This window comes from Flavobacterium sp. GQ95 (assembly GCF_059758655.1).
This window is the reverse complement of the sequence record NZ_JCAXEB010000012.1, coordinates 1-57,671: the sequence shown is the minus strand read 5'-3', so window position 1 is coordinate 57,671 and position 57,671 is coordinate 1. Positions and strand designations below refer to the sequence as shown.

General features: G+C 32.4%; 56 protein-coding genes (1 of these 56 running past the window's edge). 31 read left to right on the top strand and 25 right to left on the bottom strand.

From position 1 onward, the window contains the following. The 14 genes from AC6CH4_RS20480 to AC6CH4_RS20415 form a co-directional block, all read left to right on the top strand. Nucleotides 1-349: the 3' portion of a Rossmann-like and DUF2520 domain-containing protein gene (locus AC6CH4_RS20480; protein WP_498106256.1), read on the top strand. 413 nt of this gene lie to the left of the window's left edge; the window shows 349 of its 762 coding nt (coding positions 414-762); its start codon lies beyond the left edge, outside the window; its stop codon occupies nucleotides 347-349. Further along, a complete protein-coding gene (locus AC6CH4_RS20475; protein ID WP_498106254.1) occupies nucleotides 333-860 on the top strand; it encodes a KdsC family phosphatase in 528 nt (175 codons plus the stop codon). Before AC6CH4_RS20480 ends, AC6CH4_RS20475 begins: the two co-directional genes overlap by 17 nt. Nucleotides 861-1,061: 201 nt before the next feature. Continuing rightward, nucleotides 1,062-1,937, top strand: coding sequence for a geranylgeranylglycerol-phosphate geranylgeranyltransferase (locus AC6CH4_RS20470; RefSeq protein WP_498106252.1), 876 nt, complete (start codon nucleotides 1,062-1,064; stop codon nucleotides 1,935-1,937). Beyond that, a complete protein-coding gene (locus tag AC6CH4_RS20465; protein WP_498106250.1) occupies nucleotides 1,930-2,514 on the top strand; it encodes a Maf-like protein in 585 nt (194 codons plus the stop codon). Before AC6CH4_RS20470 ends, AC6CH4_RS20465 begins: the two co-directional genes overlap by 8 nt. Before the next feature lie 11 nt (nucleotides 2,515-2,525). After that, complete coding sequence (locus AC6CH4_RS20460; protein WP_498106248.1) at nucleotides 2,526-3,056, top strand: mechanosensitive ion channel domain-containing protein; 531 nt, start codon at nucleotides 2,526-2,528, stop codon at nucleotides 3,054-3,056. A gap of 117 nt (nucleotides 3,057-3,173) precedes the next feature. Then, nucleotides 3,174-4,286: an AI-2E family transporter gene (locus tag AC6CH4_RS20455; RefSeq protein WP_498106246.1), complete on the top strand. Its 1,113-nt coding sequence runs from the start codon at nucleotides 3,174-3,176 to the stop codon at nucleotides 4,284-4,286. Nucleotides 4,287-4,359: 73 nt separating this feature from the next. Further along, nucleotides 4,360-6,192: a hypothetical protein gene (locus tag AC6CH4_RS20450; RefSeq protein WP_498106244.1), complete on the top strand. Its 1,833-nt coding sequence runs from the start codon at nucleotides 4,360-4,362 to the stop codon at nucleotides 6,190-6,192. Between the two features lie 194 nt (nucleotides 6,193-6,386). Then, complete coding sequence (locus AC6CH4_RS20445; protein ID WP_498106243.1) at nucleotides 6,387-6,905, top strand: hypothetical protein; 519 nt, start codon at nucleotides 6,387-6,389, stop codon at nucleotides 6,903-6,905. A gap of 194 nt (nucleotides 6,906-7,099) precedes the next feature. Next, nucleotides 7,100-8,728, top strand: a complete 1,629-nt coding sequence (locus AC6CH4_RS20440; protein ID WP_498106241.1) for an LVIVD repeat-containing protein — start codon at nucleotides 7,100-7,102, stop codon at nucleotides 8,726-8,728. A gap of 203 nt (nucleotides 8,729-8,931) precedes the next feature. After that, a complete protein-coding gene (locus tag AC6CH4_RS20435; RefSeq protein ID WP_498106239.1) occupies nucleotides 8,932-11,463 on the top strand; it encodes a PIG-L family deacetylase in 2,532 nt (843 codons plus the stop codon). A 122-nt stretch (nucleotides 11,464-11,585) separates the two neighbouring features. Beyond that, on the top strand, nucleotides 11,586-13,322 hold the full coding sequence (locus tag AC6CH4_RS20430; protein ID WP_498106237.1) for a sodium:solute symporter family protein: 1,737 nt from the start codon (nucleotides 11,586-11,588) through the stop codon (nucleotides 13,320-13,322). A gap of 14 nt (nucleotides 13,323-13,336) precedes the next feature. Then, nucleotides 13,337-13,765 carry a hypothetical protein gene (locus tag AC6CH4_RS20425; RefSeq protein ID WP_498106235.1) on the top strand — a complete coding sequence of 143 codons (429 nt, stop codon included), beginning with the start codon at nucleotides 13,337-13,339 and terminating at the stop codon, nucleotides 13,763-13,765. A gap of 223 nt (nucleotides 13,766-13,988) precedes the next feature. Then, nucleotides 13,989-14,444 carry a DoxX family protein gene (locus AC6CH4_RS20420; RefSeq protein WP_498106233.1) on the top strand — a complete coding sequence of 152 codons (456 nt, stop codon included), beginning with the start codon at nucleotides 13,989-13,991 and terminating at the stop codon, nucleotides 14,442-14,444. Nucleotides 14,445-14,513: 69 nt separating this feature from the next. Further along, complete coding sequence (locus AC6CH4_RS20415; RefSeq protein WP_498106231.1) at nucleotides 14,514-15,143, top strand: MCP four helix bundle domain-containing protein; 630 nt, start codon at nucleotides 14,514-14,516, stop codon at nucleotides 15,141-15,143. Between the two features lies 1 nt (nucleotide 15,144). Here AC6CH4_RS20415 and AC6CH4_RS20410 read toward each other — a convergent pair whose 3' ends face one another. The 7 genes from AC6CH4_RS20410 to AC6CH4_RS20380 form a co-directional block, all read right to left on the bottom strand. After that, the gene (locus tag AC6CH4_RS20410) at nucleotides 15,145-15,558 is read right to left on the bottom strand and encodes a DUF1348 family protein (protein ID WP_498106229.1); all 414 of its coding nucleotides are present in this window, start codon (nucleotides 15,556-15,558) and stop codon (nucleotides 15,145-15,147) included. 2 nt (nucleotides 15,559-15,560) lie between these two features. Beyond that, nucleotides 15,561-16,085, bottom strand: coding sequence for a TetR/AcrR family transcriptional regulator (locus AC6CH4_RS20405; protein ID WP_498106227.1), 525 nt, complete (start codon nucleotides 16,083-16,085; stop codon nucleotides 15,561-15,563). A 208-nt stretch (nucleotides 16,086-16,293) separates the two neighbouring features. Further along, complete coding sequence (locus AC6CH4_RS20400) at nucleotides 16,294-17,136, bottom strand: DUF2911 domain-containing protein (RefSeq protein ID WP_498106225.1); 843 nt, start codon at nucleotides 17,134-17,136, stop codon at nucleotides 16,294-16,296. A gap of 70 nt (nucleotides 17,137-17,206) precedes the next feature. Continuing rightward, on the bottom strand, nucleotides 17,207-17,869 hold the full coding sequence (locus AC6CH4_RS20395; RefSeq protein WP_498106223.1) for an HAD family hydrolase: 663 nt from the start codon (nucleotides 17,867-17,869) through the stop codon (nucleotides 17,207-17,209). A 98-nt stretch (nucleotides 17,870-17,967) separates the two neighbouring features. Then, nucleotides 17,968-18,684, bottom strand: coding sequence for a tRNA threonylcarbamoyladenosine dehydratase (locus AC6CH4_RS20390; protein ID WP_498106221.1), 717 nt, complete (start codon nucleotides 18,682-18,684; stop codon nucleotides 17,968-17,970). Nucleotides 18,685-18,776: 92 nt separating this feature from the next. Next, the gene (locus tag AC6CH4_RS20385) at nucleotides 18,777-19,424 is read right to left on the bottom strand and encodes a TatD family hydrolase (protein WP_498106219.1); all 648 of its coding nucleotides are present in this window, start codon (nucleotides 19,422-19,424) and stop codon (nucleotides 18,777-18,779) included. Further along, the gene (locus AC6CH4_RS20380) at nucleotides 19,424-20,023 is read right to left on the bottom strand and encodes a DUF1684 domain-containing protein (RefSeq protein ID WP_498106217.1); all 600 of its coding nucleotides are present in this window, start codon (nucleotides 20,021-20,023) and stop codon (nucleotides 19,424-19,426) included. Before AC6CH4_RS20380 ends, AC6CH4_RS20385 begins: the two co-directional genes overlap by 1 nt. A gap of 99 nt (nucleotides 20,024-20,122) precedes the next feature. Here AC6CH4_RS20380 and AC6CH4_RS20375 point away from each other — a divergent pair, with 99 nt between their 5' ends. From AC6CH4_RS20375 to AC6CH4_RS20340, 8 genes are all read left to right on the top strand, one after another. After that, complete coding sequence (locus AC6CH4_RS20375; protein WP_498106216.1) at nucleotides 20,123-21,340, top strand: MDR family MFS transporter; 1,218 nt, start codon at nucleotides 20,123-20,125, stop codon at nucleotides 21,338-21,340. Between the two features lie 164 nt (nucleotides 21,341-21,504). Next, a complete protein-coding gene (locus AC6CH4_RS20370) occupies nucleotides 21,505-21,873 on the top strand; it encodes a BlaI/MecI/CopY family transcriptional regulator (protein ID WP_498106214.1) in 369 nt (122 codons plus the stop codon). A 6-nt stretch (nucleotides 21,874-21,879) separates the two neighbouring features. After that, nucleotides 21,880-23,451, top strand: a complete 1,572-nt coding sequence (locus tag AC6CH4_RS20365; protein WP_498106212.1) for a M56 family metallopeptidase — start codon at nucleotides 21,880-21,882, stop codon at nucleotides 23,449-23,451. A 69-nt stretch (nucleotides 23,452-23,520) separates the two neighbouring features. Continuing rightward, a complete protein-coding gene (locus AC6CH4_RS20360) occupies nucleotides 23,521-23,889 on the top strand; it encodes a BlaI/MecI/CopY family transcriptional regulator (RefSeq protein ID WP_498106210.1) in 369 nt (122 codons plus the stop codon). A gap of 5 nt (nucleotides 23,890-23,894) precedes the next feature. Beyond that, entirely contained in the window at nucleotides 23,895-25,652 is a 1,758-nt protein-coding gene (locus AC6CH4_RS20355; RefSeq protein ID WP_498106208.1) for a M56 family metallopeptidase, read from the top strand. 75 nt (nucleotides 25,653-25,727) lie between these two features. Further along, complete coding sequence (locus AC6CH4_RS20350) at nucleotides 25,728-27,167, top strand: serine hydrolase (protein WP_498106206.1); 1,440 nt, start codon at nucleotides 25,728-25,730, stop codon at nucleotides 27,165-27,167. A gap of 87 nt (nucleotides 27,168-27,254) precedes the next feature. After that, complete coding sequence (locus AC6CH4_RS20345; RefSeq protein ID WP_056191105.1) at nucleotides 27,255-27,395, top strand: hypothetical protein; 141 nt, start codon at nucleotides 27,255-27,257, stop codon at nucleotides 27,393-27,395. A 106-nt stretch (nucleotides 27,396-27,501) separates the two neighbouring features. Beyond that, a complete protein-coding gene (locus AC6CH4_RS20340) occupies nucleotides 27,502-28,347 on the top strand; it encodes an EamA family transporter (protein WP_498106203.1) in 846 nt (281 codons plus the stop codon). Between the two features lie 71 nt (nucleotides 28,348-28,418). Here the strand turns inward: AC6CH4_RS20340 and AC6CH4_RS20335 are convergent, their stop codons facing one another. Beyond that, nucleotides 28,419-28,973: a fasciclin domain-containing protein gene (locus AC6CH4_RS20335; RefSeq protein ID WP_498106201.1), complete on the bottom strand. Its 555-nt coding sequence runs from the start codon at nucleotides 28,971-28,973 to the stop codon at nucleotides 28,419-28,421. 212 nt (nucleotides 28,974-29,185) lie between these two features. Here AC6CH4_RS20335 and AC6CH4_RS20330 point away from each other — a divergent pair, with 212 nt between their 5' ends. From AC6CH4_RS20330 to AC6CH4_RS20320, 3 genes are read left to right on the top strand one after another with little or no spacing between them, the layout of a single operon-like run. Then, nucleotides 29,186-29,704 carry an ExbD/TolR family protein gene (locus AC6CH4_RS20330; RefSeq protein WP_498106199.1) on the top strand — a complete coding sequence of 173 codons (519 nt, stop codon included), beginning with the start codon at nucleotides 29,186-29,188 and terminating at the stop codon, nucleotides 29,702-29,704. A 13-nt stretch (nucleotides 29,705-29,717) separates the two neighbouring features. Then, complete coding sequence (locus AC6CH4_RS20325) at nucleotides 29,718-30,239, top strand: ExbD/TolR family protein (protein WP_498106197.1); 522 nt, start codon at nucleotides 29,718-29,720, stop codon at nucleotides 30,237-30,239. Nucleotides 30,240-30,252: 13 nt separating this feature from the next. After that, nucleotides 30,253-30,792 (top strand): ExbD/TolR family protein, encoded by a 540-nt coding sequence (locus tag AC6CH4_RS20320; protein ID WP_498106195.1) that lies wholly within the window; start codon nucleotides 30,253-30,255, stop codon nucleotides 30,790-30,792. Nucleotides 30,793-31,059: 267 nt separating this feature from the next. Here the strand turns inward: AC6CH4_RS20320 and rpsA are convergent, their stop codons facing one another. The 10 genes from rpsA to lon all read right to left on the bottom strand — a co-directional run bounded on the left by rpsA (nucleotide 31,060) and on the right by lon (nucleotide 42,525). Next, a complete protein-coding gene (gene rpsA / locus AC6CH4_RS20315; protein WP_026984997.1) occupies nucleotides 31,060-32,841 on the bottom strand; it encodes a 30S ribosomal protein S1 in 1,782 nt (593 codons plus the stop codon). Nucleotides 32,842-33,252: 411 nt separating this feature from the next. Further along, entirely contained in the window at nucleotides 33,253-34,317 is a 1,065-nt protein-coding gene (locus AC6CH4_RS20310) for a YncE family protein (RefSeq protein WP_498106193.1), read from the bottom strand. Nucleotides 34,318-34,638: 321 nt separating this feature from the next. Continuing rightward, nucleotides 34,639-34,968, bottom strand: coding sequence for a helix-turn-helix domain-containing protein (locus AC6CH4_RS20305; RefSeq protein WP_498106191.1), 330 nt, complete (start codon nucleotides 34,966-34,968; stop codon nucleotides 34,639-34,641). Between the two features lie 10 nt (nucleotides 34,969-34,978). Continuing rightward, nucleotides 34,979-35,311 (bottom strand): type II toxin-antitoxin system RelE/ParE family toxin, encoded by a 333-nt coding sequence (locus tag AC6CH4_RS20300; protein ID WP_498106189.1) that lies wholly within the window; start codon nucleotides 35,309-35,311, stop codon nucleotides 34,979-34,981. 120 nt (nucleotides 35,312-35,431) lie between these two features. Beyond that, nucleotides 35,432-36,808 (bottom strand): nucleoside permease, encoded by a 1,377-nt coding sequence (locus AC6CH4_RS20295; RefSeq protein WP_498106187.1) that lies wholly within the window; start codon nucleotides 36,806-36,808, stop codon nucleotides 35,432-35,434. A 68-nt stretch (nucleotides 36,809-36,876) separates the two neighbouring features. After that, on the bottom strand, nucleotides 36,877-37,569 hold the full coding sequence (cmk, locus tag AC6CH4_RS20290) for a (d)CMP kinase (RefSeq protein ID WP_498106185.1): 693 nt from the start codon (nucleotides 37,567-37,569) through the stop codon (nucleotides 36,877-36,879). Nucleotides 37,570-37,614: 45 nt separating this feature from the next. Continuing rightward, nucleotides 37,615-38,217, bottom strand: a complete 603-nt coding sequence (locus AC6CH4_RS20285) for a murein L,D-transpeptidase catalytic domain-containing protein (protein ID WP_498106183.1) — start codon at nucleotides 38,215-38,217, stop codon at nucleotides 37,615-37,617. Nucleotides 38,218-38,267: 50 nt separating this feature from the next. Then, nucleotides 38,268-38,867 (bottom strand): murein L,D-transpeptidase catalytic domain-containing protein, encoded by a 600-nt coding sequence (locus tag AC6CH4_RS20280; RefSeq protein WP_498106181.1) that lies wholly within the window; start codon nucleotides 38,865-38,867, stop codon nucleotides 38,268-38,270. A gap of 9 nt (nucleotides 38,868-38,876) precedes the next feature. Then, nucleotides 38,877-39,896: a type IX secretion system protein PorQ gene (porQ, locus tag AC6CH4_RS20275; protein WP_498106179.1), complete on the bottom strand. Its 1,020-nt coding sequence runs from the start codon at nucleotides 39,894-39,896 to the stop codon at nucleotides 38,877-38,879. Between the two features lie 175 nt (nucleotides 39,897-40,071). Continuing rightward, nucleotides 40,072-42,525 carry an endopeptidase La gene (gene lon / locus AC6CH4_RS20270; protein WP_498106177.1) on the bottom strand — a complete coding sequence of 818 codons (2,454 nt, stop codon included), beginning with the start codon at nucleotides 42,523-42,525 and terminating at the stop codon, nucleotides 40,072-40,074. Between the two features lie 273 nt (nucleotides 42,526-42,798). Between lon and AC6CH4_RS20265 the strand changes: the two genes are divergently transcribed. From AC6CH4_RS20265 to AC6CH4_RS20250, 4 genes are all read left to right on the top strand, one after another. Beyond that, nucleotides 42,799-43,353, top strand: a complete 555-nt coding sequence (locus tag AC6CH4_RS20265; protein ID WP_498106175.1) for an RNA polymerase sigma factor — start codon at nucleotides 42,799-42,801, stop codon at nucleotides 43,351-43,353. A 91-nt stretch (nucleotides 43,354-43,444) separates the two neighbouring features. Beyond that, nucleotides 43,445-43,981, top strand: coding sequence for an anti-sigma factor (locus AC6CH4_RS20260; RefSeq protein WP_498106173.1), 537 nt, complete (start codon nucleotides 43,445-43,447; stop codon nucleotides 43,979-43,981). Then, nucleotides 43,965-45,026 carry a DUF4097 family beta strand repeat-containing protein gene (locus AC6CH4_RS20255; RefSeq protein WP_498106171.1) on the top strand — a complete coding sequence of 354 codons (1,062 nt, stop codon included), beginning with the start codon at nucleotides 43,965-43,967 and terminating at the stop codon, nucleotides 45,024-45,026. Before AC6CH4_RS20260 ends, AC6CH4_RS20255 begins: the two co-directional genes overlap by 17 nt. Before the next feature lie 19 nt (nucleotides 45,027-45,045). Further along, nucleotides 45,046-45,768: a head GIN domain-containing protein gene (locus tag AC6CH4_RS20250; RefSeq protein ID WP_498106169.1), complete on the top strand. Its 723-nt coding sequence runs from the start codon at nucleotides 45,046-45,048 to the stop codon at nucleotides 45,766-45,768. Nucleotides 45,769-45,865: 97 nt separating this feature from the next. Here the strand turns inward: AC6CH4_RS20250 and AC6CH4_RS20245 are convergent, their stop codons facing one another. The 6 genes from AC6CH4_RS20245 to AC6CH4_RS20220 all read right to left on the bottom strand — a co-directional run bounded on the left by AC6CH4_RS20245 (nucleotide 45,866) and on the right by AC6CH4_RS20220 (nucleotide 55,488). Further along, on the bottom strand, nucleotides 45,866-47,191 hold the full coding sequence (locus AC6CH4_RS20245; protein WP_498106167.1) for an MFS transporter: 1,326 nt from the start codon (nucleotides 47,189-47,191) through the stop codon (nucleotides 45,866-45,868). A 162-nt stretch (nucleotides 47,192-47,353) separates the two neighbouring features. Beyond that, nucleotides 47,354-48,163, bottom strand: coding sequence for a M48 family metallopeptidase (locus AC6CH4_RS20240; protein ID WP_498106165.1), 810 nt, complete (start codon nucleotides 48,161-48,163; stop codon nucleotides 47,354-47,356). 85 nt (nucleotides 48,164-48,248) lie between these two features. After that, nucleotides 48,249-50,648: a glycoside hydrolase family 31 protein gene (locus tag AC6CH4_RS20235; RefSeq protein WP_498106163.1), complete on the bottom strand. Its 2,400-nt coding sequence runs from the start codon at nucleotides 50,646-50,648 to the stop codon at nucleotides 48,249-48,251. A gap of 201 nt (nucleotides 50,649-50,849) precedes the next feature. Further along, nucleotides 50,850-52,754, bottom strand: a complete 1,905-nt coding sequence (gene glgB / locus AC6CH4_RS20230) for a 1,4-alpha-glucan branching protein GlgB (protein WP_498106161.1) — start codon at nucleotides 52,752-52,754, stop codon at nucleotides 50,850-50,852. Nucleotides 52,755-52,790: 36 nt separating this feature from the next. After that, a complete protein-coding gene (locus tag AC6CH4_RS20225) occupies nucleotides 52,791-54,071 on the bottom strand; it encodes a glucose-1-phosphate adenylyltransferase (RefSeq protein WP_498106159.1) in 1,281 nt (426 codons plus the stop codon). After that, a complete protein-coding gene (locus tag AC6CH4_RS20220; RefSeq protein ID WP_498106157.1) occupies nucleotides 54,061-55,488 on the bottom strand; it encodes a glycogen synthase in 1,428 nt (475 codons plus the stop codon). Before AC6CH4_RS20220 ends, AC6CH4_RS20225 begins: the two co-directional genes overlap by 11 nt. 100 nt (nucleotides 55,489-55,588) lie before the next feature. On the opposite strand from AC6CH4_RS20220, the gene AC6CH4_RS20215 reads away from it, so the two are divergent. Both AC6CH4_RS20215 and AC6CH4_RS20210 read left to right on the top strand, forming a co-directional pair. Then, nucleotides 55,589-56,455 (top strand): alpha/beta hydrolase, encoded by an 867-nt coding sequence (locus AC6CH4_RS20215; protein WP_498106155.1) that lies wholly within the window; start codon nucleotides 55,589-55,591, stop codon nucleotides 56,453-56,455. Nucleotides 56,456-56,501: 46 nt separating this feature from the next. Beyond that, on the top strand, nucleotides 56,502-57,146 hold the full coding sequence (locus tag AC6CH4_RS20210) for an endonuclease III domain-containing protein (RefSeq protein WP_498106153.1): 645 nt from the start codon (nucleotides 56,502-56,504) through the stop codon (nucleotides 57,144-57,146). A gap of 6 nt (nucleotides 57,147-57,152) precedes the next feature. Here AC6CH4_RS20210 and AC6CH4_RS20205 read toward each other — a convergent pair whose 3' ends face one another. Beyond that, the gene (locus tag AC6CH4_RS20205; RefSeq protein WP_498106151.1) at nucleotides 57,153-57,587 is read right to left on the bottom strand and encodes a Cif family virulence factor; all 435 of its coding nucleotides are present in this window, start codon (nucleotides 57,585-57,587) and stop codon (nucleotides 57,153-57,155) included. Nucleotides 57,588-57,671 lie beyond the last annotated feature (84 nt).

The following is a 57,671-nucleotide window of genomic DNA, read 5'->3' as shown; positions in this document are numbered from 1 at the left end:
AACTGTTGCAAAAAGTATATCAAATGCTGTTTTTCCAATAAATTCAGAACAACGAAAAGCATTGCATGTCGCAGCCGTTTTTGTAAATAATTTCACGAACCATTTATATCAGATTGGTCAGGAAATTTGCGAGGAAAATCAGGTTTCGTTTGAAATTCTGCAACCACTGATTCAGGAAACGGCCGAAAAGATAAAAACTTTAGATCCAATTGATGCACAAACCGGACCTGCAAAACGCCATGATTCCAGCACAATTGAAACACATTTGAATTATTTAACCAAAGAAAATCAAAAGAATATTTATAAAATACTAACACAATCTATACAGCATAATGGCAAAAAGTTATAAAGAAATAATGAATGACATCACAACGTTTATTTTTGATGTTGATGGCGTACTTACAGACAGTTCAGTTTTTGTAACCAATGAAGGAGAAATTCTTCGCACGATGAATATTCGTGACGGTTTCGCCATGAAAGCGGCTGTAGAAAGTGGCTATAATGTCTGCGTTATTTCTGGCGGAAGCAATGAAGGAGTTCGTGTGAGACTTCGTAATTTAGGGATTACAGACATTCATTTAGGGACACCGGATAAAGTAAAAACCTTTAAAGAATACACCGATATTTATAACATAAAACCGGAACAAGTTTTATATATGGGTGATGATATTCCTGATTTTCATGTTATGAAATTAGTTGGATTACCAACCTGCCCACAAGATGCAAGTCCTGAAATCAAAAATATTAGCCGTTATATCTCACACGTGAAAGGCGGAAGAGGTGCTGCACGTGATGTAATTGAACAAGTAATGAAAGTGCAGGGAAAATGGATGGAATATTTTAACGGAAAACATGATTAATCTAAGTGTTTATTTTGTTTCATGTTTCAAGTTTTGGAATCGCGTAAACTTTGACAAGTTTCCCACAAGCCTGAAACTTGAAACATGAAACAAAGAAACCTAAAAAAAACTTCGCAACTTAGTCCCTCAGAACCTTAGAACCTACAAGAAATGAAATATCTCAAACTCATTCGGTACCAAAATCTATTAATGCTTGCTTTTATGCAGCTATTATTTCGTTATTCATTTTTAAAACAACAAGATATTCAGTTGGCTTTAACTGATTGGCAATATGGATTATTGGTTTTGAGTACTGTTTTACTGGCAGCTGCAGGTTATGTCATTAATAACATATTTGATGTTGCCTCAGACACCATTAATAAACCAAATGATGTTGTTATTGGCAAAGGAATTTCTGAAACCAGAGCCTATAATATTTACTTCGGATTGAATATTACGGGCGTTGCTATTGGATTCTACTTGTCAAATGTGATCATGAGGCCTGGTTTTGCTACTATTTTTATCTTAATTGCTTCTTTGCTTTATTTCTATTCGACAACTTTAAAACAGATCATGCTTTTAGGAAATTTTGTGGTGGCATTACTACTTGGATTAAGTGTTATCATTATTGGTGTCTTTGATATTTTCCCGGCAACAGATGTTGACAATCAGGCGCAAATGGCAAGTTTATTTTCAATATTACTTGATTACGCTTTGTTTGCTTTTATGATTAACTTTATTCGTGAAATAGTTAAAGATATTGAAGATGTAAATGGCGATTATAATCAAGGAATAAATACATTACCAATTGCAATTGGAATTAGCCGAGCCGCAAAAATTGCTTTGGGATTTGCTATTGTTCCCTTTATATTATCGTTGCTTTATATCAATAAATACTTTGTAGAAAACGATCTTCTTATTGTAACTTTATATGCCTTTGCTTTTGTTTTAGCCCCTCTTTTATATTTCATTGTAAAAATATTTAACGCAAAATCACAAAAAGATTTTCATCATTTAAGTACCGTTTTAAAATTAATTTTGCTTTTCGGAATTTTATCAATATTAGTTATTACCTTAAATATTAAGTTCAATGCTTAAAGAAAAATTAAAAAAATACACACTGATTCTGGCTTCTGGTTCGCCACGAAGACAGCAATTTTTTAAGGATTTAGATTTAGATTTTGAAATTCGACTGAAAGATGTTGAAGAAATTTATCCGCCTGAATTAAAAGCAGTCGAGATCACTGATTTTTTAGCGGAATTAAAAGCAGATGCCTTTGAAGGTGAACTCAAAGAAAATGAAATATTAATAACCAGCGACACAATTGTATGGCATCAAAATAAAGCTTTAGGAAAACCTAAAAATGCTGAAGAAGCTTTTGAAATGATCAGATCAATGTCGAATACCACTCACGAAGTTTTTACATCCGTTTGTTTTAAAACCAACACTGCTTCTACTCTTTTAAATGATGTTACTAAGGTAACTTTCAATGATTTATCAGACGAAGCTATTTTATATTATATAGAAAACTATAAACCTTACGACAAAGCTGGTGCATATGGTATTCAGGAATGGTTTGGTTTTATGGCAGTTGCAAAAGTTGAAGGCTCTTACACCAATGTTATGGGATTACCGACAGCAAAAGTTTACGAATATTTAAGTACTTTAGTGTAAAAAAATAATTTATGTTTTCTTTTAAAGAATATAGTCAGGAAATATTAACAACTATAATACTTCTTTTAACCCTGGTGGCTTTAAGAATTATTGTTGCCAAATTAATTCGTCGCTACGCCAGCAGCAGTCAATTATTAGAACATCGAACAAATTTAGTGATCAAATACATTCATATTTTGATGAATATTTTGGTTACGATAAGTTTGATTATAATATGGGGGGTTAATACCGAGGATATTTTTTTTACGGTTTCCTCCGTTACAACTGTAATTGGCGTTGCATTGTTTGCACAATGGTCTATTCTAAGTAATATTACTTCTGGAATGATTTTATTTTTCTCATTTCCTTTCAAAATTGGTGACACGATCAAAATTCATGATAAGGATTTTCCAATTGAAGCTGAAATCGAAGATATTAGTGCTTTTCATGTTAACTTAAGAACCAAAGAAGGCGAAAGAATTATTTTTCCTAATAACTTATTACTCCAAAAAGGTATTTCGATTATGCCAACGCACTACGAGGACAAGGAGTTTTTTGATTAAGGATTGAATGGGAATTTTATAACGTTAGTACAGAAACGTACAACGTTATTTTTGGAAAAAATTAAGAATTTTGTTTAGATCTAATTCAGATTTCTAAACCTAATTTTTATCACCACAATGATTCGTTCAATAAAATTGCCTTTTTATGCAAAACTTTCCCTTATACTTGTAAGTTTAATTTGTTTTGCTGCAATATTCTGCATCGGAAAAGATATTATTACACCTGTATTAATGGCCTTTTTATTTGCCGTTTTATTACTTCCAGTTTTCACCTTATTAAATGTAAGATTTAAATTTCCACGGCATCTTGCTGCAATAATTTGTGTCCTTACATTTGCCGCATTTATTGTTGGAATATTGGTTTTTATCTCTTATCAGGTTAAGGATATTGCCAATGATTTTGACGCTATAAAGAAAAATACCAATTATTTTATCTCTGAGGTTCATAAATTTGTAAAGGAGAATTTTCATATAAGCATTGGCGAACAAAAAAAATACCTTGACACCGTAACAAAAGATTCGGTAAAAAATGGAGGCGCTGGTACTGTCGGTTCGGCGATATTATCTATTACAGATCTTCTTTTAGATTGTACCATCATTCCTATTTACACTTTCTTGTTTCTGCTTTATAAAGATCATTTTATTCTTTTCCTGGCAAAATTGATTAATAAAGAAGATCACGCTGCTTTAAAAGATATTCTGTCACAAATTAGACTTTCAATAAACAATTATATTGTCAGCTTATTGTTAGAAATGATAGTCGTTTCAATTCTTACAGGTTTAGGCCTGTGGATTGTTGGAGTAAAATATTTTGTTCTTTTAGGATTAATAACCGGAATATTAAATTTGATACCTTATATAGGAATAACAATCGCCGGCGTGATTAGTCTTTTAGCTTCCTTGACCGGAACTCCTGAAACTTCGGTAATTTTAAGTATTTTACTTGTAAATATTATTGTTCAGTTAATCGATAATAATCTTCTTGTGCCTTTAATAATTAATTCAAAAGTAGAGATCAACGCTTTTGTATCTATTTTGGGAATTATTGTTGGTGGTGCAGCAGCAGGAATTTCGGGTATGTTTTTGGCAATTCCATTATTAGCAATTTTAAAAATTATTTTTGAACGAATCGAATCTTTAGAACCGTGGGGCTATTTAATGGGCAATCACATGCCAAGAAAATTTACGTGGCGGATTAGAAAAGCTAAAATTGAATCGAAAGTAGGCTAATAACAAAGATTTTACTCTTATTTTACTTATATTCATGTCAAAATCTTATTTGTATAGTAAAAAAAATACCTGAATGTCTCAAATTAAAAAAATAGTGTTTTTTATCTTATTATGCTTTTGCGTGCAAATTACTCAAGCACAAGTAGATACTAAAAAAGAAGACCATAAAGGTAAAAAAGATACCACTGAAATCTATACAAAGATTCGGAATTACTCTAAGAAAAATAAATTTACTCAAACACTTCATAAACTTTTATTTAGAGCAAAAAAACCTCGAAAAAAGGAAAATTTTATTGTTCATCAGGATACTGCCGACTATACTGGTAAAATTATCCGTCGAATAAATATTGTAACATTAGATCCATTTGGACATTCCATTACCGATACGACTCAGGTACCACAAAATTGGGGAGAAAGAACAGGAAACAGGCTACACCTAAAAACGAAAAAGATTGCCATTAAAAATCTATTATTATTTAAGCGAAATTCTGTTTATGACAGTTATAAAGTACAGGAATCGGAGCGTTTAATTCGTGCTCAAAAATATGTGACCGCAGTTCGAATAAGTCGTGAAGTGGTCGGGGCAGCTTCTGATTCTATTGACATTACTATTCGTGTTTTAGACTCCTGGAGTACTATTCCGAGATTTTCGATTTCGAGTAATCAGGTTTCGGTTGGATTTAAAGAAAAAGATTTTTTTGGGTCTGGTCAACAACTGGAATACCGTTTTACTAATCGTTTTGATGATGGGAGAAACGGTAATGATGTAACGTATACCGTACCGAATATCAAAAACACATATATCGGAGCAACTTTACATTACAATATTGATCTTGACAATAACTATTCTAAAACAATAAATATAGAACGTCTCTTTTATTCTCCGTTAACCAAATGGGCCGGTGGCGTATATGTAGGACAGGATTTTAGAAAAGATACTTTACAGGCACCAGATATGACATATGCGTATCAGCCTTTTAAATATAATTTTCAGGATTTTTGGGCTGGAAAAGCATCTAAAGTATTTGAAACCGAGAATGGTGGCATAACCAATCTGATAGTTTCAGCTCGTTTTCTAAATGTGAATTTTAGTGAGAGTCCGTCAGATTTGTATGATCCGACAAATTTTTATTCGGATCAAAAACTAATTTTATCAGGAATTGGGCTCAATACCAGAAAGTTTATCAAAGACAGTTATATTTTTAGAAATGGACAAACTGAAGATGTTCCTATTGGTCGAATTTATGGAATTACACTCGGTTATCAGTATAAAAACACATTTTGGCGGCCTTATATAGGAGGGCAATTTTCTTTTGGAAACTATTACAGATGGGGATTTTTCAGTACTAATTTTGAAGCAGGTACTTTTTTTCATCAGTCCAAGACTTATGAAACAGCCTTTGCGATTGAAAGTAATTATTTTACAAAACTATATCGTATAGGAAATTGGAAACTAAGACAATTTGTTAATCCGAGAATTGTTATTGGAGTAAATCGTGAAGATATTATTGGTGATCAATTAAATATAAACGAACGAAATGGTTTAGCCGGATTTAACAGTGCTGTATACGGAACAAATAAAATGCTTCTGTCTCTTCAAACCCAAACTTATTCTCCTCATGCACTTTGGGGGTTTCGTATGAATCCGTTTTTTAATTATTCAATTGCAGTTTTAGGAAGCCCTAATAATGCGATGGGACGAAATAAAGCCTATTCTAAAGTGACCCTTGGCCTGGTCATCAGTAATGACTACTTAGTTTTCAGTTCTTTTCAATTGTCATTGTCATACTATCCAACTATACCATTTGAAGGAGATAATGTTTTCAAAACCAATACTTTTGAAACTACAGATTATGGTTTACAGAGTTTTGAACTTGGAAAACCAAGAATTGTGGATTATAAATAAAAATGAAATATTTTTCAATTTTATTTCATTTCCTAAGCATTTCAAAACAAATTAAAAATCAAATATTTACAACAAAACTAACCAATTACCGATCGGTAAAATGCATATTTTATCCGACCAAATACATTTGCATTTTATTTTTGGCACAGTATATGAATATCCTTAAACAAGAGTAACATTAAAACTTAAAAAAAATGAAAACAATAAAAATAGCAATCGCCGGATTATTCCTTTTGGTTGCAAACGCCACGCAAGCCCAAGTATCAATTAATGTTAATATAGGTACACCTCCAGCTTGGGGTCCTTCAGGATATGCTGAAACAGAATATTATTATTTGCCGGACATTGAAGCATATTACGACGTAAGAGCATCACAATTCATTTATTTTGGTGGTGGAAGATGGGTTAGAACGACTTATTTACCGAGACAATACAGAAATTATGATTTATATGGTGGTTATAAAGTAGTCTTGAATGATTATCACGGTAGAACTCCATATACATACTTTGACCGTCATAGAGTAAGATATTACAAAGGATATCATGGTGCTCCTCAAAGACCTTACAAACCAAGACCGGTTTATGGTTATAGTGATCGTCATGATAATCACAGAAATTACAAGCATTATGATAAGCATGATCGTCACGATGATCACCATGACAGACACGACAAACATGATAGACACGATGATCATGGACATGGAAGAAGATAAATATTTGCTAAATAGTTAGCATTCAACACAAAAGAGTATCAAAAATTTGATACTCTTTTTTTATGCACACATAGTATTTCAGGATATTGTTAATTCATTAAGAATTTGATATAAATATATAAGAAACAAACACTTAGCATGAATTATTATAAATATAATATACCTTTGCACCCAATTAAACCCAAAAAAAGGTAATGAAAAAGAGTGTTTATTTATTTTCGTTTTTAGCTATGTCACTTTTCACGTTTTGTGATAATAATGATGAAACCACTAATAACGACCAGGCAAAAGAAAATACTATTGAAATCAACAATGATGTTACATCTTTGAACAAAAGATTGGATTACACAAATTCAGGAGTTATTACCATTACAAATGCTTCAGCATCAAAATTATTAAAAAGCAGTCAGGCAACTAGTGATTTGCCTTTAGTACAAATTGCTGAAATAAATCCACCAATCGATAGTAACGGAAAAACTTTACAAGCCAACCACGTAGCTGTAAACGGAAACTATGCTTATGTAGCGTACACAATGAGTGGCGATGTTTATTCTGGTGCAATTGATGTGATTGATGTTTCAGATCCTTATAAACCTAAATTAATTACATCAGCATTAATTGCTAATACTGATATTACATCACTTACCTACTCTAACGGAAATTTAATTATTGCCGGAGCGACTGATATCGATAAAGATCAAACATTAACCAATCCGTCAATTGTAATTAATATGCAATTGAGTTCAGGTTTGCTTACGGATAAATATACCATTAATAACCTTGAAGGAAAAGTTACAACGGATGTTGCTGCAAATTCAGCATCGTATTTTGCAGTAACTGGAGATGCCGGAAGTTTATATAAAATCAACAGCTCATCTAAAACAATTTCAGGAAAAATTGAATTGGCAGATTTACGTACGGTAGCCGTAAGTGGTGATAAAATTGTTACTTTAAGTGGTACTAAAGGTGTAAATATTTACAATGAATCTACTTTAGCATTGCAAAAAACTTTTGTAACATCTACAGATGTTAGTGGAGCAAAAAGAACAATGGATTTTGACGGAACAAAATTATTAGTTTCTGAAGGATATAATGGTTTAGGAGTTTACGATATTAACAATGGTTCTAAACTGCAAACAATCGGAATAACAACTGCCGGAGAAGATAATGTAACCAATGCAGTTTCTGTAAATGATGGATACGCTTTCGTAGCAAATGGTGCGGCAGGTTTAAATGTTTACCAGTCAGGTTCTCAGTTTAGTTTAGTTGGAACTGTTGGCATAACCGGTTCATCAAACTATGTAAAATCGAGCGGTAATTATATCTATGTTGCCAGCGGAAAAGGTGGTTTAAAAATCATTAAAATGGAAAAACCAAATACGACATTTGCAAGCTGTTCACAGTACGGAGCTTACAATCAAGGTCAAAATTTGATTTTAAATTCAAATGAAATAAAATCATTCTCAGGTTCAACAGCTATTAGCTCTGTGATTATTAATTCTGGTGGAATACTAACACATTGTGGTTCTATATCAGTCCAAAATACATTGATTTTAAATAGCGGAGGAACTTTTAATATGAGAGGAACTCTAGCTCAGGGAAAATATCAACAACAAAATCCAACGGAACTTATCATCAATAGTAATGCAACATTACAAATTGAAGGTTCTGTCGTAATCTGGGGAGATTTGAGATTAAACAGCGGTGCTAAAATTAATTTTATCGGAACCGATTCTTCGATTACCATTTACGGAAAAGTAACAAAAAATAGCGGCGTAACCATTACTGGAAATTATAAAGACACAGAAAACAAATTGAAATAATTTCTGTAATCCTAAGAAATACCACATGATTTAAATTTTTAGATCAATTCTTTTAAAGCTGTCAGATTTTATCTGGCAGCTTTTTTTTTGGAATAAATTTTGTTGAAAGAAAGTCAATAACTAAACATTAACATTTCATTTAAATAGTGTTCAACAATATAATTACTATTTTTGAGCCTCTTTCAAAAACACCACAATACGCTATGCGAAAAATTCAGTTACAAATTCTTCTATTTTTTTTAACAGGAATTTCAATTTCTTTTGCACAACAACCACAAAAACCTAGTTCTGTTGAGATTTATAATCAAATAAAAAAACTTAACTTTTTAGGTTCTGTTTTATATGTTGCCGCTCATCCTGATGATGAAAATACACGTTTAATTTCTTATATGGCAAACGAAATGAATGCCAGAACTGGTTATTTGTCACTGACTCGCGGAGATGGTGGTCAGAATTTGATAGGTCCGCAGTTGCGCGAATTACTTGGTGTAATCAGAACACAGGAATTAATTGAAGCCCGAAAAATTGATGGTGGAGAACAGTTTTTTTCACGAGCAAATGACTTTGGTTTTTCAAAAACGCCAGATGAAACTTTACAAATCTGGGATAAAGATAAAGTCCTTGCTGATGTTGTCTGGACAATACGAAAATTTCAGCCAGATGTAATCATTAATCGATTTGATCACCGCTCGCCGGGCACTACACACGGACATCACACATCATCAGCGATGTTAAGTGTCGAAAGTTTTAAACTGACAAATGATTCTAAAATCTATCCTGAACAATTAAAATATGTAAAACCATGGCAGGTTAAAAGACAGTTTTTTAATCCTTCCTGGTGGTTTTATGGAAGCCAGGAAAAATTTGATGCTGCCAATAAATCGAAGTTTACCAAATTAGAAACCGGCGTTTATTACACCGGTATCGGAAAATCAAATCAGGAAATTGCTGCTTTAAGCCGCAGCCGCCACCAGTCTCAAGGATTTGGAAGTACTGGCGCTCGTGGTGAAGAAACAGAATATCTGGAACTTATAAACGGAGAAACTCCAACGGAAAGAGATAATTTATTTGATGGAATTGATACTTCATGGAACCGCGTTAAAAACGGTAAAACAATTGGTGAATTAATTTCAAAAATCATCTCAAAATATGATTTCAGTAATCCTTCAGCAAGTATTCCTGACTTGGTTAAGGCGTATTCCATGATTGAAGCTTTAGATGATGATCATTGGAAACCTTTAAAAGCTACAGCGATAAAAAATATTATTGCTTCTTGCTCTGGTTTATATCTTGAAGCTGTTGCCAGCGAACAGGAAGCAACACCAGGAAGTACAATCAAATTAAGTCTCGAAGTGATTAACAGAAGTCCTGTTGAGATGCAATTGACAAGTGTAACTTCTTTACCAGATAACAAAACAACTGTTCAAAATAGCATTCTAAAAAATAATAACGACCAGAAGAGTATCCTTCAAATACAACTTCCGGAGAATTTAGAATACACACAGCCGTACTGGCTTAAAGAAAAAGCAACTGTTGGAATGTACACGGTTTCTAATCAGGAAAATATCGGAATTCCGGATATTATCAGAGAAGTTAAAGTGGTCTTTAATATAAAAATTAATGGAGTAGAAATTCCGTTTGAGCGCACTGTTGTTTACAAATACAATGATGGTGTAAAGGGAGAAATGTATAATTTCCTTGATATTGTACCAGAAGTTACGACTTCAATTTCTGAAAAAGTATTGATTTTTAAAGACACTAATAGCAAAATGATTCCGGTAAAAGTTCGCGCCGGAAAAGATGCTATTACGGGGAAATTACAATTAGAATTGCCAAAAAGCTGGGTAGTTTCGCCAAAAGAGATTACGTTTTCATTAAATAAAAAAGGAAATGAACAAACTTTTTATTTTGAAGTTACTCCTCCGGTAAATCAGGAAGAAACTGTTGCAAAAGCCATAGCTATTGTTGACAGTAAACGTTTTGACAAAGACGAAACGATTATCGATTATAGCCATATTACGAAACAAATGGTTTTAAAACCAGCTGAGTCAAAATGTATACGAATTGATTTGAAAACTTCTGGTGATGCCATTGCTTATATTATGGGTGCTGGTGATGAAGTTCCGGAAAGCCTGGCTCAAATGGGATATAAAGTTACCATTTTAAAACCCGAAGAAATTACGCCTGAAAGGCTAGATTCTTTCAGTACAGTTATGACAGGTGTTCGTGCTTACAATACTGTAAATGCTTTGGCTAACAAACAAAAAATACTTTTTGATTTTGTAAAAAGTGGTAAAAACATGATTGTGCAGTATAATACATATGGCAGAATGGTAACTGATCAGATTGCACCTTATCCGTTAAAAGTATCAAACGATCGTGTAACGGAGGAAAATGCCAAAATAACTTTCTTAGCACCAAATCACCCTGTTTTAAATACGCCAAATAAAATCACTGAAAAAGACTTTCAAGGCTGGACACAAGAACAAGGCTTGTATTATCCAAACCAATATGACCCTGCCTTCACTCCTATCATTTCATCACATGATAAAGGTGAATCGGCTAAAGATGGTGCCTTATTAATCGCACCATATGGAAAAGGATACTATATTTACACTGGTTTAAGCTTTTTTAGAGAATTGCCGGAAGGAGTTGCCGGAGCATACCGATTGCTCTCTAATATCATTTCGCTAAAACAACCAATAGAAGCTCCTAAACAAGAATTAAAGAAATAAAAATCGCAAAAATGGAAACCAAAAAACAAAAAAAATGGAAGAAAAGCTATACCTACGTTTTGGTAGCTAACGCCATTTACATCCTGATTTTTTTCTTAATCATGCAATTATATTCATAACCTATGCAACTATTTGACTGGATCGTACTGATTGTTACCCTTTTATTCATTGTTGGATATGGTTCCTGGAAAACCAAAGGAAGTAAAAATGTTGAAGATTTTATTCTGGGAAACAACGAAACGCCTTGGTATACTGTGGGACTTTCGGTTATGGCAACTCAGGCCAGCGCAATTACGTTTTTATCCACACCTGGTCAGGCTTATCATGACGGAATGGGATTTGTGCAATTCTATTTTGGTTTGCCAATTGCTATGATTGTGATTTGTGTGACTTTTATTCCCTTATATCATAAAAACAAGGTTTATACCGCCTATGAATTTCTAGAGAAACGTTTTGATGTTAAAACACGCTCATTGGCAGCAATTCTTTTTTTAGTGCAAAGAGGTTTAGGAACCGGATTGACCATTTATGCTCCGGCGATTATTTTGTCGGCACTTTTAGGTTGGAATTTAACCATCATGAACATCATCATTGGACTTTTGGTTATTATTTATACTTTTTCAGGAGGAACAAAAGCCGTCAATGTAACGCAGAAACAGCAAATGTTTGTGATTATGTCCGGAATGTTCATCACCTTTTTCCTGATCTTGCATTACCTTCCAAATGATATGACTTTTACCAGCGCGATGCATATTGCAGGTGCCAACGATAAAATGAATATTGTTGATTTCTCTTTTGATCCGGAAGAAAAATATACTTTTTGGAGTGGAATTACAGGAGGTTTCTTTCTGGCCCTCGCCTATTTTGGTACAGATCAGTCTCAGGTTGGTCGCTATTTATCCGGAAAATCGGTTCGTGAAAGTCAGATGGGACTAATCATGAACGGGCTTTTGAAAGTTCCGATGCAATTCTTTATTTTGCTGACCGGAGTTATGGTTTTTGTCTTTTTTCAATTCAATCCTGTTCCGCTAAATTTTAATCCGAATAATAAAATTGTAATTGAAAAATCGGCTTATAAAGAAGAATATCACGCTTTAGAGAAAAAACTAATCACACTTTCAGAAGATAAAAAAGTAATCAATTTATTGTACATCGATCAGCTTAATCAGGATTATGATAACCCTATTCTGCGTAAAGAATTGGTGGCTTTATCCAACAAAGAAAAAGATCTTCGCGACCGTGCCAAAGAAATCATTTCGAAAGCAGATAGCAATAGCGAAACCAACGATAAAGATTATGTCTTTTTCCATTTCATTTTGCATTACTTGCCAAAAGGTTTAATTGGATTATTATTAGCGGTAATTCTATCGGCAGCAATGTCATCAACGGCTTCAGGATTAAATGCTTTGGCTTCGACAACGGCAATTGACATTTACAAACGAAATCTGAAAACCGAAAAATCTGAAAAACATTATTTGAATGCAACCAAATTCTTCACCTTGCTTTGGGGAATTGTAGCAATACTTTTCGCCTGCGTGGGAACTTTGTTTGAAAATCTAATCCAGTTAGTAAATATCATTGGATCCATTTTCTACGGAACAGTTTTAGGAATCTTTTTGGTCGGATTTTATCTGCGTAGAGTTCAGGCAAAGCCAATGTTCTACAGCGCAATTATCAGCCAGATCACTATTTTTATTATCTATTATTTTATGATTGCTATTTACCCAAGCGGTCAGGAAAAACTAGGTTACTTATGGTTGAATTTTATTGGTGCGATTTTGACAATAGTATTGGCGTTAATAATGCAGGTTTTATTTTTTAAAGGGAAACCGGATGATGAGGAAGTGGTTTTGGAGTAATTAAACAACCCTACATGACAAAGCAAGAATTTTTATTCCATCTGCACGGAGCTAGTTTAGTTGCTCTTAAATTTGCTGAACGCTATGTCAAAGACAAGTTGACTACTGATTTTAAATACAATGTAATTTTCACACCTTCTCATCAAACTATAAACCCAAGTCATTTTGATTTTTATCCTGAAGATGAGGGAATCATAAAATTAAATTTGACTGATAACGAAGTTGTGAATTTACTTTATCGAAATAATAAAATTCCAATTTGGATAGATATAAGTGTTCTTAAGTTAAGCAGAAAAAGTACAACTTTTAATCTTCTTTGTGCTGGAAGATATTCTGATAGCAAAGAAGAATTTTACTATAGAAGTGATGGATCAGCTCCCTTTGGCATTAAAAGTCCGACGCTTCCAATTAATTATAAAGAAGGAAAAAAATTCAGATTGTAAAAATGACTAATAAATGAAAGTTCTAAAACTTCAAATTTTATAAAAATTAAAAGTGCCAATCATCCTCAGTTTGGTTATTTTGAATTTCAGTTTGGATATAATTCGGCCAGAATTTCCCGCGAGAAACAACAATCAGAAATTTTAAAATGCATAATTGATTTTATAAATCAATAAACTTTTGTATCTTATTCAGGTCTAATTTAGTACTAATAAAACACTAAAAATGAAGCCATTAATTGTTTTAATTTCTGTTTTTTTATTATTTAATCTTTTAATAAGATTTACGACTGACCAATTTGATTTTCCTTTAGCAGCCAGAATTGCAATGTGCGCCATGCTTTGTTTTACAGCTGTTGCTCATTTTTTTTTCACCAAAGGAATGGCTATGATGATTCCGCCTCAAATACCTTTTAAAACTGAATTAATCTACATTACAGGAGTAATTGAAATATTTCTAGGGATTGGTCTTTTGATATCCGGTTTAAAAATATATGCAGCATGGTCGATAATCTTTTTCCTTATCTTTCTACTTCCTGCTAATATCTACGCAGCTGTAAAACACATAGATTATGAAAAAGGTAATTTTGATGGCAATGGAATAACTTACTTGTGGTTCAGGGTTCCATTGCAACTTTTATTTATTGTGTGGGTCTATTTAAGCACAATTAAAATTTGGTAAATTTATTTAGTAATTTGAAATTGCTTTTCCATTTAAATTGGTATTAAAAATTCACAAAATATATTTATTATGAAAGATCTAAAAAAATACAGCAATAAAACAAAAGCTGCTTTCATTTTACTGATTGTGATGTTGATAATCTTATTGAGTAACTTCAATACATTACGTAATTCAAAAAAAGTAAACGAAAACATCAATGCGATTTACAACGACCGTTTGATGGTCTCCCATTATATTTTTCAATATTCAAAAGAACTGCATTTTATAAAAAGTGAAGCCGAAAAACTGAATTTGAGCGATAATATTAAAAAGGATGAAATTATTCACACCTTAAAAATTGTTCACAGCATTGATGATTTATACGCCAAAACAGTTTTGACCAATAAAGAAAAAGAACATTTCGATGCTTTTTTAGCTTCTTGTAAGGAAATCAACAATCAGGTTGAAAATAAAAACTGGAATAAGATTGCCTTTGCTAGCGGTGAAGCCTTGAAAACTTTAGAATCGCTGTCTCAAATTCAAATAAAAGAAGGAAAAGCAAAGTTAGCCAGTGCCAACAAGATGTATAACGACAATAATAGTCTCGGGCAATTACAGATTGCTTTACTAATCGTTTTGGGCGGAATCACTTTCTATCTTCTGATTGTAAAAAAGATCAAAAGAAATATCAAGATCCCCGAGCCACCGAGTATGAATTGATTTATTTCAGTTTTCGATCTTCTTCTTTAATTGCAAGATCATTTATGCTTGCAAATCTTTTTTGCATTAAACCATTCGAGTCAAACTCCCAATTTTCATTTCCGTAGGCTCTAAACCAGTTTCCGTTAAGATCTTGGTATTCATATTCAAAACGAACAGCAATTCTATTATCTGTATGAGCCCAATATTCTTTCTTTAATTTGTAATTGGTTTCTTTTTTCCATTTTTGAGTTAGAAAATGAACAATTTCTTCTCTTCCATTTACAAATTGATCCCGGTTTCTCCATTCGCTATCAACGGTGTAAGCTTTTGAAACTCGTTCCGGATCCTGACTGTTCCAGGCATCTTCTGCCAACTGAATTTTTTCTATTGCTGTTTCTAAGGCGAAAGGTGGCAATGGTAATTTTTGCTCCATTTTTATGAAATTAAAGTTTGAATAATTTTTTTGGATTGCTCAATAAGCTGATTCGATTTGAATAATTGACTTTCGATTATACAACTCTCAAACAATAAATAAACATGATCTGATAACAGTTCGTTATTTATAATATTCTGAAAATAAGCTCTCAAGTCGTGTTTGTGACTTTGCAGTACACTTAAAATTTTAAGATTATCTGAAGGAATTTCAGAAAGTATATTTAAAAAACTACAGCCTCTGAAGTTTTCATTTTTATTCATAAAGATTAAAAAATCAAACGAAGCCAATACTTTTGATTTGGCCCCTTTTTCAGTAGAAGTAAATTGTTCCAATTGATTAAACCAGAAAGAATGACGTTCGTTTAAAAAAGCAACACATAAATCTTCTTTTGATTTAAAGTGCTGGTAAAAACTGGCTTTTGCTACTTTGGCCTCCTCAATAATCTGATTAATTCCAGTAGCATTATAACCTTGTTGATGAAACAATGTAAATGTTTTTTCTAAAATTCGTTCTCTCGGTGACATTCGGATTAAATTTATGAATGACAAATATATGACCTTTTTTCAAATAAACAGACAAGTCTGTCTATTTATTTGAAAAAATGTTATTAAACGATATACTTGTCAAGGTTCAAAACTTTGACAAAGATTGATAAAAACAAAAAAATTCCAAATTCCAAACTTTAACAAGCCTTGGAATTTGGAATTTAAAAATATTGGAATTTCTAAAGCCTTATCTGCTCCACTCCGTGATACTGTCTTTATTCATTTTTACGTAATCTTGATTTTTAGCTGTTTCAGCTGCTGCTAATGAAGCTTTCGCAGTTTCAACAGCACCTTTTTTATCACCTTGTTTAGCCTGGATTAATGATTTTAATCTTAAGATAAAATAGGGTTTGTCAGCGCTCATATCTAAAGATTTGTCAACGTATGTTCTGGCAGTTTCAATGTTTCCGTTTGATTGGAACAAGTATTGTGCTGCAGCAAAATAATCATTTGCAGATGGTCCAGCCAAAACTTTATCAATACTTGCAGTAGCTGTTTTTGCAGTCGGAACTTCGAATTTTAAAGCTACATGAGAGTTTTCCCAAGCCATTTCTAAATATGCAAAATTAGGATCTAAACCATTGATTCCAATTGTAAATGTTTCAACAGGCGTTGGTAACGCATTTTCTTTAACCGTAGTTCTTAAAGCCACATAAGCATCGCTCCAGTTTTCCGGCAATCCCCAGTTGTCTGTAGAAAGATAGAAAATCACTTCCCAGCTTTCGATTTTAGGAATAGTATAAATTGCATATTTTCCCTTTTTCAACGTTTTGCCATCAATAATAACATCATCGCTAAAATTGATGATTGTGTTTTCATTAGCTCCCGTTCTCCAAAGTTTACCAAACGGAACTAAATTTCCGAATACAGCTCTTCCTCTCGCACCTGGTCTTGAATACGTAACTTCAACATCTGTCAAACCAACAGTTTGTTTGATATAAGCTTTAGGACTCGCTTGTGGTGTTTTTATTTGAGCCTCTGTAGCAAAAGGTGCTATTATAATAGCTAATGCAATAAGTAGTTTTTTCATTGTTAGGTTTTATTTGTTTTGTTCAAATTTACAAATTCAATTAGGGAACAAATGTTAAATTTAACTTAATTCAAGCGCCTAGCTGTGATATTTTTTGAGCGTCTAATTCATTAAAATGATTTATAATTAAATTAGCTTCTGACAAATCTTGTAATTTAGAATGGTGACTATTGTAGCCGACACAATAAATACCTGCTGCTTTTGCTGCTTTTACCCCATTTGTACTATCTTCAATGATAATACAATTTTCTTTTGGAGCAATTGACAATGATGCAGCATGCACAAAAATCGCAGGATCTGGTTTTGATTGCGGAAAATCTTCGCCACTTACAATATGAGAGAAATACTGATGCAGATTAAATCTTGTAAAAACACGTTCAATCGTAACTTTTGACGCAGAAGAAGCCAGAATCAGCTGGATACCATTTGCATATAAATCTTTAATCAAATCTTCAACCCCTTCAAGTAAATACAAATCTTCTTTGGTATCAAAAGCATCATTAAAAATACTTCTCTTTCTCTGAATCAAATCTTCTACTTCATGTTCAATCACCGGAAAAAAACCTTTTAAAGTCTGAAATGTATTTCGGGTAGAAAACCCGGTAAACGAAGTATACATTTCTTCAGGTACTTCAATATTTAATTCTGAAAATTGTTTGTAATAGGAATAACGGTGTACGGGTTCAGTGTCTACAATTACACCATCCATGTCAAAAATTACTGTTTTTATCATTTTTTTTTTAAGTTGCTAAGGTTCTGAGATGCTAAGGTTCTAAGGTTTTCTGCTAAAAGCATAGTGTCTCAGAACCTTAGTAGCTTAGTATCTTTTTTTTATTCTTTTTTTAATAAATGACGAATCACCGTTTCTGCTGCGTGAAGGCCAAATAATCCCGGCATATAACTATTGGTTCCGTAGAACGATTTTTTGAAGTTTTTTCCGTCAGTTAATTTTAAGCTTTTTTCATCCTGAATCTCAGAAGAAAAAACCACTTTCAATTTGTTGATTTTTACCGCTTTTAGACGTTTACGAATTGCTTTTGAAAAATAACAATTTATGGTTTTAGAAATATCAGCAACTTTAACTTTCGAAGCCAGCATTTTTCCGCCTGCTCCCATACTGCTTATGATTTTTACTCTTTTGCGTTTCGCTGCAATAATTAAATTAAGTTTTGGCGTAATACTATCAATACAATCCAGAACATAATCAAATTCAGGAGAAACGATTTCAAAAGCTCTCTCCGGAGATAAAAATTCCTGAACTCGTGTTAGTTTTAATTCCGGATTAATATCCATCAAACGATCTCCTACAATAGTTATTTTTGGTTGCCCAACTGTTGAATGCAAAGCCGGCAATTGTCTGTTGATATTTGTAATATCAACAACATCTCCATCTACAATCGTCATATTCCCTACTCCTGCTCTTGCCAAAAACTCAGCTGCAAATGATCCCACTCCTCCTAAACCCACTACCAAAACATTGGAGTTTTTTAAGTTTTCTAATCCTTCTTTTGTAAATAAAAGCTCGGCTCTTTCTGTCCACTCTGCCATATATCTTCTTTTGTTAATTTTGTTTCTTTTGTTTCAAGTTTCAGGTTTCACCCTAAAGTCTTGACTCTTTATTCTTTATTTTTTATTCTTTTTTATCTTCTAAATATAGCTTCGTAATTACTTGAGATAATCCCTTGTAACTCTTTAATTGTTATATTTTTATACCTTGACGCTAAATCGTAAACTTGTTTGATACTTTCTTCAATTGTATCGGTTTCTAATAAAAAACGATCGTTTGGAATCTGTTGAAATACTGTTTTTAATTCGGGATTTTTCAGCAAATATTTTCCAAAAGAAATATAAAATCCTGCCGCAATAAGCTGATTGGCAAGTTGGCTGTTTTTCGAAAATCCGTGAATGATCATCGGAACAGAGATTTTCATTTTCTTTTTAATTTCAATCAATTCCTGAAAAGCAGCTACACAATGGATAACGACAGGTTTATTATATTTTTCGGCTAAAGCCAATTGTTTCTCAAAAACAATAATTTGTTGTTCTAATGGAATTTCAATTCGTTTATCTAAACCACATTCGCCTAAAGCCAGACAATTTTCTGTTTGCAATTTTTCTTCGATTAATCTTAGATCGGCATCAATTCTGTCATCAACAATATACCACGGATGAATTCCGATCGAATAAAACGGAACCGAGGCATCAAATTCATTTGGATATTGATTCACCAATTCCAAAACATTAGATTGATTCGTAAACTGATGCGTATGAAAATTGAAGAATTCCATTAGTGAAAAGTTTTAACTCCCGCTTTAATTTCTATATTCAAATCATTCTCTAAAGGAACTAACGGACAAGAATATTTGTGATTGTAAGCACAATACGGATTGTAGGCCTGATTAAAATCAATTGCAATAGTGTTTCCTTTTGGAATCTTTAAGTCGATATATCTTCCTCCTATATAACTTTCTTTACCTGAGGTTAAATCAGAAAAAGGTAAAAATAAATGGTCTTTGTATTCTTCCGTTTTAGAAAGATCAATACTTCTGTACACATTCAATTTCAGGTTTGCACCATCTAAAGTAAAATACAGCGTTCCGTATTTTATATATTTTGGGGTTCTTGTTCCGGTGGTTTTCATTTCAAAAACCTTTTCATTTTTGGCTTTTACAAACTTTGCATTGACAAAATATTTGGCATTAACAGGATAAAAATCTAAAGTTTTAAAAACTTTTAAATCTTCTTCCATTAACGGACTCGTCTTAGGATCAGCATATTCTGAATTTATAGTCTTCTGAAATTTCTCAGTTTCTTTTTTATCAAATTTCTTTTGACTGAAGCCAAAACTAAAAGTTAATAATAAAGTAAGAAATACGATTTTTTTCATCTTGGAAATTTTGAACAAAAATAGTTTAAAAGTAACAAAGCAGCAACCGCGATACGTGACAAAGTTTCCTAACTTTGTTGCAAATAACATATTTTTATAATGCTAAAAACTGCAGCCAACCACTACATCAATAATTTTAGAGGATTTTCAAGAGAAATTTGGATACTTACATTGGTCACTTTTATCAATCGTGCCGGTACAATGGTACTTCCTTTTTTATCGAAATATTTAAAAGAAGATCTTCATTTCTCTTATAATCAGGTAGGTTGGATTATGGTTTCATTTGGCCTTGGTTCTATGTTAGGATCATGGCTTGGCGGAAAACTTTCAGATAAAATCGGGTTTTATAAAATTATGATTTTTAGCTTATTTACTAGTGGAGTTTCACTTTTCTTCGTACAATATATAACAACATTCTGGGGATTATGTATCGCCATGTTTCTTTTAATGGTGATTGCAGACATGTTCAGACCGGCTATGTTTGTATCCTTGGGAGCTTATGCCAAACCCGAAAACAGAACACGTGCCTTGACTTTAGTACGTTTAGCCGTAAATTTAGGTTTCGCGGCCGGGCCAGCTTTAGGAGGATTGATTATTATGGGAATTGGTTATTCCGGATTGTTTTGGGTTGATGGAGCTTCCTGCATTATATCAATTTCAATTTTCGCGTTATTGGTAAAAGAAAAGAAAAAAGTTGCTCATGATGATAAAATTGAAAGCGCCTCAGATAAAAAATCAGTTTTTCATGATCGAATCTTTTGGGTTTTCTTATTTGTGAGTTTTGTAACCGCTATGATTTTCTTTCAGCTTTTCACGACGCTTCCTTTATATCATAATGAGAAATTTGGTTTAAGTGAATTTCAAACCGGATTATTAATGACTTTAAACGGACTTTTGATTTTTGCTTTAGAAATGCCAACTGTTGGATTTATGGAGCGAAAAGGTTTTCCGAAAATAAAAATCATTATTCTAGGTTCCTTTATTATGGCTTCAAGTTTCTTTTTGCTTCTGATAAATGTTTGGGCCGGAATTCTGGTCATAAGTATGATCTGTATTTCGATTGGAGAGATTTTAACCTTTCCATTTTCGAATGCTTTTGCTCTAAGCCGTGCACCGCGTGGTCAGGAAGGCCGTTATATGGCTCTTTATACCATGAGTTTTAGTTTGGCTCACATTATTAGTTCAAAAGTTGGTTTTGAAATCATCACCCGATTAGGATATCAAATCAACTGGTTTTTTATGGCTTCAATTGGAGTTGTAGCTACCCTTTGTTGCTTTTGGATCAAAAAAGCTTTGGTTCTCGAAAAAAAATATTAAACAATTTTAACTCATAAATCATTCAAATTCAATTTATTACTTTTAAATTCGAATGGATTTTCTGCGCTTTTAATTCAAATAAAACTTAATTTTTAGTTAAATAACTATTTTTATAGTTGTGCAACTAGAAAAATAGTTGTAGGTTTGAATTAAAATTAGAAAACATGCAAAAGTTAACCAACAAAGAAGAAGAAATCATGCACATTTTATGGAAGCTAAAAAAAGCTTTTGTAAAAGAGGTTCAGGCTGAAATCACCGAAGATCAACCGCATTACAACACACTTTCGACTATTGTTCGTAATCTTGAGGAGAAAGGTTTTGTGGCGCATAATGCTTTCGGAAATACACACCAATATTACCCGATTGTTACTTTAGAAGCCTACAGCAAAAAGTACATGAAAACAGCTATTGACAACTATTTCAATAGTTCTTATAAAAATATGGTTTCGTTTTTTGCCAAAGAAGAAAAAATATCTGCAGCAGAATTACGCGAAATCCTGGCTATGATCGAAGATCCAAAAAAAGAAAAATAATTGTTTATGGAAGCACTTTTCATTTATATCGCAAAATCGTCTGGATTAGTTCTATTATTCTATTTCGCTTACTATTTTTTGTTACGCAAAGAAACTTTTTTCAATAGTAACAGATGGTTTTTATTAGCTGGTTTAATTACATCTGCAATACTACCTTTTGCAGTTTACAACAAAGTGATATGGGTTAATCCTACCCCACTTTCAAATGTCAATTATGTATCACTATACTCGCCGCAGATAGAAAAAGATATCTTTGAGATTAACTGGAATTTAGTTCTAATAACCATTTACAGTATTGGATTTTTAGCTTTGCTAATAAAATTCGCTTTTGATTTTTATTGCTTAAATTCAGTGCTAAAAGGAAAACAGATAAAACAACAAGCTGATTTTAAATTTGTTGATATCAATGAAAACATTGCTCCATTTTCTTATTTTGAATACATCGTATACAATTCATCAATGTACACGGCTTCTGAATTAGAAAGTATCATCGAACATGAAAAAGTGCACAGCGATCAAAACCACACTATCGACGTTTTGATTTCCAGAGCTTTCTGTATCTTATTTTGGTTCAATCCCATTATCTGGCTTTATAAAAAAGCAATTACTCAAAATCTTGAATTTATTGCAGATGCAGCAGCAGCTCAAAAAATAGCAGACAAAAAAGCCTATCAATACACGCTTTTAAAAATTACAACTCACGAGAGTTGTCTATCAATCACCAATCATTTTTATCAATCATTAATCAAAAAACGAATTGTCATGTTAAACAAAAATCAATCAAAAAAGGGAAAGTCCTGGAAACTGTATGTTATAATTCCGGCACTTGTAGCTTTTGCACTATTATTTCAAATAGAAGTAATTGCAAAAGAAAAAAGAGAGTTTGCAAAAGAAGCGAAAGTCAAGGATGGCAACATTGATGTTTACAAAATCAGTAAAACAACAACTGATCAGCAATTAAAAGAAATGGCTGAAAAAATGAAGCTAAATCACAATGTTGACGCAAAGATTTCTGATGTTGAAAGAAATTCAGATAATGAATTAACAGCTATCAGATTTGATCTAAAAAGCGGTTCCGAACAATCACAGTCTTACAGAGTCAAAGGAAGTAAAGCAATTAAAGATTGTGAAATTGTTATCGAAACGGAGAGTGACGGTTCTAAAAAAATAGGTTTAAAAACAGATAACCAAATTGGTGAAGTAAAAATCATTGATAAAGAACGTAAAGTTGAAGTAAAAAAAGTTACAAACTCTAAAACTAATTGTGATGTTAAAACTACTGATAATACTCATACAAGCATTAGTACAAGCAATAGTGCAAATAATACAGATAATAATGTAAATACAAACGTAAATACAAATGTTAAAGTTGGTTTTAATAGATATATAGCTACTGAACCAAAAATGCAAACAAGCATAAATATTGTATCAAATGGAGATAACACCAAAAATCAGACAAAACAATTAGTGATTGTAAATGGAAAGATTGTTTATGATGCTACTAAAATATATGATAATGCTCCTGAAAATACCAAAACAATAAATAGCAACGAGGGTGCTCCAGCATTTGAGAAATAAGGAGATAAATGCAACGATGGCGCAAATTAATTAATACTTTTTTCATTTCTTTAAAAACTACCCAAAACCATGTTAAAACTAACCAACAAGGAAGAAGAAATAATGCACATTTTATGGAAGCTTAAAAAAGCTTTTGTAAAAGAGGTTCAGGCTGAAATCCCTGAAGATCAACCGCATTATAATACGCTTTCGACTATTGTTCGCAATCTTGAAGATAAAGGATATGTAAGTCACAATGCCTTTGGAAATACGCATCAGTACTACCCAATTGTAAGTATTGAAGAATATCGAAAAGGTTTTATGAGCACCGCTATTGATAATTATTTTAATAGTTCTTATAAAAGTATGGTTTCATTTTTTGCTAAAGAAGAAAAAATCTCTGCGGCCGAATTACGCGAAATCCTGGCTATGATCGAAACTCCAAAAGAAGAAAAATAATCATTATGGAAGCACTTTTTATCTTTATCGCAAAATCAAGTGGATTATTAGTACTATTTTATTTCGCTTATTTTTTCCTACTTCGAAAAGAGACTTTCTTCAATAGTAACAGATGGTTTTTATTGGCCGGTTTGGTTACATCAGTAATTTTGCCTTTTGTGGTTTATACTAAAATTGTATGGGTCGACCCTGCTCCAACGCCTGTTATGAATTATGCTGCGGGTTATATTCCACATACTTATACTACTATTCCGGAAGAATCTTTTGAAATCAATTGGGATTATGTTGCACTTGCTATTTACGGTATTGGATTTTTAGCCCTTATTATAAAATTTGCTGCTGATTTTTACAGTCTAAATTCCGTTTTAAAAGGTAAAGAAGTACAGCGAGAAGAAGATTTTAAATTCATAGATATTGAGGAAAACATTGCTCCATTTTCTTATTTTGATTATATCGTTTACAACTCATCAATGTTTACGGCATCAGAATTAGAAAGTATCATTGAGCACGAAAAAGTGCATAGCGATCAAAATCATACCGTTGATGTCATTATTTCGAGGATTTTTTGTGTTCTTTTTTGGTTCAATCCAATTATTTGGTTGTACAAAAAAGCAATTCTACAAAACCTTGAATTTATTGCTGATAATGAAGCCGCCAAAAAAATATCTGACAAAAAAGCGTATCAATACACGCTTTTAAAAATAACAACGCATGAAAACTGTGTTGCCATCACCAATCATTTTTATCAATCATTAATCAAAAAACGAATTGTCATGTTAAACAAAAATCAATCAAAAAAAACAAATTACTGGAAGTATTGTACCATAATTCCAGCACTTGCTGCATTTGTATTTTTATTTCAAATAGAAATCATTGCGCAGGAGAGAAAAGAAAATCAGGAAGTTTCTCAAAAAAATACTTCAGATGATGTTTACAAAATCGAAAAAACAACAACAGATCAGGAATTAAAAGTAATCGCTGAAAAAATAAAGCAAAACCATGATTTTGATGTTGCTATATCGAATGTAAAAAGAAACACAGATAAGGAATTGACGGCCATTAAAATGAATATTAAAAAAGGGGCTCAAGAAGTTCAAACCATTCAAATCGATGGAGATGAAGCAATAAAAAGCTTTGGTCTGGTAGTATCAACCGACGATAATAATGCCAAAAAAATTGGCGTTGTTACAGATGGTGACACAAACAACTCAATGATGCTTCAAGATCACATCGCAGATGTTGATGAAGTAAACGATCCAGATAATGGAATGACTGTTGTACCACCTGCACCACCAGCTCCACCTGTTAGAGTTGGTTCAATAGCTCCTCCGGCTGCACCTATCGCACCCGCTTTTCCTGGCGGATCAATGCCAAAGTTACCAACTATAGACATGTCCAAAATGCCTAAAGCGCCAGCACCACCGGCAAATCCAAGAGATAAAGTAGCTATGGCTAAATTTGAAAAAGATATGTCCGAATTTGAGAAAAAAATGGAAACTTTTGAACCAACTCTTTCTGCTTATGAAAAACAAGTTGATGAAATCATGTCTAAACACGAAGCGCTATATGGTAAGGATATGGAAAAGTATGAAATTGCCATGGAAAAATTCAGTATTGAGATGGAAAAGTATGGCAAGTACATAGAAGAAACGGTTGGAAAAGACATGAAAGAGTATGAAAAAAGCATGAAAGAATACGAAAAGGACATGAAGGCTTATGAAAAAGAGATGAAGAAGATGGAGAAAGAAAGTAAAAAATCCTAATTTCTAAAAATTTAAAAAAACAAAGCCAGTGTACAAAAAACACTGGTTTTTTTGATAAATCTAATATACTATAAAATGAAAAGAATAATTTTAGTACTGCTTATATTCTTTACTTTTTCATGTTGGGCACAACGGGCAACAATTTCGGAAAAAGAAATCCTGGAATTAATGGACAACACCGCTAAAAAGCTATTAGAAACTTCAAAAGCAAATTCTGCATCTATTGGCATTGTAAAAGACGGTAAAACTTATACCAGGCACTATGGCGAAATAGACAAAGAAAAAGGTAATCAGGCAAAAAACAATACCGTTTTTGAAGTGGCGTCAATCACCAAATTATTTACCGGATTATTAATGGCCCAGGCAGTCGTCGAACATAAAATAAAGGCCGATGATGACATCAGAAAATATATTACGGGTTCCTATCCTAATTTAGAATATCATGGGTACCCAATAAAAATTAAAGATTTAGTTTCCTTCAGAACTGGTTTTAATAAAGATTTACCCGACAATTCCGAATTTAGAAAAAATCCAAGTGACAGCAGTTATATTGGTTTTAAAAAAATGGATGAGACATATTCCAGAGAAAAATTCTTCTCAGATTTAAAAACGATTCAATTGGACACTTTACCAGGAACGAAGTTTAAATACAGTAACGGAAGTCTTCAGTTAGCAGCGCACATTTTAGAAAATGTATATCATAAAAGTTATGAAGCTTTGTTAAAAGAAAATATTATAGCAAAACTGAATATGAAATCAACACAATTATTTGTGGATAAAAACACTGCTATTGCCAATGGTTATAACGGTAATAACAAATTGATGCCGAACTTGTCTGATAACCTTTGGGGTGCCGCAGGATATCTAAAATCTACTTTAGATGACATGACGAAATTCATTGCTTTTGAATTAGATATCAAAAATAAATTAGTTGTGGAATCGCAAAGAAATCTTTTAAATTCTGATACCGATTGGAACGGTTATTTCTGGGATAATATTCAGGTAGATGATAATGGTAGAAATTGCTGGAAACATGGAGGAGCTTTCGGGACACAAAATATGTTGTTGATTTATCCAGAACGTAGTTTAGGAATTTCGATCATTGTAAATATCAGCAGTGAAAAAACTGCAAATGCGTTAGGGGCTGCCGTTGTAAATTTATCACAAGTTTTACTGTCTAAAAATGACTCTAAAAAAGAAATTTACGGGTATAAAATCGTCAATAAAAATGTTGTTTTTTCTTATGAACATGATAAGTCGCTCAATTCCGATTTAGTAAAAAGCGTATCAATAGCAGGTTCTTTTGATAATTGGAATCCAAATGATAATAATTACCAAATGATTCGAAAAAATAAGAATACTTTTGAACTTTCTCTTCCCAAAAAACAGTTTGAAAATGATAAAATTAAAATGTTCAAATTTGTAATTAACAAAACTGGCTGGATTGAAGCGCCTAAAAATGCTTTAAATATAGAAAAAGGACCAGATCAAAACTTGCTTTTAGTTATTGAATGACATAAATTTTCAGTTAAAAAACACTTCAAAAAAGACTTTGCCAACCACTAAGTCTTTTTTTATATCTTTGAAAAAAACAAACCTGCTATGTTTAAAATTTTGGCCAAAATAAATAAAATCCTTTTACCAAGTTTTACCAAACAAGGATTAGACATTTCAAAAGCAAAAAAATGGCAAATGGCTATTATTGGCTATCGTGCGTATGTGACAAAACGTGCTTTGGAATAGTTAAAACAACTCTTTATATTCTTTTCTGCTTATTTTTTATTTGAATAGAGCAGAAATGGATCCTTCAAAACTTATTTCGTAGTTTTGCAGTCCATTTCAATTTCTCATGAAAAATAAAGAATTCAACCTTCCTCCTGTCCCTGCAGTACTATTATCTATTATCAGTGTACAATGTGGTGCAGCAATTGCCAAAACGCTATTTCCGGCAATTGGAGCTGCGGGAACAGCTTCTCTAAGAATTGGAATTTCAGCTATAATTTTACTTTTAGCATACCGACCAAATTTAAAGCAAATCACTCCCAATCAATGGAAAATTGTAGTTCCGTATGGTTTGACTTTAGGCGCCATGAATTTAGTGTTTTATTTAGCTATTGAAAGAATTCCGATTGGTCTGGCAGTAACTTTAGAATTTATGGGCCCATTATTGTTAGCTATAATTGGATCAAAACGTTTAATAGATTATTGTTGGGTATTACTGGCCGGTTTAGGTATCGTTTTAATTGCTCCATGGTCAAACGACAAAGTAGATTTACTAGGAGTCTTTTTTGCTCTTTTAGCTGGTGCGCTTTGGGCTGCTTATATTATTTTGGGCGGAAAAATTTCTAAAATTATGCACGATGGACAAGCAGTTGCTACAGGAATGTTATTTGCTGCAATTTTAATATTACCGTTTGGCTTTTACGAAAACGGATTAGCCAATCTTACTCCAAAATTTTTAGGTATGGGAGCTGCACTAGCTCTTTTGTCTAGTGCTATTCCGTTTACTTTAGAAATGAAAGCATTAGGTCAGCTTCCCCCACGTACTTTTAGTATTTTAATGAGCTTAGAGCCTGCAGCTGCAGCAATTTGTGCTTTTATATTTTTGCAGGAAAATCTAAATTTTTATGAAATTCTTGCCGTTGTCTGTGTTGTTATCGCTTCGGCTGGCTCGACTTTAACTTCAAAACGATAAAGCTATAAAATTCCAAACTCCGATTTAAAATTGGAATTTGGAATTTTTACTATTTGGGATTTCAATAAGTATTATATTTTTGGTAATAAAACGGTATCAACAACGTGAATTACTCCATTTGACTGATTAACATCTGCAATTGTAACTTTAGATTTGTTACCGCTTTCGTCGCTAATGTAAAGAGCTGCACCATCCATCCAGGCAGTTAAAATTCTGCCACTTACAGTTTTAAGAGTTGCTTTTCCCTTCCCCATTTTAATTGCTTTGGCAATGTCAGAAGAGTTCATCTTCCCTGCAACAACATGATAGGTTAAGATCGTTTGCAATGTTTTGATGTTCTCTGGTTTTAATAATGTTTCCACAGTTCCAGCAGGTAATTTATCGAATGCAGCATTTGTTGGTGCAAAAACGGTGAACGGTCCTTTACTTTGTAATGTTTCAACTAAACCTGCAGCTTTTACAGCAGCTACCAATGTAGTGTGATCTTTTGAGTTTAAAGCATTTTCAACAATATTTTTGTTAGGATACATTGCAGCTCCACCAACCATTACAGTTTTTTGTGCAAATGAGGTAAATGCAATTCCAAGTGTTAAGATTGCTACGGCTAAAAAATTTCTAGTTTTCATAAATTCTATTTTAAGTTATAAGCTCATTTACGGGATATTTTTCGATTTAGTTTTTATGTAAAATTTAAAAAAGATTTAAAACCTTTGAAAAAACTTCAAAAACTCCTGTAAAACAACATATTAATTCGTGAATTTATTTTTAAATATTTTTCAAATCGATAATCTTATTGTATTACTTTTATTACTAACTTTCATAACAAATAAATTTATATATGGAAAATTTGCAGGAGAAAACAAAAAGTCAAAATAGAACAATAAAAGTTATTGTAATTACCCTTGCCAGTATCTGTCTTTTGTTTTTAGTGTTTTTTATAGTGATTGCAAAATTATCGGAACCGACAGTAATGACTTTAAATTTACCTCAAACAAGTAAAAATATAACGCATTCAAAACTTGACGAAAACAATACAATTACTATATTACTAGGAGAAAATGGCAGAATAATATATTATAGAGGATCTTTATATTCTCCAGTAATTTCACCGAAAGAAACAAAATATGGCGAAAAAGGAATACGTAAAGAATTAACTCTGCAGAATAAAAATATACTTAAAAATTCGTCCAAAGTTCCTAAATCTAACAAACTAATTGTAATCATAAAACCTAGTGCAAAATCAACCTATAAAAATTTAGTTGCTATTTTAGACGAAATGGCAATTACTAAAATTGATACTTATGCAATCGTGCCTGAATTTACTCCAGAAGAATCAAAACTATTAGCTCCAAAATAAAACACTTTAGACCATGGAAAATCTACCTAAAAAAGTAAGAAGTAAAAAGCTAAATTCAAGAGTCGATTTAACTGCGATGGTCAGCGTTTCATTTTTGCTGATTATATTTTTTATGGTGACAATTGAGTTGGCCAAGCCGAAAGGTTTTGACTTAGGACTACCAGATAAAGAGCGTGGTGGTTGCGGTGGTTGTGTTAGAGGAAATCGTTTGTATACAATTTTATTGGATGAAAATGATAAAATGGTAACTTATTCAGGGATATTAGAATTTGATCTCGATACAGCGAAGAAAATCGAATTTGGAAAAAATGAAATTCGAAAAGAAATTTTTCTAAAAAAGAAAGAAGTAACTGAATATATGGCATCTGTAGGAAAACCAAAAAGTGGTGTAATCATTATTATAAAACCAAGTCAAAAATGCAACTTTAAAAACCTAGTTGATATTTTAGATGAAATGAAGATTGCAAAAATTGACAACTATGCAATTGTAGATGAATATACCCTAGAGGAATCAAAATTATTAGCTTCTAAATAAAAACCTTAAAACCATGGAAAATCTACCTAAAAAAGTAAGAAGTAAAAAATTAAGCACGAGAGTCGATTTAACTGCAATGGTCAGCGTTTCGTTTTTGTTAATTATATTTTTTATGGTTACAATTGAGTTGGCAAAGCCGAAAGTGATGGATTTAAGTTTACCTGAAAAATATTACGAAGACAAATGGAGTCACGTCATACATTGTGGTTTAGGAGCTGACGATCGTTTAATAACTATTTTACTCGATGATAATGATAAAATAGTTACTTATTCCGGGCCTTTATTTTATTCGTTAGAAAATCCTAAAATTTTAAACTACGGCAAAAATGGAATCAGAAAAGAACTAGCAATTAAAAATAAAATTATTCGGGAATATTCTGCTAAAATTGGAAGACCGAGAAACGGTCCAATTGTAATTATAAAACCGAGCAAAAAATCAAATTTTAAAAATTTGGTGGATATTTTAGATGAAATGGCAATTGCACAAATTGGTACATATGCAATTGTCAATGAATTTACTCCCGAAGAATCAAAATTATTGGCAGTAAAATAATCAAACTACTTTTGAAAACGACTGCCCCTAGTCCAGATAGAAGGGAAAATCTTTTTGTGCCGGTCCCGAGGCTCCGGGAGGCATAAAAGATTTGGAATGATAGCTGGAAATAGCTCCAAATTAAAAATCAAACTTCAATTAAATTAAGTTCTAGACTCCGTTCAAACTTACAAACCTGAAACTTGAAACAAACAAGACCTGAAACAAAAGAACATAAAAAAAGTCCCACATTACTGTGGGACTTTCTATTTAGAGGAAACTTAAGAATTATTTTTTCTCAGTTTTTTCCATTTTAGCTTTTAATGCAGCCAATACATCATTGTTATCTCCTAAAGTTGCAGCTGGTGCATTTGTGTTAGAAGAGTTAGATGAAGTATTTTCAGTTGCAGCTTTCACGTTTTTCTCTTCTTCTTCACGGAAGATAGCAGTGTGAGAAGCAACTACTCTTTTGAATTCTTTGTTAAATTCGATTACTTTGAAATCAGCAGTATCACCTTTTTTCAATTTCTTTCCGTCTTCTTTTTCAAGGTGACGAGTAGGAATGAAAGCAACGATATCATCTCCGAATTCTACAGTAGCTCCTTTGTCAACGATTTCAGAAATTTCACCATTGTGGATAGTTCCTACAGCGAAAGAATCTTCGTATTGATCCCAAGGATTAGCAGTAGTTTGTTTGTGACCTAAAGATAATTTACGTCCTTCAACATCTAATTCTAATACAACTACATCAAGTTTCTCACCAACATTTACAAATTCAGATGGGTGTTTAATTTTCTTAGTCCAAGATAAGTCAGAGATGTAAATTAATCCATCAATTCCTTCTTCTAATTCTACGAAAATACCAAAGTTTGTAAAGTTTCTAACGATACCTGTATGTTTAGAACCTACTGGGTATTTAGAAGTAATGTCAGTCCATGGATCTTGAGTCAATTGTTTGATACCTAATGACATTTTACGGTCATCTCTATCTAAAGTTAAGATAACAGCCTCAACAACATCTCCAACTTTTACGAAATCCTGAGCAGAACGTAAATGAGTTGACCATGACATTTCAGAAACGTGGATTAAACCTTCAACACCTTCAGCAACTTCAATAAATGCACCGTAATCAGCGATTACAACTACTTTACCTTTTACTTTATCACCAATAGTTAAATTAGCATCTAAAGCATCCCATGGGTGAGCGTTTAATTGTTTCAATCCTAATTGAATTCTTGTTTTCTCATCATCGAAATCAAGGATTACAACGTTTAATTTTTGGTCTAATTCAAGAACTTCACTTGGATGGTTGATTCTACTCCAAGAAAGGTCAGTAATGTGAATTAATCCATCAACACCACCTAAATCAATAAACACACCATAAGAAGTAATGTTTTTAACAACACCTTCTAATACTTGTCCTTTTTGTAATTGACCGATGATTTCTTTTTTCTGTACTTCGATATCAGCTTCGATAAGCGCTTTATGAGATACAACAACGTTTTTGAATTCGTGGTTAATTTTTACCACTTTGAATTCCATCATTTTGTTTACGTATACATCGTAGTCTCTAATTGGCTTAACGTCAATTTGAGAACCAGGTAAGAAAGCTTCAATTCCAAAAACGTCAACGATCATACCACCTTTAGTTCTGCATTTTACAAAACCATTAACGATTTCTCCTGTTTCGTTTGCAGAAATAACTCTATCCCATGATTTAATAGTACGTGCTTTTCTGTGAGATAATACTAACTGACCTGTTTTGTCCTCACGGATGTCGATTAATACTTCTACTTTGTCACCAACTTTTAAGTTCGGGTTATAACGGAATTCGTTTAAAGAAATAACACCTTCCGATTTTGCATTGATATCAACGATAACGTCTCTATCTGTAATTCTAACAACTACACCTTCAACTACTTCTTCTTGATCTGTAGCGATGAAAGTTTTTGAAACTAGTTCTTCGAATTCTTGTAAGTTTTTCTCATCTACTGCATCAATTCCTTCTTGGAAGTTATGCCAGTTAAAATTTGCTAAAAACTCTTCTTGTGATTTTAATTGTTCAGACATGCTGATAAAAAATTTGTATTCTGTTTTCCTCGAGTTTCATAAAGCAGTAGAAAAAACAGAAGTTGTTTTACATAAATAGTTGATACCTAAAGGAAACTCTTCTTTGCCAAAAGGTTTGCAAAATTAATACAAATATTTGTAATAGCAAAACAATTCTAAATGATTATCAGCCAATTGTTCAGGAGCAGACGATTTCAGACTTTTCAAGACGTTCAGTCCCGCTATCCGCTTGTATCTTTTTTGCAGAAAAAGCAAAAAAGGATACCGTTTCTATCGGGGCTAGACAAGAACGAATAGTAGTTTTTAAGCCCTTTTACTTTCGATTAAAAACAAACCCGACAGATTTTAAAAAACCTGTCGGGTTTACTATGCGCAACTATCATTGTCAAAGTTTAAAACTTTGGCAAAGATTTACTGTAGCTCAAGTTCAAACAACTTCGGATTTTCAAATTTACTTTCATCCAATTGAAAATCTTTATCATAAAATTTCCAAGGCGAATTAGCAAAGAAATACATTTTGTTTTTAACCAAAGTTGCCAATGCAGGTTCATTAAATTCCTTCCTGTTATTATCTAAAACCTTAAAACCAATTATTTCATTTTCAGCTTCATTCAGATCATAACGTACAATCCGAATCGGCACTACTCCATTCTGAATCGCAATTAACGAATTATTGTAAAAAGCCAATCCGTCAATTCCTTTTTTAGAAGTTTCTTCCGAAAATTCCAGCCAGTTTCCTTTTTGTGACTTTATATCAATTGAAATAATCCCTTTCAAATAATCAGCAACAAACAATTTAGATTCCTTTTTATTCAAAGCAATTCCTTGCAGATTAAAAGCCTCTGTCCTCAAATCTTTCCAAATAACCAAATTCTCTTTTTCAACTTTATAAATAATCGGTTCAGCACTATCTGAAACATAAACCTCATTATTTTTAGTCACAATTAAATCTCCAAAAACATGATTTCCATCAACAGTATAACGTTTGACTAGTTTTTTCGTGGCAATTTCAATTTTTAGAATTTCGCTTTTTCCATTCATTTCTTTAGAAAAACCTTTCATCTCAGGAATCGCTGAGCAGGCAACCCAAATATATTTTTCATCCGAATCTGTTTTTAAAGCAAAAACCGAATAAGAACATTCCGTAAACCAATCAGAACATTTTCCATTTTCATCAAAAGAAACAATCTTTTTATTCCGAATACTCGATACCAGCCATACTTTGTGTTTCTGCAAATAAAGTAATCCCTCCGGATGAAGATCTTTTTCAGAAAGACTTATTTTCTCCACAGAAGTTTCAGCTGTTTTTGATTGTAAAACTTTCAATGTCCGTAAATCTTTAAAATCTTTCTCGTTTTTAATAGATTCAAAATCAGTATCGTCTTCAAAAACAATAGTGTTATTTGCCAGAACAATCTTTTTTAAAACCGATAAAGCCTCTTCACTTTTACCATTCAAAGAATAGGCCGATGCCAATTATAAGTAAAAGCAGGATGCATTGGCCGGATACTATCCAATTGTTTCGCCAATTTTAAAAACAAAACATAATCTTTGTTTTTATAAGCTTCTATGCTTTGATCATACAAAACCTTAGTTTGCGCAAAACCAGAAATTCCAATCAAAAACAAAATAAATAATCTAAGTTTCTGCATCATTAAAGTCTTAAAATGAAATACTAAGTTATCGTTTTTATTTGAAACACAATACGACAGAAAACAACAAACCCTACAGGTTTTTAAAAACCTATCGGGTTTACTCTATGTAGAATTCGTTTCTAAAATTCAAAATTGTTATTAATTAAGAAACTTGTAAATTCTGATTTTCAATTTTTACATTAAAACTAATTTCAGCTTTTAATGCTTTAAAAACTTTGATTATTGTATCTATTGTAGCACTATTTGTACTACTTTCTAATTTAGATATTTGGGCTTTTTTGACTCCAATTAATTCTCCCAATTGTTCCTGAGTAAGATTCCTTTCTTTTCTGGCAGTTTTAATCATTCTTCCTAAGATCTCCATATTAAGTTCATATTCATATTGATCTCTTTCTGCCGTACCAATCTCTCCAATATATCGATCTTTCATTTCAGAAAGAGAATACGATGTAATTACCTTCTTTTTTTTCATAATCTTATTTTTATTTATTTTCAAAATAATCAATTCTTATTTTCTTTCCTCTTTCAATCTCATCTAAAGGAACTTTATCTACCTTCTTCAAAAAACCATGAGTTGCAATAACAAAAGTTTGCTTATTATCCGTTTTATCCCAAAATGCTAATAATCTAATCTGAACACTACTAAATCTCACCCTAAATTCCCAAATGTCGCCTCTCAGTTTTTTAAACAATCTAGGACCGTGATTCTTTTCTGCTAAATCAATATTATACAATAGTTTTGCGATAGCTTTTTTATCAAGTCGTGACACAAATTCATCTGCTTCTTTTAAAAATTTTGTTTCAAAATATTTCATTCAGATATAACAAAAATACCACAAAAGTTTCTAAATTTAGAAACTTTTGTGGTATTTTTATGTTGGTTAAAAATTTTTATTTTAATTTTTCAAAACTAAAAGTCTTGAAAAAACTTTTTTTTAATGACTCAAATTCTCCAATTCCTTTGGATCATGTTTATGCTTAAACAAAACAGCAAAAGCAATTGCAATAACCAAAGCATAAGCTGCAAATGACAACCAGATCGTATGCCAGTCTTTCATTAAAATAGGATTACTGAAAATTCCTTCTGCAGAAATAGAATTTCCCTGTCCTTTTACAAATTCTAACATTTTAGGATTTGTAGTTTCGGTTTGCAAAAATCCAGATAACTCAATTGTATTACTAAACGATTTGGTAAAAAATCGATCAATTGCCCAACCTGAAGTTAAACTCCCTAAAACAGCTCCTACTCCATTAGTCATCATCATAAACAAACCTTGTGCCGATGAACGTATTTTAGAATCGGTATTGCTTTCTACAAATAATGAACCCGAAATATTAAAGAAATCAAATGCCATTCCGTAAACGATACAAGACATAATAATCATCCATAATCCGCCAACAGGATCTCCAAAAGCAAATAACCCGAAACGCAATACCCAAGCTAACATAGAAATCAACATTACTTGTTTGATTCCAAATCGTCTCAAGAAAAACGGAATTGCCAAAATAAATAAGGTTTCAGAAACCTGAGAAATCGACATAATAATAGTCGAATATTTGATTACGAAAGAATCTGCGTATTTTGGAAAATGTTTAAACTCATCAAGAAAAACATCACCATAAGCGTTTGTCAACTGTAAAGCTCCTCCTAAAAACATAGAGAAAACAAAAAACAAAGCCATTTTGTAATTCCCAAATAATTTAAAAGCCTCTAAACCAAAAGTTTCTACCCAAGAAGCATTTTCTTTAGTCAAACGCTGTGGCTCACATTTTGGCAATGTAAAAGCATAAATTCCAAGAATTAAAGCACCAATTCCGGCAATATAAAACTGATATTCCGTTGCTTTGCTTCCACTTAAATTCGTGATCCACATCGCGACAATAAAACCAATTGTTCCCCAAACACGAATGGGTGGAAAATCTTTTACTATATTTTTATCGTTAAGCTTTAATGAAGTATAAGAAATAGAATTACTTAAAGCAATTGTTGGCATATAACAACACATTGCTGCGAACATCACATAAATAAAGTTATCTGGTGTAGTTATTTGCGCAATTCCAAATAAAACTACTGCATATAAAATATGTAAAGTACCATATAATTTTTCAGCATTTACCCATCTGTCAGCAATAATACCTGTTAAAGTAGGCATAAATAAAGAAGCAATTCCCATGGTTCCGAAAACAAGACCAAATTGGGTTCCTTCCCAATTTTTAGTTCCAAACCAATAATTTCCAATTGTAATAAGCCACGCTCCCCAAACAAAAAATTGAAGAAAACTCATTACGATCAATCTGTTTTTAATTCCCATATGATGAAATTGTCTTTTAAATAAAATGAAGCGGTAAAACTACCATTAAAAATGATATCTGCAAAAAATTATGCTGTTTTAACAACATCATTCACTAATTCTAAAACAGCTGTAAATTGTTCTTCTCGTGTTAAATAAGAATTATCAATTTCTATAGCATCATTGGCAATTACTAAAGGAGAATCTTCGCGATGCGTATCTATATGATCGCGTTCTACAACATTCTTCAAAACTTCTTCATAAGAAACATTATCACCTTTTTGCTGCAACTCATCAAAACGTCTTTGCGCACGGGTTTCAGCGCTGGCAGTCATAAATATTTTAAGTTCAGCATCAGGAAAAACTACTGTCCCTATGTCTCTTCCGTCCATAACGATGCCTTTGTTTTTTCCCATTTCCTTTTGCTGTTCTACAAGTTTAGAACGCACTTCAGAAACTTCTGCCACCTTGCTTACAAAATTAGAAACTTCAATAGTTCTAATTTGTTTTTCGATATTCTCACCATTCAAATACATTTCGCCAAAGCCTAAATCAGAATTAAACTTAAACTCCAATTGAATATTTGGCAAAGCTTCAATTAAAGTTTTTTTATCAAAAAAGTCAGCTCCAATAAGTTGACTCTGCATAGCAAAATAGGCCACTGCGCGATACATAGCACCGGTATCAACGTAAACATATTCTAACTCTTTTGCTAATTGTTTTGCCAAGGTACTCTTTCCTGTCGATGAAAATCCGTCGATAGCAATGGTGATTTTTTCCAATTTTTTAAATTTTAAATTTTAATATCTTTCAGTTTCAGAACCTTATTAATAATAAATACTCATGAGAATATTTGATTCAGAATTGTCTATTATTTTAGACATTCGATCAAAATATTTTCTGTTAACCATAGGGCAACCAAAACTATTGCAAATATACCCATTTTGCTCTTTATATGGAACATCATAATAATAATGAAAAACAACATCACGCTTAAATGCGTTGCTATTAGTTTGATCTAATCCGTACAGCTTATAAGCTTTTCCAAATTTTCCCTGATAAGAATTTCCGATATAATATTTCCCAATCGAAGTACTTAATGAGTTTGGAATATTACTGAATTTTAATTTCCCTTTAATTCCTGTCTCTGAGCCAGAACCATGAGCAACTAAGCCTTTATCAATAATTTTATCAGTCTTCAGATCATAAACAAAAAAGCGATTCTTTCCGGAAGGTACTTTCATATTAATAAAAAATGCAAATCTTCTATTATATTTTGAATTGCTTTCTATTAACCTCTTTACTTCATTGATTTGTTTACTATCTATTGTCGAAGTAACAGAATAATTATTTCTTTTGTCTTTCCAAATAATTTTATAGCCTATAAAAACAAAAAGTATCATAAGAAAAACGATAAAGATCTTCTTCATATGATACTTGTATTAGATATAAAAGTTAAAATTACATGGTTACTATTTGCTTAATAATAGATATCCAGTATAATTTTTGATTTAGAATTATCAACTATTTTTTCGATTCTTTTAAAGAATTCTTCATTAACCATTGGGCAACCGTGGCTATTCGAAATATAATATTCCTGCTCTTCAAGTGGAACTGCAGAATAATGATGCAGCACTATAGCTCTTTTTAAAGCGTTATTATTTGTTTCATCTAATCCATTTAATCGGTAAGCTTTTCCGAATATTCCTTTGTAGCATTTCTCGATAGAGTATCTACCTAAAGATGTGCAATTAGAATTTGGTGTATTACTAAATTTAAGTTCTCCTCTAATTCCGGTTTCAGAACCAGATCCGTGAGCTACAAGTCCCTGATCTAAAATTTTATTATTTACCAGATCATAAACAAAGAATCTGTTTTTTCCGGATTTGATTCTCATATCAACTAAAAAAGCAATTTTAGTATTGTATTGAGGACCGGCATAAACCATTTCTCTTACTGTATTTACGTGATAGTTGATTCTTTCAATTTCAACTTCACTAAGGGATTCATCTTTAAAATTAAGATTTGAGGTATTAAAAAGACCTGCTGTAAAAAATAGAATTAGATAAAATAGCTTCATAAATATTACCTATTGAAAGTTTAAAATTAGCCCAAAAAGACTCGTGTTGGCTGCCAAAGTATATCGTGAATATGAATAATTAAATTTTAAACGGTTCATTTTTAAACCGAAACCTAAAGAAATCCCCGAAAAATTACGCTGTTCATCAATTCTCAGTTCTTCTGCCCTTCTAAAATTGTAACCTAATCGCAAATTGACTGCTCTTCCCGGGAAAAGTTCAAGACCAATAACAGTATGTCTCAAAGCGTTATTTACAAAGGAAACTTTTTCCTCACTTATTGTACCATCAATATTGGATTCTCCCCGAACCGGATTAGAAAAAGAGATATTCCATTGTTGCAAATTTTCTAATGAAAGATGCCATCGAAGCGGAACATGTTCTAATTCTTGCGAAACACCGGCAATGATTTCAAACGGTAAATTCTCTTGTATTCCTGAATAAGTAGTAAACTGTGTCCCAACATTTCGAAATACTACGGCCAAATTTACATTATTTTTTTGAATTTGATACATAATTCCCACATCAATTGCTCCACCAACAGAATTATAACTTTCTAAGGTCGAAGTTATTAACTTGGCATTTACCCCAATATGAACGTCAGTAAAAGGAATATTATAGGCGTAACCCAGAGAAAGTGCACCTTCACTACCTGAAAAATCTGAAGTTGCCTGTCCATTTTCGTCATAACCTTCAAAGGTTCCGTAATTAACATAACTCACACCCGCAAAAAAAGTTTGCACATGCCTGTCATAAGTATAAGCATATGAAGCGGTTCCATAAGAAGCCTCACCATAATAACTCCCGTAATTCATTGCTAAATGATTGTCCATATCTTCATTTAAGGCTGCAGGATTTGACATTGCCTGATTAACGTCTTCATCATAAATTGTTATGTTTTCTCCTCCTAACGCTGCCTGCCTTGGTGACGAGGTCAGATTAAGAAATTGATAGGTGTAGCGCCCTCCAATTTGCCCGTAGGAAATCGAACAAATCAAGATAAAAAAAAGTAAAACAAATCGTTTTAACATGCTTTTGGGGCGATTCCTATATGGGAATAACGTAAATACAAATATAAAATTATATAACAGCAAAAATAAAATTAAACCTTAAATAAATTCCAATAAAAAAAATCCCAAATTCCAATCTGCTAATTAACAGTTTGGAATTTGGGATTTTAAAAAAATTGGATTTTAAAATGATGTTTTACTTTAAAGTTTTTGCATTTTTAGCATTTTGATCTGTCAAAGCCAAAGCCAAAACTTCGCTCATTTCTTTTACATAATGAAAAGTAAGACCTTCTAAATATTCTGCTTTAATTTCATCAATATCACTTTTGTTTTCGTGACATAAAATGATTTCCTTAATATTAGCTCTTTTAGCAGCAAGGATTTTCTCTTTAATTCCGCCAACAGGTAATACTTTTCCACGAAGTGTAATTTCACCTGTCATAGCAAGGCTTTTCTTCACTTTCTTTTGTGTCAGTAATGAAACTAAAGAAGTAAGCATGGCAATACCGGCACTTGGCCCGTCTTTTGGCGTTGCTCCTTCCGGAACGTGCAAATGGATATTGTATTTTTGGAACAATTCTATGCTTAAACCTAATTTTTTGGCATTCGCTTTAATATATTCCAAAGCAATTGTCGCCGATTCTTTCATGACATTCCCTAGGTTTCCGGTAATGGTCAAAGAACCTTTCCCTTCAGAAATTAAAGATTCAATAAAAAGAATATCTCCTCCAACACTTGTCCATGCAAGACCTGTAACCACTCCTGCAACATCATTATTTTCGTATTTATCACGCTCTAATCTTGGTACGCCTAAAGCAGTTATGATATCTTCATCTGTAACCTTTTTATTGTATTCCTCTTCCATTGCAACTGCTTTGGCAGCATTACGAATAACCTGAGCTATTTTAGTTTCTAAATTACGAACACCAGATTCACGTGTATAACCTTCAACGATTTTTTCTAATTGTTTTTTAGCAATTGTCAAATCTTTCGAAGTTAATCCATGGGCTTCTAATTGTTTCGGAAAAAGGTGTCTTTTGGCGATTTCTACTTTTTCTTCAATAGTATAACCTGACATTTTGATGACTTCCATTCTGTCACGCAATGCTGGCTGGATTGTTGCCATATTATTTGAGGTTGCAATAAACATCACTTTAGATAGATCAAATCCCATTTCAAGGAAATTATCGTAAAAAGCATTATTTTGCTCCGGATCTAAAACTTCTAATAAAGCTGAAGACGGATCTCCACTATTTCCGCTTGATAATTTATCAATTTCATCTAAAATAAAAACAGGATTTGAAGTTCCGGCTTTCTTTAAACTTTGAATAATTCGGCCTGGCATGGCACCAATATACGTTTTTCTGTGTCCACGAATTTCTGCTTCATCACGTAATCCTCCTAAAGAAATACGCACATATTCACGCCCAAGAGCTTCGGCAACTGAACGCCCAATTGAAGTTTTACCAACTCCCGGAGGTCCCGTCAAACAAATAATTGGCGATTTCATATCGTTACGAAGCTTCAATACTGCCAAGTGTTCGATCATTCTTTTCTTAACTTCTTCAAGTCCAAAATGATCTTTATCTAATACTTTTTGAGCAAATTTTAAATCAAATTTATCTTTAGAATATTCGCCCCAGGGCAATTCTAAAAATAACTCTAAATAGTTACGCTGAATTCCAAAATCAGGAGATTGTGGATTCATTCTGCGCATTTTAGATAATTCTTTTTCGAAATGTTTCTGCGTTTTTTCGTCCCATTTTTTGGTTTTCGCCTTCTGCCCCATTTCATCCATTTCTTCTTCCTGCGAAACGCCTCCCAATTCTTCCTGAATGGTTTTCATTTGCTGATGCAAGAAATATTCACGTTGTTGCTGATCTAAATCAAAACGAACTTTTGATTGAATATCATTCTTCAATTCTAATTTTTGAAGTTCAACATTCATGTAACGTAACGTTTCCAACGCACGTTCTTTTAATCCATTTATCGATAATAAACCTTGTTTTTCTTTTACCGATAAATTCATATTAGAAGAAACAAAATTGATTAAAAACGACTGGCTTTCAATGTTTTTAATCGCAAACGTAGCTTCTGAAGGAATGTTTGGACTTTCCTTAATAATTTGAATAGCCAATTCTTTTACAGAATCTAAGATTGCCGTAAACTCAGTATCATTTTCATCAGGACGATCTTCTGCAACTTCTTTAATAGTTGCAGTTATATAAGGTTCTTCAGAAACAACTTCGTCAATCTCGAAACGTTTTTTTCCTTGTAAAATAACTGTAACATTTCCGTCAGGCATTTTTAAAACACGAAGAATTCTGGCAACGGTTCCAATTTTATGAATATCATCTTTAGACGGATCTTCGTCTTCTTCATTAATTTGAGAAACTACACCAATAATTTTTCCGCCCGCATTGGCATCATTTATTAGCTTGATAGATTTATCTCTTCCTGCTGAAATTGGAATAACAACTCCTGGAAATAAAACAGTATTACGCAAAGGCAAAATAGGTAACGAAAGCGGAAGCTCCTCGTTATTCATTTCCTCTTCGTCTTCTGGAGTTAGTAATGGAATTAATTCTGCTTCTGAATCAAATTCTTGAAGTGACAGATTGTCAATAGTAAGTATTTTATGGTTTGACATAATAATATATAAGTCGTTTTGTCATTAAAAGTTAAATCCAAATTGCAAATGTACCCCTAAATACTCTCGGTTTTAATAAAACCATAATAAGTGTTTCATTTACAACATAGGCGGTAAAAATAGACAATCATTATGCCAAATGCAAAAGAGTCAGTTTTGAAATTCAATTTTAAGTAGCAAATCTAATTATTTCAAAAAAAATAAAATTAATTTTATGAAAAGTGTAACATATCAAAAAAAGCATAGTCATTATATAAAACTAGCAACCATTACTTGAGTATAACCAATCAAAATATCGAAGAATTAATCGCGCTTTGTAAAAACAACAATCAGAAGGCACAGTTTGAAATTTACAATCGTTACAGTAAAGCTATGTACAACGTAGCATACAGGATTGTAAAAGACGAACATTTTGCACAAGACGTCATGCAGGAAGGTTTCCTGAAAGCTTTTACAAAAATAAACGATTACAAGCAGGAAGTCGCTTTTGGCGCCTGGCTGAAAAAAATTATTGTCAATTATAGTATTGATTTTTATAAAAAGAATAATGCTTTTCAGGTCGAAGATCTAAGCAAGACACTTTATAAAATCGAAGAAAATGACAATTTTTATTCTGAAAACATTGATTTGAATTCGCTTAAAGTAAAACAGGTTTTAGATACCATTTTAGGCCTAAAAGATAATTATCGAATGGTATTGACGCTCTTTTATATTGAAGGTTACGATCAGGAAGAGATTAGCGAAATTTTGAATATTAGTTATGCAAACTGCAGAACAACATTAAGCAGAGCTAAAGAAAGCTTACGAAAAAAATTAGAGGAAATATAAAATCGCCACTTAAAACAATTTTGTGGCAACAAAAACAAATTAACAAAAGGCGATACCATATATCACCTCTGAAAAACAAAAATTAGGATATATGAAAAAGGAAAATGACAATTTAGATCAATTATTTAGCAAGTTTGAAAATCAATGGGACGTTCAGGAAATGAATTCCGATCATCAGATAGATTTTTTGAATAAATTAAATAAAAAACAACCAAAGAAGAAAAATTACTGGTTTGTAACTGCTATTGCGGCCTCGATTGTCTTAATGTTAGGAATATCATTGTTCTATAAGAATGAAAAACCAAAAGAGTTCAAATTTGCCTCTAAAGAAACGCAGCGAACTGATTCAATTTTTAGCATTTTAATCGATAACGAGCTAGTAAAATTAAAAGAAAAAAGTTCGCCTGAAAACGAACAAATTATTAACGACGCATTAAAACAAATGAAAGTTTTTGATGCTGATTACCAAAAAATTATTAATGAACTGCAAAAAAACGGCGAAAATAAACAAATCATTTACGCCATGATAAGTAATCTGCAGACGCGTATCTCTTTTTTGCAAACCGTTCTAAAAAGAATTGAAGAAAACGAAAATCTAAAAAACACCACAGATGAAAAAACATTATAAAATACTTATTCTATTCATTTTGATTCCTTTTCTCGGATTTTCAAATGATGACACTTTTATTTCAAAACAAAAAAACATTAAAAAAACCTATATCGTAAACCCGAATGCCGGAATTGATGTTGACAATAAATACGGAAATATTTCGGTATCAACCTGGGACGAAGATAAAATCGATATTGATATCACCATAAAAATTACCGGACCTAATGAAAACTGGGTAAACGAAAGACTAAACAGCATTGATGTTGATATTACAGCATTGAAATCTATGGTTACAGCTGTGACAAAACTTGGTAGTTCTTCGTTAAAAAGTAAAGGAAGTAATAATAGTTTTGAGATTAATTACGTGATAAAAATCCCAAAAAACGGAACCGTAAAATTGATGAATAAATATGGAAATATTACCATTCTTACTTTAGAGGGGGCTTCAGATATTACCTGCAAGTATGGAAAAGTTACCGCAGGAAAATTAAACAATACAAACAACAGATTTCAAATCGAATATTGCCAAAATTCTACAATCGATTATATTAAAAATGGAACTATTGAAGCTCGCTATTCAGGATTAAAAATAAATGATTCCGGTAACTTGAATCTTGATACTAATTATACTGATTTAGTTGTTGCTGACGGACAAAATATCAAATATGACTGTAATTATGGAACCTTAAAATTTCAGAAAATAAGTTCTTTTTCCGGATCTGGAAATTATCTTACCATTTCTATTGCCGAAATTTCAAACAATATAAATGTAGACGCCACTTACAGCAAAATAAATATTTCTACTATAACAAGTAAAGCAAATAATGTAAATATTAATACAGGTTATACTGATGTTTCTTTAGGATACGATATAAATTATGCTTTTGATTTCGACATTAATACTAAATATGGGAATATAAAAAACGATAACTCTCTCGATGTTTCTGTAACTGAAAGTAAAAATTCAAGCAAAAGAATCAGCGGCTTTAATAAGAAAAAAGGCCAAAACAAAGTAACAATTAATTCCAATTACGGAAACGTAACATTAATCAAAAAACAATAATCTTAAAAAATTTATAACAATGAAAAAATTAATACAATTAGTAGTTTATGGTGTATTTTTAACTGGCTTAACAGCACAAGCACAAGAAAAAATTAACGGTAATGGTAATGTTGTAACTCAAACAAGAACAACATCTGAATATGATGCAATTAAAATATCCGGTTTTTTTGATGTCGATTTAGTGTCAGGAAAAGAAGGGAAAATTACGATTAAGGGCGAAGAAAATATTCTATCTTCAATAATTGTTGAAGTTGAAGATAATGCTTTAAAAATTCAAGTTAAAAAAGGGATAAATTTACGTCCGAGCACAGGACAAAAAGTAGAAATAACAATTCCGTTTGACAAAATATCTGAGCTTAGCCTTTCTGGTTCAGGCGATATTACTACTAAATCTCCAATCAAAAATGACAAATTTTCAGCAAAATTATCGGGATCAGGGGATATTGATTTAGATGTTGCAACAAATTCCTTTGATTTCAGTTTGAGTGGTTCAGGGGATATTAAGTTAAAAGGAAGTTCTGACAGCGTAGTTATTAAACTTTCTGGTTCAGGGGATATTGAAGCTGCAAATTTGAAATCTAAAAATGCCAATATAACCGTTTCTGGCTCTGGAGATGTTAAAGTAAACTGCAATGAAAGTTTAACTGCCAGAGTTTCTGGTTCAGGAGACATTAAATATACTGGAAGCCCAGAGAAACGTGATGTAAAAGTTTCTGGTTCAGGGAGTATTTCAAAAGTGTAATAATTGTAATGACCAAGTTGAATGCAAAATCAACTTAGTCTCAGATTATCATCAATCAAATAAATCACTTTTATATAAATCTATCAAAGGCGCTTAATTAATTTACAGCGCCTTTTTTATGCACTCTTCTCAACAGAAAAATAGCCGCAACAAAGAAGATTCCTAAAATGGTAAAGGCTACACGGGGCCTTCCTGTTATTTGATCTATAATCCCGTAAAAACACATTCCGATAACAATTCCGATTTTCTCTGCAACATCATAAAAACTAAAAAATGATGCTGTGTCTTTTGTTTCAGGTAGAAGTTTTGAATAGGTAGAGCGTGACAAGGCTTGTATTCCTCCCATTACAAATCCCGCCACTGTAGCCATAACATAAAAATGAATTGGCAGTGTAATGAAAAAAGCAAGACCACAAGAAACAGCCCATATACAGTTTATTACAATTAAAATTGGAATATTGCCAAATTTAGCCGAAGCTCTGGAAGTTAAAAAAGCTCCAACAACCGCTACCAATTGTATAATTAAAATACAGGTGATCAAACCAATTGTACCTTCTTCTTTTGATGACCATTGAATTTCCTGAGCGCCAAAATAAGTTGCTACAAGCATAACGGTCTGAACTGCCATACTAGAAACGAAAAATCCTCCTAAATATCTCTTTAAGGGAATATTTTCCTGTAATAAAGCCCAAACTTTTTTTAATTCTTTGAAACCGTTAAATATTACATCATTGGTTAGTTTTTGACCATTTTCTTTGTTTCCTTTTGGCAAATAATAATAAGTATATTGACTAAATAATATCCACCAAACGCCTACCATTATAAAGGAATAACGCATAGCCTTCATTGCAGCTTCACCATCTGTTCCGCTGATTCCAAAAAGTTTTGGCTTCATGATCATTGCTAAATTAATGATCAATAAAATTACACTTCCAATATAACCTAAAGAATATCCTTTGGCACTAATTTTATCTTGTTGTTCTTCAAATGCAATATCTGGCAAATAAGAATTATAAAAAACCAAACTCCCCCAATATCCAATCAATCCCAGGAAATAGAATGCCAGTCCGATATAAATATTATCAAGATCAAACCAATACAATCCCATACAGGACAGCGCTCCTAAATAACAGAAAAATTTCATAAAGGATTTTTTATTCCCAACATAATCAGCAATTCCTGACAATAAAGGAGAAATAAAAGAAACTACTAAAAAGGCAAAAGCAGTTGTAAAACTAATTAATGCAGAATTCTTTAGATGCATACCAAAAACATCAATATAATGATTATCCTTTGAAAATAAAGCTTCATAAAATATTGGAAAAACTGCCGAAGCAATAGTAAGCGTATAAACTGAATTTGCCCAATCATAAAATGCCCAGGCATTTAATAATTTTTTATCTCCTTTTTGTAGGTTTTTCATAGAAGTGGTTTTGTTAATGCGCTACGAATTTATTTAATTTTTATGATAATCAAATAGATTTTTGTCTAATTCGTGTATTAATAAATTATAAACAATTTAAAATTTTGCATAAAAAAAAGCCACTCTTTTCAGAATAGCTTTTAAATATTTTTGGAATTGAATTTATCTGATTGTCCCTACTTTAAGAGCAGTTGCTTTTGCTTCTGGTATTAATTTTTTCAAATTGGCAATTCTGGTAGCGTCTGAAGGGTGTGTACTCATAAATTCCGGCGTTCCGGCTGCACCAGATTTCGCTGACATTCTGCTCCAAAAAGCAATAGCATCATCAGGATTGTAACCTGCAATTGCCATTAGTGTCAAACCAATTTTATCTGCTTCGCTTTCATTGCTTCTGCTAAAAGGAAGCATTACCCCTACTTCAGAGCCAACTCCATAAGCTTGTGAAAATATTTGTCTGGTAGACTCAGATTTGTTACTTGTCGCTGCGTCTAATGCGACACCTCCAATTTGTTGTAGTTGTGCGGCAGACATTCTTTGTGCCCCATGATTAGCCAGTGCATGTGAAACTTCGTGTCCCATAACTGTTGCTAATCCGGCTTCGTCCTGTGTAACCGGCAAAATTCCTGAATACACTACGATTTTTCCACCAGGCATACACCATGCATTTACTTCTTTATTATCCACAAGTTTATATTCCCAACGATAATCTTTTAAATATTGCGTTTGTCCTAAGTAAGTTAAATATTTTTCGGCAGCTGTCTTAATTCTTAGGCCTACTGTTTCAACTCTTTTGGCATCAGGAGTTCCTGTTATAACCTTATTTTCAGAGATAAATGCGTTATATTGCTGAAAAGAAGTTGGAAATAATTCACTATTTGAAACAAAATTTAAATTTTGTTTTCCTGTAATTGGATTGGTTGCACAGCCAATTAAAACAGCTATACAAATCCCTAATATTAGATATTTTTTCATGATTTTTGATATTTTACTACACAAAAATACAATTAATATTAACTTTTTATTTTATATAATTTTTTGCAAACGTATCAGAATTTACTTATTCGCCTACAATATGAAGTTCATTAAACTCTTTATCAACGATTAAGAAATGATTTTCATCAAAAGCAATTTTGTCAAATTCTACTTTTTCATTATCAATTTCAATTTCAGTTACTTTAAAAGGCAAACCAATTAAGTTGATTTTATATTTACTGTATGGAGTATCATATTTTCCTTCTTTGTGCAATTGAATAATTAATTCCTTTTCTTTTCCAATTGTTCTAAAAGATAAGTAACTGTAACGGCCTTTTTTATAATCATAACCGTCTTGTGCATCTTCATATACAAAAGATTGTTCTTTTCCTATTTTGAAGTATAAATCAAGTGTTAATTCGTCAAATTCAAGTTCACCAACATATTGCTGAACTGGATATTTTGGAATAATAGCACCTGCTTTTACAAAAACGGGAATCTCATCAAATTTAGTGTCAACCCAAACTTCTCTTCCGCCTATTGAAAATTCATTTGTCCAGTAGTTATACCATTCTCCTCTGGGAATATACATTCGTCTACCCACAGCATTAGGTTCAAGAATTGGGCAAACTAAAATTTGATTTCCAAAGATAAATTCATCATTACGATAATGAGTTTGAATATCTTCCTGATCATAATAAACCAATGGTTTTAACATCGGAACACCTTCTTCAATATATTGCCAGAACATCGTATACAAATAAGGCAACAATTGGTAACGAAGGCTGACAAATTTTCTGGTAATATTGATCACTTCTTCATCAAAAGCCCACGGTTCCTGATTGCCATGATCTCCTGAAGAGTGTGTTCTGCAAAAAGGATGAAAAACACCTAACTGAATCCAACGTGCATATAATTCACCTGTTGGTTGTTCTGCAAAACCACCAATATCAGAACCAGTGAATCCCATTCCTGAAATACACATTCTTTGCACCTGAATGTTTGCAATCCATAAATGTTCCCAGGTTGCAACATTATCTCCGGTCCAGGAAGAAGTATAACGTTGTGCTCCAGAATAAGCTGATCTTGTTATTACGAAAGGACGTTTTGGATAAGCAAAACGCTTTACACCATGATATGTAGCTCTCGCCATTTGTGTACCGTAAATATTGTGTGCTTTTCTATGACTGCAGGGATTTCCATCGTAAGAGTGACGAACATCCATCGGGAAAGTTTTATTAGGAACCTCCATAACAGCTGGTTCATTCATATCATTCCAAACTCCTTTTACGCCAATATCTGAAATTAATTCTTTAAATAATCCTGCCCACCACTCTCTGACTACGGGATTTGTATAATCTGGGAAATTACATTCTCCTGGCCAAACTTTCCCTTTCATATAAGGTCCGTCGGCTCTTTTACAGAAATAATCTTTTTCTAAAGCTTCCTGGTAAACCCAATAATCTTTATCAATTTTAATTCCGGGATCGATGATTACAATTGTTTTAAAACCATCTTCGGCTAATTCAGCTACCATTTTTTTGGGGTCAGGAAAATATTCCTTATTCCAGGTAAAACATCGAAAACCTTCCATATAATCTATATCCAAATAAATGGCATCACACGGAATTTTAAGTTCCCTAAATTTTGAGGTAATTTCTTTTACTTTACTTTCCGGATAATAACTCCATTTACATTGGTGATATCCTAAAACCCAAAGTGGGGGTAATTCAGGCTTACCAGTTAAATCTGTATAAGTTGTTACAACATCTTGCATTTGGGGGCCGTAAATGAAATAATAATTCATTTCACCGCCTTCAGCCCAAAAGCTGGCAACGTTTCTTCTTTCCTGACAAAAATCAAAAAAAGTTCTAAAAGTATTATCAAAGAAAATCCCGTATGATTGTTTGTTATGTAAACCAATATAGAATGGAACAACTTTATACAAAGGTTCCTGATCTTTTTGATAGGCATATTGATCAGTGGCAAAATTCTCAAGTCTTTTGCCTTTTAAATTCATTTGCGTGGCTTTATCTCCAAGACCGTAAAAGCATTCTCCATCTTTAGAAGATTTACTCATTTTTACGATATTCCCACCGTATTCGTAACTTTCTTCCCAATGAAAACCAAGTTCATCTTCAAGAATTAAAAGATCATTTAAATCGTAAATCGACAAACGCAGATCTGCTTTCTGAATTTTACATTTTACTTTGCTTGTTCTAATCACAAAATAAGTTTCCTCTTCAATAAGTTCTAAAAAATTATAACCGTGAAGTTGCGTTTTATCAATTGCATATGAAAAGTCATTGCTAAAATATCCTTTTGTAGTAAAGCGAAATCGAATTAAACTGTCTCTAAGAATAGTGACTTTTAAGATTACCTTGTTATCTGTATGAAAAAAAATAGAATCGCCTTCATGTTCATGCGAAACGATTTTTGATGGATATAAATCGCCTTTATATTCTAATGATGTATTTGTAATCATATTGCTAATGCATTAATTATTCTAACTATATCGCTATTTCAAACATACAAAAAAACTATATAAAGCACTATGAATATGAGGTTTATTCACGAAAACGTTTTTTCTGTATGACTAACAAATTACATCTCAAAAAATCAACAATTCGATAATATTAGAATCAAAAAATGATAAATTGGCATTCAATAAATTAATATAGAAATTTTAAGTAAAGGAATAAACAGTCACACTTAAAGGAGGTAAGGTTAATTCAACCGAATAATCTCTGCCATCATATGGTGAAGATTCAATTTTTATCGCTTTTGAATTTCCAACACCACTTCCTCCATAAGCCTTTGCATCACTATTAAAAATCTCTTCTAATTTGCCTTTTTGAGAAATTCCGATTCTGTAGTTTTCCCGAATAACCTGAGTAAGATTACAAACCACAATTAGATTTTCATCTGAATTATTTCCTTTTCGGATATAGGATAAAACAGCATTTTGATGATCTGAATAATTAATCCATTCAAAACCTTCTCCGGTAAACTGCTTTTCGAACAATGCTGGACGAGATTTATACAATTGATTCAAATCTGTAATTAACTTTTTTATACCTGAATGATAATCGTACTGAAGTAAGTGCCAATCTAAACTTTTTTCAAAATTCCATTCATCGCTTTGACCAAATTCAGAACCCATAAACAATAATTTTGTTCCTGGATGCGTAAACATATAACCGTACAGCAATCTTAAATTGGCAAATTTCTGCCATTCATCTCCTGGCATTTTATTGGCAATCGATTTTTTTCCATACACGACTTCATCATGCGAAAAAGGGAGCATAAAATTTTCCGTAAAAGCATAAGTCATTGAAAAAGTCAAATCATTTTGATGATACTTGCGATAAACAGTTTCTTTTTGAAAGTATTTTAAAGTATCGTGCATCCAGCCCATCATCCATTTCATTCCAAAGCCTAAACCGCCGGTAAAAGTAGGTCGTGAAACCATTGGAAAAGAAGTACTTTCTTCAGCAATAGTTTGAACTCCATCAAAATTAGCATAGATTACCTCATTAAATTCTTTAAGAAAACTTATGGTATCTAAATTCTCTCTTCCTCCATAAATATTAGGTTCCCACTCGCCTTCTTCACGAGAATAATCCAAATATAGCATTGAAGCTACAGCATCAACTCTCAAACCATCAGCATGATAATGTTGCAGCCAAAAAACGGCGTTACTAATTAAAAAAGCACGGACTTCATTACGTCCGTAATTAAAAATCAAACTTTTCCAATCCGGATGATATCCTTTTCGGCGATCCGGATGTTCATATAAATGTGAACCGTCAAAGAAACCTAACCCATGAGCATCATCTGGGAAATGTGATGGAACCCAGTCTAAAATCACACCAATACCAGCCTGGTGTAATTTATCAACCAAAACCATAAAATCCTGCGGTTTTCCAAAACGAGAAGTAGGTGCAAAATATCCTGTCAACTGATATCCCCAGGAAGGGTCATACGGATATTCCATAATCGGCATAAATTCAACATGAGTAAAACCTGTTTCTTTTACGTAGGAAACCAAATCATCTGCCAATTCTAAATAAGTCATAAACCGATTATGATCAGCGCGTTTCCATGAACCCAAATGTACTTCGTAAACCGAATAAGGTTTGTCTAATGCATTTGTTTCCTTTCTGGATTGCATCCAATTTTCATCCTTCCATTTATAATCTAAATCCCATACTACAGAAGCAGTATGAGGTGGCTTTTCACAATATAAAGCGAATGGATCTGCTTTCTCAGTTACAATGTCATTAATATTAGATTGAATTTTATATTTATAAAGTGCTCCTTTTGTAATTTCTGGAATAAAACCTTCCCAAATTCCGGAAGAATCCCAACGAACTTGTAATTGATGTTCGTTCCCTGTCCAATAATTAAAATCCCCAACAACAGCAACAGATTGCGCAGTAGGTGCCCAAACGGCAAAATAAACACCTTTCACTCCGTTAACTTCAACTAAATGCGCTCCTAACTTTTCATATAATTTGAAGTGTTTTCCTGCTTTGAATAAATTAATATCAAAATCAGTGAATAGAGAATGCGTGATTACTTTAGACATATTTGGTTTTTAAGGCAATAATTAATTTTTACGCTTTTATTCAATTCTGAAATTATCCGAGAGAATTGCTCCTTTTTTAATCACTACAATACCATCTTTTATACTGTATAATTCATTAGTGAAATTATCTAAATGTTTCCCTCCGCTGATATGCACATTGTTTCCAATACGTACATTTTTATCGACTAAGGCATTTTGAATAAAACAGTTTTCACCGATTCCTACATGAATTTTGTTGTTATTTGCTTCATGATTTAGTTCATCAAGATCCTGATAAAAGTCGTTGCCCATCACATAGCAGTTTTCAAGTACAGTTCCCTCTCCAATTCTGGAACGAATTCCAATTACAGATCTCTTGATTTCTTTAGCATTGATAATACATCCTTCAGAAATTAGTGATTGATTAATAATTGAATTTCTAAATTTTGACGGAGGAAGTAATCTTGGTCGTGTGAAGATTTTATTGTCATTATCAAATAAATTAAACTCGGGAATATCTGCGGTTAGACCAATATTTGCTTCAAAAAATGATTCAATATTTCCAATATCTGTCCAATATCCTTCATACTGATAACTTAAGATTTTATGTTTTCCAACAGCTTGCGGAATGATTTCTTTCCCAAAATCCTTAGTGTGCGGGTCGGCCATTAAATCTTCTAATAATTGGCGATTGAAAATATAGATTCCCATTGAAGCTAAGTATTTCTTGCCTTTCTCCTGCATTTGCTCACTAACTTCAGATTCCCATTCAGGCAATAATGAAGCATCAGGTTTTTCAATAAAAGCTTCGATACAACTTTCATGATTAGTTTTAAGAATCCCGAATTCAGGAGCATCTTTAGCATTTACAGGTAAAGTAGCAATAGAGATTGCTGCATCAGCTGCAATATGAGCTTCCAGCATTTCATTGAAATCCATTTGGTACAATTGATCCCCCGATAAAATTAAGGCGTAATCAAATTCGTGCTTAAGAAAATGCGACATACATTGTCGAACGGCATCTGCAGTTCCCTGAAACCAGGTTGGATTATCAGGAGTTTGTTCTGCTGCCAAAATATCAACAAATGACTGGCTGAAAATACTAAAATTAAAAGTGTTTTTGATATGGGCATTCAAAGATGCCGAATTAAATTGTGTCAAAACAAATATTTTAAAAATATCAGAATTGATACAATTTGAAATAGGAATATCAACCAATCTATATTTTCCACCAATTGGCACCGCAGGTTTTGATCTCGTCTCTGTTAATGGAAACAAACGTGACCCTTGTCCTCCTCCTAAAATAATAGCAACTACATTTTTCTTTTTAAATTTCATTTTTCTCAATTATTAGGTTGTATATCTCGATGTACTCTTGGCAAACTCTTTCCCAGGAATGATCTGTCGCCATTCCTTTTTTTATAATTTTATTGAAATTGACTTTATCAGCATACAATTTCACGGCACGATTTATAGAATAACAAACATCCCCAACTGAAGCCTGATCATGGCAAATACCGTTTCCGTTATCCCCAAAATCAATTACTGTATCACGCAATCCTCCAGTTCTTCTAACAATCGGAACTGTTCCATAACGCAACGCGTACATTTGGTTTAACCCACAAGGTTCAACTCGTGAAGGCATTAAAATATAATCGGAACCGGCATAAATCAAATGAGCTAATTCTTCATTATAGCCAATAAAAACATTATAATTCCCATTATAATCATTTCGCAATTGCACTAACTGTTCTTCGATTACAGCATTTCCAGATCCTAGAATCAAAATATTGATGTTTTCAAAATTTTCAGATAAGGCCAAAGCCGATGCCTGAGGTAGTAAATCCCCACCTTTTTCTTCAAATAAACGCCCAATAAAACTAAATAACGGTTTTGATGGATCTAATTCAAACTGTTCACAAAGCTTTTCTTTATTTTTCTGTTTACCTATTTCAAAAGTTTCAATTGAATAATTAGCATCAATCATCTGATCCTTAGACGGGTCCCAAACCTCAAAATCAATTCCATTTAGAATTCCTTTTGACTTGCTTCTGACCGAAGTAAAAAGACTTTCTAATCCATTTGCCGCATAATTAATCTCATTCAAATAACTAGGAGAAACAGTTGTAACAGCATGAGCACATTTCACACCTACAGCCAATGAATTAAGAGAATTATTCCATTCTAAAAATCCAACGTGAATCAAATCAAATTCGGGTAAATAATGCAATTTATCAAATCCAAACCAGCCCTGATATAAGCCATTATGAATGGTAATTACTGTTCTGATACTTCTTAAACCTTCATATTTATAAGCATATTTAATCATGAACGGAATTACTCCGGTATGATGATCATGGCAATTAATAATAGCCGGAACTTCTTTTCGAGATATAATCCAATCTAAAGCCGCGATCTGAAAAGATAAAAAACGCTCTATATCATCTTCATATCCGTATACATTTGGTCGATCAAATAACTCATTAATTTGTATCAGATATAATTCATAACCAAGTTTATCCGTTGTTTCTTTTAAAATACTAAAAGGGAAATCAAAATTTCCTAACTTAACATTTCCCCAATGAACACATTCAAAATCATTTTCATTTTTAAACTTTGTATCATAACAAGGAACAACAACCCGAACCTTATGACCGGCATTTGTCTGATATTTTGGTAATGCTCCAACAACATCGGCCAAACCGCCAACTTTTGCCATTGGATAACATTCTGCACTGATATGAAATATTTCCATTTTAGAAATTTATAAACATCTATATTATTGTACTACATTTATGTTTCCTAAATTTAGGAAAAAATAAGCAACATTTAGCTCTTATAAAAAATTTATTAATATGGCAAAAAAGGAAACTAATCCTACTAAATCATTAAAAATTCCGCAGCTTATAATTTTATCTGCTAAATTATGTGCTTTTATATCTACTAAATTAGCAACAACCTATGCTGCAAAACTATTTACAACACCGATAAAACATAAAGTTCCAAAACGGGAGCTTGAAATGGATTCTAAAAGTATCAAAAAGGTAATCAATGTTCCAGCAATTGACAAAAATATAATCACGTACCAATATGGAACAAGTGATCATAAAATCTTGTTAGTCCACGGTTGGTCAGGCAGAGGTACACAATTATTCAAAATAGCAGATGCATTGTTAAAAATTGGATATTCTACTATTAGTTTTGATGCGCCAGCGCACGGGAAGTCACAAGGGACAACAACTATAATGTCAGAATTTATTCATTCTATATTAGAAATTGAAAAACAATTTGGCCCTTTTGAAATTGCAATTGGTCATTCTTTGGGAGGAATGTCAGTTTTGAATGCTATTAAAGATGGTTTAAAAGTAAATAAGGCAATTATAATTGGCAGTGGTGATATTGTTCAGGATATCCTCGACGAATTTACTTCCAAATTAGGTTTGAAACCAGAAATGAGCATCCAGCTACGTGATCATTTTGAGCACAAATATGAGGTAAAAATGGATGATTTTTCAGCTTATAAAGCAGCTCAAAAAGTACAAATTCCAGTTTTAGTAATACATGATAATGATGATCCTGAAGTTCCTGTAAAAGCTGGAATTCATATTCATAAAAATTTAGAAAACGGATTATTATTTTTAACTGATGGTTTAGGTCATAGAAAAATTCTGGGAAATCAAAATGTCATAAATAAAATTATCAATTTCATTAAAAGTACCTAATTTTGTGATAGTTACTCACTTTTTATTTAAATCTAAAAAATACAAAATGAATTTATTTGGAGAAACATCAGATTGGGAAGCGAAACTGCAGCCCATTTTAGAAAAATATAAAGGAAAGAAACATCCTCTTGAATATCAAAATACATATCAATTGATGGTGATGGTAATTTTATCTGCACAAGATTCAGATGCCAATATTAATAAAATTGCTCCGTCTTTATTTGAAAAATTTCCCACACTGAAAAGTTTATCCCAAACAGATTCTGAAACTTTAATGCCTTACATTAGTAAAGTTCGAAATTATCCAACCAAAACTCAATGGATTTTAGAAATTGCAAAAACTCTCAAAGGAGACGAAAATATTCCTTTAAACCTAAAGGAATTAACTAGTTTGAAAGGAATTGGCAGAAAATCTGCCAATGTTATTTTAAGGGAAACTCATCAACCTGCAGAAGGCATAATAGCTGATCTTCATGTTATTAGGGTAGCACCAAGAATTGGTATTATAAAAGAAAGTAAAGATGGAACTAAAGTCGAAAAAGAGCTTATGCAAGCCCTGCCAAAATCAATTTGGTCCGAAATTGGAATGGCGATTTCCTTTTTAGGAAGGGAAACCTGTAGACCAAAACCAAAATGTGAGGAATGCGTGTTAGCGGATATTTGTCTTTATTATGCCACTTATGTAGCATAAAAGATATTACTTTCTTCTGGTGTCAATCAGATAAATAATTTTCCAGGAATCCTTTTCTTTAAATAAAGTAAAGGTATTTACACCGGTATGACTTAATTTATTATTCAAATAAAACTCATAGGGCGCCCAAACATGCGCCATTGTTCCATCAATTTGAATAGTATAACTTAAAATTTTCTCTTGAAATTTCATAGAAGAAGGAATTGTCGCAATTGATTTGTAAAAATCTTTTGCATTTTCATCCGATAATTTATTTCCTTTAACAGCACTCTCGCTAATTGACTGCAAAATCATTTTATCAGTACAAACCGATTTTATTTTAACTGTATCTTTTTGATGAAATCCTTCAAAAAAGATCTCTATGTTTTTTTGAACCTCTTGTTTCTGTGCATTGGCAACTATTCCAAAAAGCAATGTTATTAGTATAATATAATTTCTCATAAAATAAATATAAATTAAACGCCAAATTGACTTAAATGATGTTCTAAATGTTTTGAGAACATATTATTCCATTCTTTAGCAGTT

Coding starts and splice junctions, on each gene's coding strand:
- AC6CH4_RS20475 (WP_498106254.1), top strand. CDS start 333: ATGGCAAAAAGTTATAAAGAAATAATGAATGACATCACAACGTTTATT.
- AC6CH4_RS20470 (WP_498106252.1), top strand. CDS start 1,062: ATGCAGCTATTATTTCGTTATTCATTTTTAAAACAACAAGATATTCAG.
- AC6CH4_RS20465 (WP_498106250.1), top strand. CDS start 1,930: ATGCTTAAAGAAAAATTAAAAAAATACACACTGATTCTGGCTTCTGGT.
- AC6CH4_RS20460 (WP_498106248.1), top strand. CDS start 2,526: ATGTTTTCTTTTAAAGAATATAGTCAGGAAATATTAACAACTATAATA.
- AC6CH4_RS20455 (WP_498106246.1), top strand. CDS start 3,174: ATGATTCGTTCAATAAAATTGCCTTTTTATGCAAAACTTTCCCTTATA.
- AC6CH4_RS20450 (WP_498106244.1), top strand. CDS start 4,360: ATGTCTCAAATTAAAAAAATAGTGTTTTTTATCTTATTATGCTTTTGC.
- AC6CH4_RS20445 (WP_498106243.1), top strand. CDS start 6,387: ATGAAAACAATAAAAATAGCAATCGCCGGATTATTCCTTTTGGTTGCA.
- AC6CH4_RS20440 (WP_498106241.1), top strand. CDS start 7,100: ATGAAAAAGAGTGTTTATTTATTTTCGTTTTTAGCTATGTCACTTTTC.
- AC6CH4_RS20435 (WP_498106239.1), top strand. CDS start 8,932: ATGCGAAAAATTCAGTTACAAATTCTTCTATTTTTTTTAACAGGAATT.
- AC6CH4_RS20430 (WP_498106237.1), top strand. CDS start 11,586: ATGCAACTATTTGACTGGATCGTACTGATTGTTACCCTTTTATTCATT.
- AC6CH4_RS20425 (WP_498106235.1), top strand. CDS start 13,337: ATGACAAAGCAAGAATTTTTATTCCATCTGCACGGAGCTAGTTTAGTT.
- AC6CH4_RS20420 (WP_498106233.1), top strand. CDS start 13,989: ATGAAGCCATTAATTGTTTTAATTTCTGTTTTTTTATTATTTAATCTT.
- AC6CH4_RS20415 (WP_498106231.1), top strand. CDS start 14,514: ATGAAAGATCTAAAAAAATACAGCAATAAAACAAAAGCTGCTTTCATT.
- AC6CH4_RS20410 (WP_498106229.1), bottom strand. CDS start 15,558: ATGGAGCAAAAATTACCATTGCCACCTTTCGCCTTAGAAACAGCAATA.
- AC6CH4_RS20405 (WP_498106227.1), bottom strand. CDS start 16,085: ATGTCACCGAGAGAACGAATTTTAGAAAAAACATTTACATTGTTTCAT.
- AC6CH4_RS20400 (WP_498106225.1), bottom strand. CDS start 17,136: ATGAAAAAACTACTTATTGCATTAGCTATTATAATAGCACCTTTTGCT.
- AC6CH4_RS20395 (WP_498106223.1), bottom strand. CDS start 17,869: ATGATAAAAACAGTAATTTTTGACATGGATGGTGTAATTGTAGACACT.
- AC6CH4_RS20390 (WP_498106221.1), bottom strand. CDS start 18,684: ATGGCAGAGTGGACAGAAAGAGCCGAGCTTTTATTTACAAAAGAAGGA.
- AC6CH4_RS20385 (WP_498106219.1), bottom strand. CDS start 19,424: ATGGAATTCTTCAATTTTCATACGCATCAGTTTACGAATCAATCTAAT.
- AC6CH4_RS20380 (WP_498106217.1), bottom strand. CDS start 20,023: ATGAAAAAAATCGTATTTCTTACTTTATTATTAACTTTTAGTTTTGGC.
- AC6CH4_RS20375 (WP_498106216.1), top strand. CDS start 20,123: ATGCTAAAAACTGCAGCCAACCACTACATCAATAATTTTAGAGGATTT.
- AC6CH4_RS20370 (WP_498106214.1), top strand. CDS start 21,505: ATGCAAAAGTTAACCAACAAAGAAGAAGAAATCATGCACATTTTATGG.
- AC6CH4_RS20365 (WP_498106212.1), top strand. CDS start 21,880: ATGGAAGCACTTTTCATTTATATCGCAAAATCGTCTGGATTAGTTCTA.
- AC6CH4_RS20360 (WP_498106210.1), top strand. CDS start 23,521: ATGTTAAAACTAACCAACAAGGAAGAAGAAATAATGCACATTTTATGG.
- AC6CH4_RS20355 (WP_498106208.1), top strand. CDS start 23,895: ATGGAAGCACTTTTTATCTTTATCGCAAAATCAAGTGGATTATTAGTA.
- AC6CH4_RS20350 (WP_498106206.1), top strand. CDS start 25,728: ATGAAAAGAATAATTTTAGTACTGCTTATATTCTTTACTTTTTCATGT.
- AC6CH4_RS20345 (WP_056191105.1), top strand. CDS start 27,255: ATGTTTAAAATTTTGGCCAAAATAAATAAAATCCTTTTACCAAGTTTT.
- AC6CH4_RS20340 (WP_498106203.1), top strand. CDS start 27,502: ATGAAAAATAAAGAATTCAACCTTCCTCCTGTCCCTGCAGTACTATTA.
- AC6CH4_RS20335 (WP_498106201.1), bottom strand. CDS start 28,973: ATGAAAACTAGAAATTTTTTAGCCGTAGCAATCTTAACACTTGGAATT.
- AC6CH4_RS20330 (WP_498106199.1), top strand. CDS start 29,186: ATGGAAAATTTGCAGGAGAAAACAAAAAGTCAAAATAGAACAATAAAA.
- AC6CH4_RS20325 (WP_498106197.1), top strand. CDS start 29,718: ATGGAAAATCTACCTAAAAAAGTAAGAAGTAAAAAGCTAAATTCAAGA.
- AC6CH4_RS20320 (WP_498106195.1), top strand. CDS start 30,253: ATGGAAAATCTACCTAAAAAAGTAAGAAGTAAAAAATTAAGCACGAGA.
- rpsA (WP_026984997.1), bottom strand. CDS start 32,841: ATGTCTGAACAATTAAAATCACAAGAAGAGTTTTTAGCAAATTTTAAC.
- AC6CH4_RS20305 (WP_498106191.1), bottom strand. CDS start 34,968: ATGAAAAAAAAGAAGGTAATTACATCGTATTCTCTTTCTGAAATGAAA.
- AC6CH4_RS20300 (WP_498106189.1), bottom strand. CDS start 35,311: ATGAAATATTTTGAAACAAAATTTTTAAAAGAAGCAGATGAATTTGTG.
- AC6CH4_RS20295 (WP_498106187.1), bottom strand. CDS start 36,808: ATGGGAATTAAAAACAGATTGATCGTAATGAGTTTTCTTCAATTTTTT.
- AC6CH4_RS20285 (WP_498106183.1), bottom strand. CDS start 38,217: ATGAAGAAGATCTTTATCGTTTTTCTTATGATACTTTTTGTTTTTATA.
- AC6CH4_RS20280 (WP_498106181.1), bottom strand. CDS start 38,867: ATGAAGCTATTTTATCTAATTCTATTTTTTACAGCAGGTCTTTTTAAT.
- porQ (WP_498106179.1), bottom strand. CDS start 39,896: ATGTTAAAACGATTTGTTTTACTTTTTTTTATCTTGATTTGTTCGATT.
- lon (WP_498106177.1), bottom strand. CDS start 42,525: ATGTCAAACCATAAAATACTTACTATTGACAATCTGTCACTTCAAGAA.
- AC6CH4_RS20260 (WP_498106173.1), top strand. CDS start 43,445: ATGAAAAAGGAAAATGACAATTTAGATCAATTATTTAGCAAGTTTGAA.
- AC6CH4_RS20255 (WP_498106171.1), top strand. CDS start 43,965: ATGAAAAAACATTATAAAATACTTATTCTATTCATTTTGATTCCTTTT.
- AC6CH4_RS20250 (WP_498106169.1), top strand. CDS start 45,046: ATGAAAAAATTAATACAATTAGTAGTTTATGGTGTATTTTTAACTGGC.
- AC6CH4_RS20245 (WP_498106167.1), bottom strand. CDS start 47,191: ATGAAAAACCTACAAAAAGGAGATAAAAAATTATTAAATGCCTGGGCA.
- AC6CH4_RS20240 (WP_498106165.1), bottom strand. CDS start 48,163: ATGAAAAAATATCTAATATTAGGGATTTGTATAGCTGTTTTAATTGGC.
- AC6CH4_RS20235 (WP_498106163.1), bottom strand. CDS start 50,648: ATGATTACAAATACATCATTAGAATATAAAGGCGATTTATATCCATCA.
- glgB (WP_498106161.1), bottom strand. CDS start 52,754: ATGTCTAAAGTAATCACGCATTCTCTATTCACTGATTTTGATATTAAT.
- AC6CH4_RS20225 (WP_498106159.1), bottom strand. CDS start 54,071: ATGAAATTTAAAAAGAAAAATGTAGTTGCTATTATTTTAGGAGGAGGA.
- AC6CH4_RS20220 (WP_498106157.1), bottom strand. CDS start 55,488: ATGGAAATATTTCATATCAGTGCAGAATGTTATCCAATGGCAAAAGTT.
- AC6CH4_RS20215 (WP_498106155.1), top strand. CDS start 55,589: ATGGCAAAAAAGGAAACTAATCCTACTAAATCATTAAAAATTCCGCAG.
- AC6CH4_RS20210 (WP_498106153.1), top strand. CDS start 56,502: ATGAATTTATTTGGAGAAACATCAGATTGGGAAGCGAAACTGCAGCCC.
- AC6CH4_RS20205 (WP_498106151.1), bottom strand. CDS start 57,587: ATGAGAAATTATATTATACTAATAACATTGCTTTTTGGAATAGTTGCC.